47 protein-coding genes and 1 tRNA gene (1 of these 48 running past the window's edge) are annotated in these 57,671 nt (G+C 69.7%); 9 read left to right on the forward strand and 39 right to left on the reverse strand.

Annotated features, from left to right (window positions below):
- Positions 1–474: aldehyde dehydrogenase family protein (locus tag KVT45_RS43580; protein WP_217555076.1), on the reverse strand; the 474-nt coding region annotated here is incomplete at its 3' end.
- A 180-nt stretch (positions 475–654) separates the two neighbouring features.
- Positions 655–2,085, reverse strand: a complete 1,431-nt coding sequence (locus tag KVT45_RS43585) for an MFS transporter (protein WP_254648216.1) — start codon at positions 2,083–2,085, stop codon at positions 655–657.
- A gap of 155 nt (positions 2,086–2,240) precedes the next feature.
- Here KVT45_RS43585 and KVT45_RS43590 point away from each other — a divergent pair, with 155 nt between their 5' ends.
- The gene (locus tag KVT45_RS43590; protein ID WP_217555077.1) at positions 2,241–2,843 is read left to right on the forward strand and encodes a TetR/AcrR family transcriptional regulator; all 603 of its coding nucleotides are present in this window, start codon (positions 2,241–2,243) and stop codon (positions 2,841–2,843) included.
- 135 nt (positions 2,844–2,978) lie between these two features.
- Positions 2,979–3,947 carry a diacylglycerol kinase family protein gene (locus tag KVT45_RS43595; protein ID WP_217555078.1) on the forward strand — a complete coding sequence of 323 codons (969 nt, stop codon included), beginning with the start codon at positions 2,979–2,981 and terminating at the stop codon, positions 3,945–3,947.
- A 57-nt stretch (positions 3,948–4,004) separates the two neighbouring features.
- On the opposite strand, the gene KVT45_RS43600 is transcribed toward KVT45_RS43595, so the two are convergent.
- The 3 genes from KVT45_RS43600 to KVT45_RS43610 all read right to left on the reverse strand — a co-directional run bounded on the left by KVT45_RS43600 (position 4,005) and on the right by KVT45_RS43610 (position 8,216).
- Positions 4,005–6,527, reverse strand: a complete 2,523-nt coding sequence (locus tag KVT45_RS43600; protein WP_217555079.1) for an ATP-binding protein — start codon at positions 6,525–6,527, stop codon at positions 4,005–4,007.
- 333 nt (positions 6,528–6,860) lie between these two features.
- Positions 6,861–7,184, reverse strand: a complete 324-nt coding sequence (locus tag KVT45_RS43605; protein WP_030596935.1) for an STAS domain-containing protein — start codon at positions 7,182–7,184, stop codon at positions 6,861–6,863.
- Positions 7,185–7,367: 183 nt separating this feature from the next.
- The gene (locus KVT45_RS43610; RefSeq protein WP_089098749.1) at positions 7,368–8,216 is read right to left on the reverse strand and encodes a 3-hydroxyacyl-CoA dehydrogenase family protein; all 849 of its coding nucleotides are present in this window, start codon (positions 8,214–8,216) and stop codon (positions 7,368–7,370) included.
- A gap of 208 nt (positions 8,217–8,424) precedes the next feature.
- Here KVT45_RS43610 and KVT45_RS43615 point away from each other — a divergent pair, with 208 nt between their 5' ends.
- Positions 8,425–8,997: a cob(I)yrinic acid a,c-diamide adenosyltransferase gene (locus tag KVT45_RS43615; RefSeq protein WP_217555080.1), complete on the forward strand. Its 573-nt coding sequence runs from the start codon at positions 8,425–8,427 to the stop codon at positions 8,995–8,997.
- 156 nt (positions 8,998–9,153) lie between these two features.
- A complete protein-coding gene (locus KVT45_RS43620; protein WP_217555081.1) occupies positions 9,154–10,980 on the forward strand; it encodes a glycoside hydrolase family 18 chitinase in 1,827 nt (608 codons plus the stop codon).
- A gap of 196 nt (positions 10,981–11,176) precedes the next feature.
- Here KVT45_RS43620 and KVT45_RS57860 read toward each other — a convergent pair whose 3' ends face one another.
- From KVT45_RS57860 to KVT45_RS43725, 22 genes are all read right to left on the reverse strand, one after another.
- Positions 11,177–11,311 (reverse strand): hypothetical protein, encoded by a 135-nt coding sequence (locus KVT45_RS57860; protein WP_302832635.1) that lies wholly within the window; start codon positions 11,309–11,311, stop codon positions 11,177–11,179.
- A 120-nt stretch (positions 11,312–11,431) separates the two neighbouring features.
- Positions 11,432–11,878: a DUF2550 domain-containing protein gene (locus tag KVT45_RS43625; RefSeq protein WP_217555082.1), complete on the reverse strand. Its 447-nt coding sequence runs from the start codon at positions 11,876–11,878 to the stop codon at positions 11,432–11,434.
- 130 nt (positions 11,879–12,008) lie between these two features.
- Entirely contained in the window at positions 12,009–12,383 is a 375-nt protein-coding gene (locus KVT45_RS43630; protein WP_181805896.1) for a F0F1 ATP synthase subunit epsilon, read from the reverse strand.
- Positions 12,384–12,517: 134 nt separating this feature from the next.
- A complete protein-coding gene (gene atpD / locus KVT45_RS43635) occupies positions 12,518–13,954 on the reverse strand; it encodes a F0F1 ATP synthase subunit beta (RefSeq protein WP_217555083.1) in 1,437 nt (478 codons plus the stop codon).
- Positions 13,954–14,868: a F0F1 ATP synthase subunit gamma gene (locus KVT45_RS43640; RefSeq protein WP_217555084.1), complete on the reverse strand. Its 915-nt coding sequence runs from the start codon at positions 14,866–14,868 to the stop codon at positions 13,954–13,956. Before KVT45_RS43640 ends, atpD begins: the two co-directional genes overlap by 1 nt.
- 21 nt (positions 14,869–14,889) lie before the next feature.
- A complete protein-coding gene (atpA, locus tag KVT45_RS43645) occupies positions 14,890–16,479 on the reverse strand; it encodes a F0F1 ATP synthase subunit alpha (protein ID WP_217555085.1) in 1,590 nt (529 codons plus the stop codon).
- 133 nt (positions 16,480–16,612) lie between these two features.
- The gene (locus tag KVT45_RS43650; RefSeq protein WP_217555086.1) at positions 16,613–17,434 is read right to left on the reverse strand and encodes a F0F1 ATP synthase subunit delta; all 822 of its coding nucleotides are present in this window, start codon (positions 17,432–17,434) and stop codon (positions 16,613–16,615) included.
- Positions 17,431–17,976: a F0F1 ATP synthase subunit B gene (locus tag KVT45_RS43655; RefSeq protein WP_089098758.1), complete on the reverse strand. Its 546-nt coding sequence runs from the start codon at positions 17,974–17,976 to the stop codon at positions 17,431–17,433. The genes KVT45_RS43650 and KVT45_RS43655 overlap by 4 nt, the downstream gene beginning before the upstream one ends.
- Before the next feature lie 37 nt (positions 17,977–18,013).
- A complete protein-coding gene (gene atpE, locus KVT45_RS43660; protein ID WP_217555087.1) occupies positions 18,014–18,262 on the reverse strand; it encodes an ATP synthase F0 subunit C in 249 nt (82 codons plus the stop codon).
- A 72-nt stretch (positions 18,263–18,334) separates the two neighbouring features.
- Positions 18,335–19,171: a F0F1 ATP synthase subunit A gene (gene atpB, locus KVT45_RS43665; protein ID WP_217555088.1), complete on the reverse strand. Its 837-nt coding sequence runs from the start codon at positions 19,169–19,171 to the stop codon at positions 18,335–18,337.
- Between the two features lie 210 nt (positions 19,172–19,381).
- Positions 19,382–19,813, reverse strand: coding sequence for a TspO/MBR family protein (locus KVT45_RS43670; protein ID WP_217555089.1), 432 nt, complete (start codon positions 19,811–19,813; stop codon positions 19,382–19,384).
- 302 nt (positions 19,814–20,115) lie between these two features.
- The gene (locus tag KVT45_RS43675) at positions 20,116–21,480 is read right to left on the reverse strand and encodes an MraY family glycosyltransferase (protein ID WP_217555090.1); all 1,365 of its coding nucleotides are present in this window, start codon (positions 21,478–21,480) and stop codon (positions 20,116–20,118) included.
- A gap of 149 nt (positions 21,481–21,629) precedes the next feature.
- Entirely contained in the window at positions 21,630–22,874 is a 1,245-nt protein-coding gene (glyA, locus tag KVT45_RS43680) for a serine hydroxymethyltransferase (protein WP_217555091.1), read from the reverse strand.
- Positions 22,875–23,183: 309 nt separating this feature from the next.
- Positions 23,184–23,867, reverse strand: a complete 684-nt coding sequence (locus KVT45_RS43685; RefSeq protein ID WP_089098762.1) for a protein-tyrosine-phosphatase — start codon at positions 23,865–23,867, stop codon at positions 23,184–23,186.
- Positions 23,864–24,511, reverse strand: a complete 648-nt coding sequence (locus KVT45_RS43690; RefSeq protein WP_217555092.1) for an L-threonylcarbamoyladenylate synthase — start codon at positions 24,509–24,511, stop codon at positions 23,864–23,866. Before KVT45_RS43690 ends, KVT45_RS43685 begins: the two co-directional genes overlap by 4 nt.
- Positions 24,512–24,572: 61 nt before the next feature.
- Positions 24,573–25,418 carry a peptide chain release factor N(5)-glutamine methyltransferase gene (gene prmC / locus KVT45_RS43695; RefSeq protein WP_217555093.1) on the reverse strand — a complete coding sequence of 282 codons (846 nt, stop codon included), beginning with the start codon at positions 25,416–25,418 and terminating at the stop codon, positions 24,573–24,575.
- A gap of 48 nt (positions 25,419–25,466) precedes the next feature.
- A complete protein-coding gene (prfA, locus tag KVT45_RS43700) occupies positions 25,467–26,543 on the reverse strand; it encodes a peptide chain release factor 1 (protein ID WP_217555094.1) in 1,077 nt (358 codons plus the stop codon).
- A gap of 108 nt (positions 26,544–26,651) precedes the next feature.
- Positions 26,652–26,876, reverse strand: coding sequence for a 50S ribosomal protein L31 (rpmE, locus tag KVT45_RS43705; RefSeq protein ID WP_030049623.1), 225 nt, complete (start codon positions 26,874–26,876; stop codon positions 26,652–26,654).
- Positions 26,877–27,127: 251 nt separating this feature from the next.
- Entirely contained in the window at positions 27,128–28,246 is a 1,119-nt protein-coding gene (locus tag KVT45_RS43710; RefSeq protein ID WP_217555095.1) for an LCP family protein, read from the reverse strand.
- Between the two features lie 218 nt (positions 28,247–28,464).
- Positions 28,465–30,288: a trypsin-like serine protease gene (locus KVT45_RS43715; protein WP_308311041.1), complete on the reverse strand. Its 1,824-nt coding sequence runs from the start codon at positions 30,286–30,288 to the stop codon at positions 28,465–28,467.
- Positions 30,289–30,454: 166 nt separating this feature from the next.
- Entirely contained in the window at positions 30,455–30,961 is a 507-nt protein-coding gene (locus tag KVT45_RS43720) for a hypothetical protein (protein WP_217555096.1), read from the reverse strand.
- Complete coding sequence (locus tag KVT45_RS43725; protein WP_308311042.1) at positions 30,876–33,029, reverse strand: S8 family serine peptidase; 2,154 nt, start codon at positions 33,027–33,029, stop codon at positions 30,876–30,878. The genes KVT45_RS43720 and KVT45_RS43725 overlap by 86 nt, the downstream gene beginning before the upstream one ends.
- Here KVT45_RS43725 and KVT45_RS56950 point away from each other — a divergent pair.
- Entirely contained in the window at positions 33,010–33,303 is a 294-nt protein-coding gene (locus KVT45_RS56950) for a hypothetical protein (protein WP_254648217.1), read from the forward strand. The two genes, KVT45_RS43725 and KVT45_RS56950, sit on opposite strands and share 20 nt — an antisense overlap.
- A gap of 371 nt (positions 33,304–33,674) precedes the next feature.
- On the opposite strand, the gene rho is transcribed toward KVT45_RS56950, so the two are convergent.
- From rho to KVT45_RS43760, 7 genes are all read right to left on the reverse strand, one after another.
- Positions 33,675–35,717 carry a transcription termination factor Rho gene (gene rho / locus KVT45_RS43730; RefSeq protein WP_217555098.1) on the reverse strand — a complete coding sequence of 681 codons (2,043 nt, stop codon included), beginning with the start codon at positions 35,715–35,717 and terminating at the stop codon, positions 33,675–33,677.
- 403 nt (positions 35,718–36,120) lie between these two features.
- A complete protein-coding gene (gene thrB, locus KVT45_RS43735; protein WP_217555100.1) occupies positions 36,121–37,062 on the reverse strand; it encodes a homoserine kinase in 942 nt (313 codons plus the stop codon).
- A gap of 254 nt (positions 37,063–37,316) precedes the next feature.
- Positions 37,317–38,375, reverse strand: a complete 1,059-nt coding sequence (thrC, locus tag KVT45_RS43740) for a threonine synthase (RefSeq protein ID WP_217555101.1) — start codon at positions 38,373–38,375, stop codon at positions 37,317–37,319.
- 6 nt (positions 38,376–38,381) lie between these two features.
- The gene (locus KVT45_RS43745) at positions 38,382–39,674 is read right to left on the reverse strand and encodes a homoserine dehydrogenase (RefSeq protein WP_217555102.1); all 1,293 of its coding nucleotides are present in this window, start codon (positions 39,672–39,674) and stop codon (positions 38,382–38,384) included.
- A 134-nt stretch (positions 39,675–39,808) separates the two neighbouring features.
- Positions 39,809–41,200 (reverse strand): diaminopimelate decarboxylase, encoded by a 1,392-nt coding sequence (gene lysA / locus KVT45_RS43750; protein ID WP_217555103.1) that lies wholly within the window; start codon positions 41,198–41,200, stop codon positions 39,809–39,811.
- A 19-nt stretch (positions 41,201–41,219) separates the two neighbouring features.
- Positions 41,220–42,197 (reverse strand): ArgS-related anticodon-binding protein NrtL, encoded by a 978-nt coding sequence (gene nrtL, locus KVT45_RS43755; protein WP_217555104.1) that lies wholly within the window; start codon positions 42,195–42,197, stop codon positions 41,220–41,222.
- Between the two features lie 135 nt (positions 42,198–42,332).
- Positions 42,333–42,797, reverse strand: coding sequence for a response regulator (locus KVT45_RS43760; RefSeq protein WP_308311043.1), 465 nt, complete (start codon positions 42,795–42,797; stop codon positions 42,333–42,335).
- A 152-nt stretch (positions 42,798–42,949) separates the two neighbouring features.
- On the opposite strand from KVT45_RS43760, the gene KVT45_RS43765 reads away from it, so the two are divergent.
- The 3 genes from KVT45_RS43765 to KVT45_RS43775 all read left to right on the forward strand — a co-directional run bounded on the left by KVT45_RS43765 (position 42,950) and on the right by KVT45_RS43775 (position 44,318).
- A tRNA-Arg gene (locus tag KVT45_RS43765) sits at positions 42,950–43,021 on the forward strand.
- Between the two features lie 272 nt (positions 43,022–43,293).
- Positions 43,294–43,968, forward strand: coding sequence for a hypothetical protein (locus KVT45_RS43770; protein WP_217555105.1), 675 nt, complete (start codon positions 43,294–43,296; stop codon positions 43,966–43,968).
- A complete protein-coding gene (locus KVT45_RS43775; protein ID WP_217555106.1) occupies positions 43,965–44,318 on the forward strand; it encodes a pentapeptide repeat-containing protein in 354 nt (117 codons plus the stop codon). Before KVT45_RS43770 ends, KVT45_RS43775 begins: the two co-directional genes overlap by 4 nt.
- Before the next feature lie 114 nt (positions 44,319–44,432).
- Here the strand turns inward: KVT45_RS43775 and KVT45_RS43780 are convergent, their stop codons facing one another.
- From KVT45_RS43780 to KVT45_RS58230, 5 genes are all read right to left on the reverse strand, one after another.
- Positions 44,433–45,500 carry a site-specific integrase gene (locus KVT45_RS43780; RefSeq protein ID WP_308311044.1) on the reverse strand — a complete coding sequence of 356 codons (1,068 nt, stop codon included), beginning with the start codon at positions 45,498–45,500 and terminating at the stop codon, positions 44,433–44,435.
- Positions 45,501–45,801: 301 nt separating this feature from the next.
- A complete protein-coding gene (locus KVT45_RS43785; protein ID WP_217555116.1) occupies positions 45,802–45,963 on the reverse strand; it encodes a helix-turn-helix domain-containing protein in 162 nt (53 codons plus the stop codon).
- Between the two features lie 15 nt (positions 45,964–45,978).
- Positions 45,979–46,575: a hypothetical protein gene (locus KVT45_RS43790; RefSeq protein ID WP_254648218.1), complete on the reverse strand. Its 597-nt coding sequence runs from the start codon at positions 46,573–46,575 to the stop codon at positions 45,979–45,981.
- A 220-nt stretch (positions 46,576–46,795) separates the two neighbouring features.
- On the reverse strand, positions 46,796–47,470 hold the full coding sequence (locus tag KVT45_RS43795; RefSeq protein ID WP_254648219.1) for a hypothetical protein: 675 nt from the start codon (positions 47,468–47,470) through the stop codon (positions 46,796–46,798).
- Between the two features lie 103 nt (positions 47,471–47,573).
- Positions 47,574–54,050, reverse strand: a complete 6,477-nt coding sequence (locus KVT45_RS58230; protein ID WP_217555107.1) for an RHS repeat-associated core domain-containing protein — start codon at positions 54,048–54,050, stop codon at positions 47,574–47,576.
- Between the two features lie 329 nt (positions 54,051–54,379).
- Between KVT45_RS58230 and KVT45_RS57870 the strand changes: the two genes are divergently transcribed.
- Positions 54,380–57,671: the 5' portion of a LamG-like jellyroll fold domain-containing protein gene (locus KVT45_RS57870; RefSeq protein WP_217555109.1), read on the forward strand. 1,658 nt of this gene lie beyond the right edge of the window; the window shows 3,292 of its 4,950 coding nt (coding positions 1–3,292); the start codon lies at positions 54,380–54,382; its stop codon lies off the right edge, out of view.

Raw genomic sequence — 57,671 nt, forward strand, 5'->3', positions numbered from 1 at the left:
GACCCCGACCGGCTCCCGCAGGGTGAACGTCAGCGCGATGCCGTGCGGGGAGTTGGAGAAGGGGATCGACCGGCCCTCGATCTTGCTGGCCCAACCGGACATGTAGTGGAACAGATCGGCCGCCATGGGGAGGTCGGCGACGCCGGCGAACCTGATCGGCTTTCCGTTGTCGAGGGTGTCCAGCCGGGCCAGTTCGTCGGCATGTTCCAGGATCAGATCGCCGATGCGATGGATGATCCGGCCCCGCGCGGCGGGCGCCATGCGCCGCCAAGGCCCTTCGTCGAAGGCCTCCCGGGCCGCCGTCACGGCACGGTCGACATCCGCCGCGCGAGCCCGGGCCACGGTCGCCAGCGGCTCCTCGGTGGCGGGGTTCAACGTCACGAACGTCTCCCCGTTCACCGCGTCGACCCATTTGCCGCCGATGAACAGCTGCCGGGCCGACGCCGGGAACGCGTCAGTGGGGTGCGAGGTCATCGTCTGACTTCCCTTTCGCTGGACGGGCGTGCAGCCAATGTCGCAGGGGGCCGGTGACGAACCCCTGAGAAGGCGCTGACGTGCTGTGCGCGGGGCGGGTCCGGATGGTGCGCCGGCCCCCGGACGGGGGATGACCGGGGGCCGGCGCCTCCCGTCGGCCGGGAGGCAGAGAGGTGACGGTCACGCCTTCCTGTCGGCCGGCAGGCCCAGGGCGATCAGTGCCGCGATCGCGGCGCCCGCCGCCATGGCCAGCGAGGTCGTCATGGCGGCGTCGGAGGGACCGTCACTGCCGGAGGCGAGTGCGAGGTAGATGCTGCCGTAGGCGGCGACGCCGATCACCTGCCCGAGCTGGTTGACGGTGGTCAGGACGCCACTGGCGTCCGCGGCGTGGGCGGCCGGCACATGGGCCACGGCGAAGGCGAACAGGGTGCTGAACGCCAGGCCCATGCCGGCGCCGAACAGCCCGATCGAGACCTCCATGCCGACGTTGATGTCGCCCGAGCGGGTGCTCAGCGCGAGCCCGACGAACGCCACGGCGGACAGCGCCAGGCCGGCCGGGATCATCCGGCGGTGCCAGTGGGCGGGCAGCTTGCGCCAGTTGAGGCTGGAGACCGCGAACATCACCGCGCTGGGCAGGAACACCAGGCCGGCGACGAGGGCGTTGTGCCCCAGTCCGGACTGCACGTACACCGTGAGCAGGAACAGGATGCCGCCGTAGCCGCCGAGCGCGGCGAGGATCGCCAGGGAGGAGACCACCATGCCGGGGGCCCGCAGCAGCTTGCCGTGGATCAGCGGTGATCCGCCGCCGCGGTCGGTGCGGCGCTCGAACAGTGTGAAGACAGGGATGAGCAGCACGAAGAGCGCCAGGCAGGCCCAGGTCCAGGCCGGCCAGTGCAGCTGGTGGCCGAGGACCAGCGGCAGGACGAGGGCGAACACCGCGACCATGAGGGTGACAAGGCCGACCAGGTCGAGCCCGAGGCCGGGGGTGCCGGTGTCGCGCGGGATGGTGCGCCGGCCGGCCAGCAGCAGCCCGATACCGATCGGCACGTTCACCAGGAAGCACAACCGCCACTCGGTGCCGAAGAGGTCGGCGGCGACCAGGACACCGCCCAGCACCTGGCCGACGATGGCGCCGCCGGAGATGGTGGCGCCGTAGCGGCCGAGCGCGCGGGCGCGGCCGTCGCCGCTGAAGTTCAGCTGGATCATGCTGATGACCTGGGGCACCATGAGCGCGGCGCCGACGCCCTGCACGAACCGGAAGATGATCAGTGCCAGTGCGGTCCAGGCGACCCCGCAGGCGAGGGACGCGAGCGTGAAGAGTGCGACGCCGGCCAGGAACATGCGGCGGCGGCCGAACAGCGCGCCCAGCCGGGCCCCGGTGATCAGCAGGACGGCGTACGAGATGATGTAACCGTCGATGACCAGTTGCTGTTCGGCCCCGGAGGCGTCCAGGTCCGTGCCGATCTTCGGCACGGCCACGTTGACGATGGCCACGTCCAGGATGGCCATGAAGACGCCGAGGAGCAGGATGGTTAAGAGCGGACCGGATCCGTCCGCCGGTTCCGTGACCGGCGTCGCCTTGCCGGCTGAACTCGTTGTCGCCTCGGCCATTGAGCACTCTCCACTCGTGCCTACACTGGGCTCGGACCGATCAGTCCGGGACTGATCGGTCCGGGACTGATCGGTCCCGAATTTAGGGGCCGACGGGGCCGACGTCAACACGAACGAGTCCGGCCATCGGAAAGCGGCCGGAAAGGGGTGAGGAGATGGCACGTCGCGCGGCAAGCGGCACTCGGGAGCGGATTCTCGAAGTGGCGGCCCGCCTGTTCAACGAGCACGGAGTGCGCGCCGTCGGGATGCAGCAGGTAGTGGCGGAGACGGGCCTGGGAAAGAGCCTGCTCTACCGGGAGTTCCAGGGGAAGGACGACCTCGTCGCGGCCTGGCTCCAGGAGCGGGACGCACAGTGGTGGCAGGAGGTGGACGCCGAGACCGCCCGACACGGCGGCGACCCGGCCCGGCAGATGCTGACCGTCGTGGAACTGGCCGACAAACGCGTGCACTCCCCGCGGTTTCGCGGTTGCACGTTCTACAACACGGTCGCCGAGTTCCGGGACCCCGCCCACCCGGGCCGGCAGGAGGCGATGGCGCACCTCGAACGGGTGCGGGCGCGGCTGCGGGCGCTGGCCGCGGAAGCCTCCGCCGAGGATCCCGACGCCCTCGCCGACGACCTGATGCTCGTGATCGCGGGCCTCTACGCGACCGGCGCCGCATTCGGCGTCGACGGTCCCCCGAGCCGGGCACTTGCTGCGGCCCGGGCACTCATCGGCATGCACGCACCGCGGGAAGCGACGTCCGAAGCCCTCGCCTGACCCGACCCGGCGGGCCACGCCGGTCCCGTCAGCGGGCGGTCAGCGCCGTCCGGGCACAGTGAGCCCGGACGGCACCGCGACCCGCCCCGGCCCGGTGCTGCCACCCGAGACGTCGGCACGGCCCGGGAGGGGACCATGAGCGAGCGTTCCGGAAGGATCGGCACCCTCCGACGGGTGACCGTCGTGGCCAATCCGGCGGCGGGTTCGACGGACGCCGGCTACGTCTCGGCGGTCGCCTCGCTGTGCAGTTCCCACGCCGAACAGGTGCAGGTGTTCTGGACCCGGCGCCCCGGCCACGCCACCGAGCTGGCCCGCCGGCTCGCCTCCGGGTCGGGCCCGGCGGGCGGACGACCGGATCTGATCGTCGCCGTCGGCGGCGACGGCACCCTGCGCGAGATGGCGGCCGGCATGGTGGGCGGCGGTCAGGACGCCGCACCGCCCCTGGCCGTCCTGCCGGGCGGCACCGGGAACAGCAACTACCGTTCCCTGTGGGACGACGTGCCCTGGACCCAGGCCCTGACCGCGGCGCTCAGCGGCGTCGGCGCCGAACTGCGCAAGCTGGACCTCGCCCGGATCGGCGACCCGTCGCGCCTGGTGCTGCTCGGCGCCAGTACCGGCATCTCCTCGGCGGCCACCGCCGCGGCACGCGACATCCAGGTCACCGGCCGGTCCCGCTACCGGGCGGCGCTGCAGACGATCATCCCCGGCTACGTCCCCTACCCGGGAGCCGTCACCGTCGACGGCGTCACCGTGCACCGCGGTCCGACCGTCCTGGTGAACGTCGGCGGCGGACGGCACCGGGCCGGGGTGTTCGAGATCCTCCCGCACTCCGTGCGCGACGACGGGCTGCTGGACGTCTGCGTGATCGGCGCCGCCGTACAGCCCGCGCAGGCCTTGGAGCTGATGCGCTCGGGCGCGCACCTGGGCCGCGCCGGAGTGGTCTACCGGCAGGGCCGCACCATCACCGTCGCCCGGACCGACGGCGCTCCCCTGCTGTTCGAGAGCGACGGCGAGGTGATACCGGGCGAGCGGACGTCGTTCACGATCGAGGTCGTACCGAACGCCCTGCCCGTGCTGGGCTCCGACCGCCGTCCGGGCGGCTGACACCGGACGCTCGCGAGGGCCGGTCTCCGGGACGGGAGACCGGCCCTCTGCCGTGGCTCAGATGAACGCGCCGGCCGACGGGCTCTCGCCGGTGCTCGCCGCCGCGCTCGACGTCGTGACGCTCGGGGAGTCCGAGACAGGGCCGCTCGCCGAGTCGGTCGTGCTGGGACTGTCGGACGGGGCCGGCGACGAGGACGATGCCGACTCGGTCGGTGTCGGCGACCCGGTCGACTTCGACGGGGTCGGCGACGGCGACTTCGAAACCGACGCCGACGGCGACGGGGACTTCGACGGCGAGCTCGTCGTACCGCCGCTCGACGACCCCTTCGTCCCCGTGGCCGAAGCCGAAGGCGTCTTCGTGTCCGACGGGGGCGTCGGGTCGTCCGACGTGCCCAGGGTGCCGTCGGGGCCCGGGTCCGTCGGCTTGGCCGTCGCCGTGCCGGTGTCGCCCGTGCCCGGCGTCTGCCCGGGGTCGGCGCCGAGGCTGCCGTCACCCGTGCCCTCGCTCGCCGACGGGTTGACGCTCACGTCGTTGGACGGGTTGTCGGCGTTGTTGTTGGAGGTCATGCCGAGGGTGACCACGGTGCCCAGGACGGCCGTCAGAAGCACCCCCGCACCCACCGCCACCAGGTTGCGGCGGGCCATGCGGACAAGGCCGCCCCCGCCGCCCTGCGCCGGCGTCGGCCGCCCCGGGACCCTGTGGGTCACCAGGGTGTCCGAGACCGGCGAGTGGACCGCCGGGAAGGGCGTCGTGACGCCGCCCGCCGGGGATATGGACTCCTCGTGACGGGCATCGGGAATCTCGTCGCCGGCCATCGCGGCGACGGCCGGGATGACCTCGCCCGAGCGGTCCGCCACCAGGGCGAGGGCCCGCCGGCCGGCCGTCGTGCCCCGCTTGTCGGCGAGCGCCCCGCGCAGGCCGATCGAGGCCTCCAGCTCGGCCCGCGCGCGGTCCAGCTGGTCGCCGCAGAGCGCGAGGATGCCGAGTTCATGGTGGAAGTAGGCCTGTTCGCCGACCTCGCCGGCGAGCCGGGAGGCCTCCGCACCGGCCCGCAGCACCCGTTCCCAGGCGCTCCAGTGCAGCCCCGCCGCGAACGCCGGCGCGGCCGTACGGGCCAGTCGTACCGGCGTGCTGTCCTCGTCCTCCGCCGGCGGGACCGTCTCGGGCACCAGCAGCGTCAGCGCGGCGAGGACCGCGTCGGCCTCCGCGCAGACCCGCTCCGGGGAGACCGAGGGGTGCCCGGCCCACCAGCCGTAGTGCTGGGCGGCCGTGAGGGCCTGGGCCGTCGCGTCGTCGGCGTATCCGGCGGCCTCCAGCTGCTGCAGGACGCCCGCGGCGAGCCGGTAGCGGGAGCCCACCGGGGAGACCAGTCCGCAGCCCGCCAGTTCGCCGAGGGCGGCGTCCGCGTGGGTGTCGCCGACGAGGGCGGGCAGATGCGCCTGGTTCGGCACCTCGCCGCCGAGGGCGACCGCGAAGCGCAGGGTGGCCCGGGCGGAGCCGCTGAGCCGGGAGGCGAGCAGCGGGGCGGGCGCGGCGGCCTCGCCGAGGGACGGGAGCGGGACCTCTTCGGTCGCCTCGGCGTCGAAGGGCGCGTCGACCGGCAGATCGGCGAGATCGGAGAGATCGGACAGGTTCGATGCGAAGACGCCGAACTCGTCGACGGCGCCCGCGCTGGCGCGCACCTGGTCGCGCTGGCGCAGCAGCGCGCCCGCCTGGACGAACCGCAGCGGCAGGCCCTCGGACTCGAACCAGAGGTCGCCGGCCCAGTTGGCCTCCTCCTCGGTGAGCACCCGGCCGACCGCGCGCTCCAGGATGTCGACGCCGCCGGCCCGCTCCAGGCCGCTGAGGAAGACCTCCTCGACCGCGGAGTCGGCGGTGGGTGCCGGCACGTCCGGGGTGGCGCCGATCAGGAAGGCGCACTCGGGGGTGGCGTCGATCAGCTCGTCGAGCCCGGCGCCGCCGAACTCGATGTCGTCGAGGACGACGACCGCGCCGATGTCGCGGACCAGTTCGAGGAGCTCGTCGGGTCCGGGGCGGTGCGCGGGCGCCTTGTAGACGGCGCGGAAGAGTTCGTGGAGCAGGTCCTCGGGCGTGCGGTGGAAGCCGTTGAGGCGGACCACGCCGTCGGGGGCGAGGTCGGAGCAGTCGTCGGCGACCAGGTCGAGGAGCGCGGTGCGGCCGGAGCCCGAGGGGCCGGTGAGGCGCACGGAGCGGCCGCGGGCGAGGAGCCGGACGAGCCGCTCGCGGTCGTCCTGGCGTTCCAGGAGCGGCAGCTCGGGCTGGGCGGGACCGGGCGGGACCGGCGGCCGGACGGCGCGCTCGTACTCGGCGCGCTCGGCGGCGGTGCGCTTCTCGGGTCTGGCGGGGCGTTCGGTCGGCGGGCAGGGTTCTATCTCACTGCCGTCGACGGGGTTGACGGTCAGCAGGAAGTCGCCGCTGACCAGCCGCGTGGTGCGGGCCGTCGTCGGCGCGCTCTGGCCGAAGTCGGTGGTGAGGGATTCCCTGGGCGGGCGCTGGCGCGGCGAGCTGCCGTCGCCGTCCTGGCCGTACCCCTCGGGTCCCGGGTTGATCGGGTCCATAGGTTCCTAGCCCCCCAAAAGCGTCGTGTGCCGTGCATACCGGCCCTCCCCGGCCTGTTGCACACCGCGCTGTCGCTTCTGGTCCGGGCCCGCGCTCGAAGGGTGACTAGGCGGCGGGCGACCGAACCCTAAACCTTCGCACAGTATCTACGACAGTCCGGGGTACCGCGCCGTCCGAGACATCACAGTCTCGTGAGGATTGCGTCTGACGTGCGCTTGCGCGCCGTCCGACCGGGTCACCCCCGTCGCCCGGTTCACACCGGATCGCCGTGTCTCAATGGTTTGCCGTGTCCCGGCGGTTCGCCGCCGCACAGCCCGTCGCCGGTCCCGGTGTCAGACCCGGGGCAGCGACTCCACCCCGATGCCCCCCTCGATCGCCAGGATCCGGTGCAGCCGGGTGGCCACCAGCAGGCGCTGCATCTGCGGCGGTACGCGGCGCAGCACCAGGCGGCGGCCGCAGCGGCCGGCCCGCCGGTGGGCCCCCATGATCACCCCGAGTCCGGTGGCGTCCCAGGAATCCAGCTCGGACAGGTCCAGCACCAGATCGCCGACTCCGTCGTCGACGGCCGAGTGCAGGACCGTACGGGCGTCCGCCGCGCTGCGTACGTCGAGGCGGCCCCCGACGACCAGCTCGGCGTGGTCGCCCCTGATGTACATATGCGCTCCCCGAGAGTGCGTGTCCTACTCCGTGAAAGTGATGTCCGGTAATGCAACCTCTGACTGCGTTCGCCGGTCAGAGGTTGCCATCTGTAAGCAAACCGATACCGAATTCACCCCCGAGGGTGAAAACCCCGGGGTTTGTGCGTTTTGAGTGGCGGTCAGAGGCCTACGTACTGATGTTCAGTACGTGTAGAAGCCCTGCCCGCTCTTGCGCCCGATGTCACCGGCGTCAACCATCCGGCGCATCAGCTCCGGCGGGGCGAACTTCTCGTCCTGCGACTCGGTGTAGATGTTGCTGGTGGCGTGCAGCAGGATGTCGACGCCGGTGAGGTCGGCCGTGGCCAGCGGGCCCATGGCGTGACCGAAGCCCAGCTTGCAGGCGAGGTCGATGTCCTCGGCGGTGGCGACGCCCGACTCGTACAGCTTGGTGGCCTCGACGACGAGCGCCGAGATCAGCCGGGTCGTCACGAAGCCGGCGACGTCCCGGTTGACGACGATGCAGGTCTTGCCGGTGGACTCGGCGAACTCCCGCGCGGTGGCGAGGGTTTCGTCGCTGGTCTTGTAGCCGCGGACCAGCTCGACGAGCTGCATCATCGGCACCGGTGAGAAGAAGTGGACGCCGACGACCCGCTCGGGGTGCTCGGTGGCCGCCGCGATCTTGGTGATCGGGATGGCGGAGGTGTTGGAGGCGAGTACGGCGTCGGGGCGGACGATCTTGTCGAGGGCGCGGAAGATCTCGTGCTTGACTTCCAGCTTCTCGAAGACGGCCTCGACCACGATGTCCGCGTCGGCGACCGCGTCCAGGTCGGTGGTCGTGGTGATGCGGGCCAGGGCGGCGTCGGCGTCGTGCGCCTCCAGCCGGCCCTTGCTCACGAACTTGTCGTACGAGGCCTGGATGCCGCCGACCGCACGGTCCAGCGCCTCGTCGGTGACGTCCCGCAGGACCACGTCCCAGCCGGCCTGCGCGGCGACCTGGGCGATGCCGGAACCCATCAAGCCGGCCCCGATGACGGCAAGCTTCCGTGCCACTCCGCTCCCCTTACACGCTGTTGAGGTATGCCTCTTGGGCGGGACCCTAGCGCTCGTCGGGGGCCCGGAAACCCGGTAAGTAACGCGTGTCACGGTCTCAGGACGTGAGACAACCGTCACGTCCCGTCAGGCATCTCCGACGGCACGGTCCGTTTCGCGCCACGTACGGCGCGGCCCGGCGGCTTCGGGACACCTTTACGCTGGCCGCATGGTCAATCTGACGCGCATCTACACCAGGACCGGCGACCAGGGCACCACCGCCCTCGGGGACATGAGCCGGGTCGCCAAGACGGATCTGCGGATCTCGGCGTACGCGGACGCCAACGAGGCGAACGCGGTGATCGGGACGGCGATCGCGCTGGGCGGGCTGGCGGAGGAGGTCGTCAAGGTGCTCACCCGGGTGCAGAACGACCTCTTCGACGTCGGCGCGGACCTGTCGACGCCGGTGGTGGAGAACCCGCAGTATCCGCCCCTGCGGGTCGAGCAGTTCTACGTCGACAAGCTGGAGGCGGACTGCGACCGCTTCAACGAGCGGCTGGAGAAGCTCCGCTCCTTCATCCTCCCGGGCGGCACCCCGGGCGCGGCCCTGCTCCACCAGGCCTGCACGGTCGTACGGCGGGCCGAGCGGTCGACGTGGGCCGCGCTGGAGGCACACGGCGAGGCGATGAACCCACTGACCGCGACCTACCTCAACCGGCTGTCGGACCTGCTGTTCATTCTCGCCCGCACGGCCAACAAGGGCGTCGGGGACGTGCTGTGGGTGCCGGGCGGGGAACGGTAACTCCGCCGCCGACGCGGGAGTTGGGGATCCGACGGCCGTATACAAGAGTGGTCCAGACCTATTGACCGGTGGTCCAGACCTTTCTATTCTCGCGGCACCATGGGCATGAAGGCTCAGTCATGCCCACGTCATCCCCGATCGAGAGGGAGGCGCAGCATGCGCTTCAGACACAGAGTCGCGGCAGGGCTCGCGACGCTGGTGCTCCCCCTGGCCGGCCTGGTCGGCATCGCGAGCCCCGCCCAGGCCGCGACGTCCGCCACCGCGACCTATGCCAAGACCTCGGACTGGGGTACCGGCTTCGGCGGCCAGTGGACCGTCAAGAACACCGGTACCACCACCATCAGTTCGTGGACCGTCGAGTGGGACTACCCCTCCGGAACGTCGGTCACCTCCGCCTGGGACGCGGACGTCACCTCCTCCGGCACCCACTGGACCGCCAAGAACAAGTCCTACAACGGCTCCATCGCCCCCGGCGCCTCCGTCTCCTTCGGCTTCAACGGCGCCGGTTCGGGATCGCCGAGCAACTGTCTGCTCAACGGCGCCAGTTGTGACGGCGGTACCACCGTCCCCGGTGACGCGGCGCCCTCCGCGCCCGGCACCCCGACCGCGTCCGGCATCACCAACACCTCGGTGCAGTTGAACTGGTCTGCCGCCACCGACGACAAGGGCGTCAAGAACTACGACGTCCTGCGCGACGGCAAGGTGGTCTCCACGGTGACCACGACCTCGTACACCGACACGGGTCTGACGGCCGGCACCGACTACTCGTACACCGTGCAGGCCCGCGACACCGCGAACCAGACCGGCCCGGTCAGCGGCGCGGTCGCGGTGCACACCACCGGCGGTACGACCACTCCCCCGACCACCGGCTCCAAGGTCAAGCTCGGCTACTTCACCGAGTGGGGCATCTACGGCCGCAACTACCAGGTGAAGAACCTGGTGACGTCCGGGTCCGCGGCGAAGATCACGCACATCAACTACGCCTTCGGCAACGTGACGAACGGTCAGTGCGCGATCGGCGACGCCTACGCCGACTACCAGAAGACGTTCACCGCCGACACGTCGGTCAGCGGCGTCGCCGACACCTGGGACCAGCCGCTGGCCGGCAACTTCAACCAGCTGCGCGAGCTGAAGGCCAAGTACCCGAACATCAAGATCCTCTGGTCCTTCGGCGGCTGGACCTGGTCCGGCGGCTTCGCGCAGGCGGCGGCCAACCCGACCGCGTTCGCGGACTCCTGCTACAACCTGGTCGAGGACCCGCGCTGGGCCGATGTCTTCGACGGCATCGACATCGACTGGGAGTACCCGAACGCCTGCGGTCTGAGCTGCGACACCAGCGGTTCGGCGGCCTTCAAGAACCTGATGTCCGCGCTGCGCGCCAAGTTCGGCTCCAGCAACCTGGTCACCGCGGCCACCACGGCCGACGGCTCCTCCGGCGGCAAGATCGACGCCACCGACTACGCGGGCGCCTCCCAGTACGTCGACTGGTACAACGTGATGTCGTACGACTTCTTCGGCGCCTGGGCGACCACCGGCCCGACGGCCCCGCACTCCCCGCTCACCTCGTACACGGGCATCCCGACCGCCGGCTTCGACACGGCCGACGCGATGGCCAAGTTCAAGGCGCAGGGCGTGCCGGCGAGCAAGCTGCTGATCGGCATCGGGTTCTACGGCAGAGGCTGGACCGGCGTCACCCAGGACGCGCCGGGCGGCACGGCCACGGGTGCGGCGACCGGAACGTATGAACAGGGCATCGAGGACTACAAGGTCCTCAAGACGTCCTGCCCGGTCACCGGCACCATCGCGGGCACGGCATACGCCCACTGCGGCACCAACTGGTGGTCGTACGACACCCCGTCGACGATCGCCGGGAAGATGAGCTGGGCCAAGTCCCAGGGCCTCGGCGGCGCGTTCTTCTGGGAGTTCAGCGGTGACACCAGCGACGGTGAGCTGGTGAGTGCCATCAACTCCGGGATGAGCTGACCCCTTCGCACCACCCCCCAACCCCCCACCCCGTCGCGGGCGGCCTTCGGGCCGCCCGCGACGGCGCGTCTCACCCCCCGCACGCCCCCCGCGTGCGCGGAGGGGGACGTTCGGCCCTGCGGGCAGGCCGGTCGGCGGCTGAAAGCGAGCCGTCGGCCGGGAAGAATCGATGTCTCCAGCAAGCAAGCGGAACGATTCATTCGGGGGAAAGAATGAAGCGCAGGCAGAACAGGCCGCACCCATCCGGACCGGCGGCACGGCCGGCCGGCTCCGAAGAACGGCCGGTCACATCCAGGGCGACCTCGTTGGGGGTGTTCACCGGGGCGACCATCGCGGCCCTCCTGGCCGCCTCGCCCCTCAGCTTCACGGTGTCACTCAGCCCTGAACCGCACACGGTCGCCGTCGGTCAGGGCGCCGACGCCCCGAATCCCCTGTGCCGGGCGGCAAGGAACTAGGCGACATTCACCCGTTGCCCGGGCGGGGCCGCCTCCAGCCAGGCGAGGAAGCCCGTCAGCGCGTCCTCGCTCATGGCGAGTTCGAGACGGGTGCCGCGGTGGGTGCAGGCGAGGATGACGGCGTCGGAGAGCAGGGCCAGCTCCTCCTCCCCCTCGGGGAGACGGCGGCCGGCCACCTCGATCCGGTCGCGCTCCAGGACCCGGCGGGGGCGGTAGGCGTACGAGAAGACGCGGTACCACTCCACGCTGTCGCCGTTGTAGCGGGCGACGCCGTAGCTCCAGCCCTTGCCGCTGGTGTCCGTCTTCTCGGGGACCTCCCAGCGCAGGGAACAGTCGAAGGTGCCGCCGGAGCGCTGGATCAGTCTGCGGCGCAGGCCGAACAGGAAGAGTCCCACCACCACCAGCGCGACCACGATTCCGGCCACAGTCAGAGCGAGGAACATCGGCACCGACCTCCTCGTCTCCTAGGTAATGGAACGTAAAAAGACCCAGATCTACCTCAGCCGCGGCTGGGTCCGGAATGGCTCCGGCCCCAGCCGCGGCTGAGTTACGTCAACGCATACGCGCAGTGTGTCAGCGCGCTGTCGCCGCCCGCAGACGGACGTCGGCGCGCCGCTCGGCAGTGGCGTCGCCCTCCGCCTTCGCGCGCTCCAGCTCACGCTCCTCGCGCTGGACGTCGATCTCGTCCGACAGCTCGGCGGTCTCGGCCAGCAGCGAGAGCTTGTTGTCCGCGAAGGAGATGAAACCGCCGTGCACCGCGGCGACGACCGTTCCACCATCACTCGTACGGATGGTCACCGGGCCCGACTCCAGCACACCGAGCAGCGGCTGGTGACCGGGCATGACGCCGATGTCGCCGGACGTGGTGCGCGCGACGACCAGGGTGGCCTCGCCGGACCAGACCTGGCGGTCCGCGGCGACGAGCTCGACGTGCAGCTCAGCAGCCAAGGGTGGCTCCTCGGGTCACCACCCGGCAGGGGTGCCGGGTGTTGGGGTCAATTCTAGTAGGCGTGAGTGAGGGGGCGGGACGCGCCCGCCCCCTCACCCGAAGAACGCAATGAGTTCGGAAGAACTCAGGGTGTTCAGGAGACGCCCAGCTCCTTGGCGTTGGCCTTGAGGTCCTCGATGCCACCGCACAGGAAGAACGCCTGCTCCGGGAAGTGGTCGTACTCGCCGTCGATGATCGCGTTGAACGCGGCGATCGACTCCTCCAGCGGGACGTCCGACCCGTCGACGCCGGTGAACTGCTTGGCGACGTGGGTGTTCTGGGACAGGAAGCGCTCCACGCGACGGGCACGGTGGACGGTGAGCTTGTCCTCCTCGCCCAGCTCGTCGATACCGAGGATCGCGATGATGTCCTGGAGGTCCTTGTACTTCTGGAGGACCGTCTTCACGCGCATGGCGGTGTTGTAGTGGTCCGCCGCGATGTAGCGCGGGTCCAGGATCCGGGACGTGGAGTCCAGCGGGTCCACGGCCGGGTAGATGCCCTTCTCCGAGATCGGACGGGAGAGCACCGTCGTCGCGTCGAGGTGGGCGAAGGTGGTGGCCGGGGCCGGGTCGGTCAGGTCGTCCGCGGGGACGTAGATCGCCTGCATCGAGGTGATCGAGTGACCGCGGGTCGAGGTGATGCGCTCCTGGAGGAGACCCATCTCGTCGGCCAGGTTCGGCTGGTAGCCCACCGCGGAGGGCATCCGGCCGAGCAGGGTCGAGACCTCGGAACCGGCCTGCGTGAAGCGGAAGATGTTGTCGATGAAGAACAGCACGTCCTGCTTCTGCACATCGCGGAAGTACTCCGCCATGGTCAGACCGGCCAGGGCCACGCGCAGACGGGTGCCCGGGGGCTCGTCCATCTGGCCGAAGACAAGGGCGGTCTTGTCGATGACGCCCGAGTCGGCCATCTCCTCGATGAGGTCGTTGCCCTCACGGGTGCGCTCGCCGACACCGGCGAACACGGAGACACCGTCGTGGTTGTTGGCGACGCGGTAGATCATCTCCTGGATGAGCACCGTCTTGCCGACGCCGGCACCGCCGAACAGACCGATCTTGCCGCCCTTGACGTACGGGGTCAGCAGGTCGATGACCTTGACGCCGGTCTCGAACATCTCGGTCTTCGACTCGAGCTCGTCGAAGTTCGGGGCCTTGCGGTGGATGGACCAGCGCTCGCCCTCGTACTGCTCGTCGACGTTCAGCACCTCACCGAGGGTGTTGAACACCTTGCCCTTGGTGAAGTCGCCGACCGGGACGGTGATGCCGTCGCCGGTGTCGGTGACCGGGGCCTGGCGGACCAGACCGTCGGTGGGCTGCATGGAGATGGTCCGGACCAGGCCGTCACCCAGGTGCTGGGCGACCTCCAGGGTCAGGATCTTCTTCTCGCCGGCGTTGGCCGGGTCGGCCACCTCGACGTGCAGCGCGTTGTAGATCTCCGGCATCGCGTCGACGGGGAACTCCACGTCGACGACCGGGCCGATGACCCGGGCGACGCGGCCCGTGGCCGTCGCGGTCTCAACAGTGGTGGTCATTAGCGGTCACTCCCCGCGGTCGCGTCGGCCAGGGCGCTGGCGCCACCGACGATCTCGCTGATTTCCTGGGTGATTTCGGCCTGGCGGGCCGCGTTGGCAAGCCGGGAGAGCGTGTTGATCAGCTCGCCCGCGTTGTCGGTGGCCGACTTCATCGCGCGCCGCGTGGCAGCGTGCTTCGAAGCCGCCGACTGGAGCAGCGCGTTGTAGATACGGCTCTCCACGTAGCGCGGCAGCAGGGCGTCGAGGACGTCCTCCGCCGAGGGCTCGAAGTCGTACAGCGGAAGGATCTCGCCCTGGGGCTTCTCCTCCGCGACCTCTTCGAGGCGCAGCGGCAGCAGCCGGGCGTCGAGCGCCGTCTGCGTCATCATCGACACGAACTCGGTGTAGACGATGTGGAGTTCGTCCACCCCGCCGTCCGCCGTCTCCGTCTCGATGGCCTCGATCAGCGGCGCCGCGACCTTCTTGGCGTCCGCGTACGAGGGCTCGTCGGTGAAGCCCGACCACGACTCCACGACCTTGCGCTCGCGGAAGTTGTAGTGGGCCAGACCGCGGCGGCCGACGATGTACGTGTCGACCTCCTTGCCCTCCGCCTCAAGGCGCGCCGTCAGCTGCTCGGCGGCCTTGATGGCGTTGGAGTTGAAGGCACCGGCCAGACCGCGGTCGCTCGTGAGGAGCAGCACCGCGGAACGGGTCGGCGTCTCCGCCTCGGTGGTCAGGGGGTGCTTGGTGTTCGACCCCGTACCGACCGCCGTGACCGCGCGGGTGAGCTCGGTCGCGTACGGCGCGGAGGCCCGCACCTTGCGCTGCGCCTTGACGACACGCGAGGCGGCGATCATCTCCATCGCCTTGGTGATCTTCTTGGTCGCGGTGACGGATCGGATGCGACGCTTGTAGACCCGGAGCTGGGCTCCCATGAGTCAGGTCCCTTCCTTACGTCACTTGGCCGCGGCCGGGGCGTCCTCGCCGAGAAGCTTGCCGTCCGAGGTCTCGAACTGCTTCTTGAACTCGGCGATGGCGTCGGCAACAGCGGTGAGGGTGTCGTCCGACATCTTGCCGCCCTCCTTGATGGAGGTCATGAGGCCCTGCTCCTTGCGGTGCAGGTACTCCAGGAGCTCCTTCTCGAAGCGGCGGATGTCGGTGACCGGGACGTCGTCCATCCGGCCGGTGGTACCGGCCCACACGGAGACGACCTGGTCCTCGGTCGACATCGGCTGGTACTGAGCCTGCTTGAGCAGCTCGACCAGTCGCTGACCACGCTCCAGCTGCGACTTCGACGCGGCGTCCAGGTCGGAACCGAAGGCGGCGAACGCCTCCAGCTCGCGGTACTGGGCGAGGTCCAGACGGAGGCGGCCGGAGACCTGCTTCATCGCCTTGTGCTGCGCGGAACCGCCGACTCGGGAGACGGAGATACCGACGTTCAGCGCGGGGCGCTGACCGGCGTTGAACAGGTCCGACTCCAGGAAGCACTGGCCGTCGGTGATGGAGATGACGTTGGTCGGGATGAACGCCGAGACGTCGTTGGCCTTGGTCTCGACGATCGGCAGACCGGTCATCGAGCCGGCGCCCATGTCGTCGGAGAGCTTCGCGCAGCGCTCCAGCAGACGGGAGTGCAGGTAGAAGACGTCACCCGGGTAGGCCTCACGGCCCGGCGGGCGGCGCAGCAGCAGGGAGACGGCGCGGTAGGCGTCGGCCTGCTTCGAGAGGTCGTCGAAGATGATGAGGACGTGCTTGCCGTCGTACATCCAGTGCTGGCCGATGGCCGAGCCGGTGTACGGCGCCAGGTACTTGAAGCCGGCCGGGTCGGAAGCCGGGGCGGCGACGATGGTCGTGTACTCCAGCGCGCCGGCCTCTTCGAGGGCGCCACGCACGGAGGCGATGGTCGAGCCCTTCTGGCCGATGGCGACGTAGACGCAGCGGACCTGCTTCTTCGGGTCGCCCGAGCGCCAGTTGTCGCGCTGGTTGATGATCGTGTCGACGGCCAGGGCGGTCTTGCCGGTCTGGCGGTCACCGATGATCAGCTGGCGCTGGCCGCGGCCGACCGGGGTCATCGCGTCGACGGCCTTGTAGCCGGTCTCCATCGGCTCGTGGACCGACTTACGGGCCATGACGCCCGGAGCCTGCAGCTCCAGGGCGCGGCGGCCGGACGTCTCGATCTCGCCGAGGCCGTCGATCGGGTTGCCGAGCGGGTCGACGACGCGGCCGAGGTAGCCCTCGCCCACCGCGACGGAGAGGACCTCACCGGTGCGCTGCACCGGCTGACCCTCCTCGATGCCGCTGAACTCACCGAGGACGATGGCGCCGATCTCGCGCTCTTCCAGGTTGAGCGCGAGGCCGAGGGTGCCGTCCTCGAACTTCAGCAGTTCGTTGGCCATGGCCGAGGGGAGGCCCTCGACCTTCGCGATGCCGTCGCCGGCAAGGGTGACCGTACCGACCTCCTCGCGCGAGGCCGCGTCCGGCTTGTACGACTGGACGAAGTTCTCCAGCGCGTCCCGGATCTCCTCCGGCCGGATCGTGAGCTCCGCCATCTGGGTTCCCTGCTCTCCTTGTTGGGCCCGAAGTTTCACTTGGGGGGTCTGGGGGCGACCCCCAGGATTCTTCATGTACGGCCCAACCCGGGCCGTCGTAAGTACGTACTGCTTGTTCTCGACTACCGAGGTGCTAGCTCGCCATGCGGCGGGCCGCGTCCTCCAGCCGGTCCGCGATGGAACCGTTGATGACCTCGTCACCGACCTGCACCCGGATCCCGCCGACGACCGCGGGGTCGACGTCGAGGTTGAGGTGCATCGTGCGGCCGTAGAGCTTCGCGAGGGCGGCGCCCAGGCGCTGCTTCTGCGGCTCGCTCAGCGGCACCGCCGAGGTGACGACGGCGACGACACGGCTACGACGCTCCGCGGCCAGCTTGGACAGGGCCTCCAGGCCCGCTTCCAGGCTACGTCCCCGCGGCACGGTCACAAGGCGCGTGACCAGACGCTCGGTGACCGGCTTGGCGCGGCCGCCGAGCAGCCGGTGCAGCAGCTCGGTCTTCGCGGCGACGGTGGCCTTGCGGTCGGTCAGCGCGGCGCGCAGCTCGGTGCTGGAGGCGACGATCCGGCCGAACCGGAACAGCTCGTCCTCGGCGTCGTCCAGCGTGCCGGACTTCTCCGCGGCCGTGAGGTCGGCGGTGTTCGCCAGCTCCTCCAGCGCGTCCACCAGGTCGCGGGTCTGCGACCAGCGGGAGCGGACCAGGCCGGACACCAGGTCGGCGGTGGTCTCGGAGACCTGGCCGCCGATCAGGCGCCGGACCAGCTCGGCCTTCGCCTCGCCGGCCTGTGCCGGGTCGGTGAGGACGCGGCGCAGGCCTCCCTCGCGGTTGAGCAGCGCGGTGACGGCCGCCAGCTCGTCGGCGAGCCGCGTCGCGTCCACGGACGTGGAGTCCGTCAGCGCGTCGAGACGCTCACGTGCGGCTGCCGCGGCTTCGCGGCTCGCTCCGTGCGCTGTCATCGAGCCGCCTCGGCCTTCTCCTCAAGCTCGTCGAGGAAGCGGTCGATCACGCGGCTCTGCCGGGCGTGGTCCTCAAGGGACTCGCCGACGAGCTTGCCGGCCAGGTCGGTGGCCAGGTGGCCGACGTCCTGACGGAGCGCCTGCGCGGCGGACTTGCGGTCGGCCTCGATCTGCGCGTGACCGGCGGCGACGATCTCCTCACGCTGCCGCTGGCCCTCGGCGCGCATCTCGGCGATGAGCGTGGCGCCCTGCTCCTGAGCCTCCTGGCGCAGGCGCGCGGCCTCGTGACGGGCCTCGGCCAGCTGCGCCTTGTACTGCTCAAGGACGCTCTGGGCCTCGGTCTGCGCGGCCTCGGCCTTCTCGATACCGCCCTCGATCGCCTCGCGGCGCTGCTCCAGAACCTTGTTGATGTTCGGAAGGAGCTTCTTGGCGAGGAAGCCGAAGACGATGACGAAGGCGATCAGGCCGATGACGAGCTCTGGGATCGGCGGGATGAGGGGGTTTTCGGCCTCCTCAGCCGCAAGCTGAACCAGGGGGCTCATATCAGTGCCTTTCGTCTATTGGTGCGCGACGGGCGGGTCAGGAGGTCGGGTAGACGAACGGCATGACCAGACCGATCAGGGCGAGCGCCTCACAGAAGGCGAAGCCGAGGATCTGGTTGGCGCGGATGAGGCCGGCAGCCTCGGGCTGGCGGGCGAGCGCCTGCGTACCGTTGCCGAAGATGATGCCGATACCGACGCCCGGGCCGATCGCCGCGAGGCCGTAACCGATGGAACCGAGGTTGCCCTTGATCTGGACGCCGGCGGCAAGGGTTTCGAGAGCGGACATGCCGGTTCTTCCTTCTCTTTCAATGACCGGTGGGGGTTGGCCACCGGATGTCTGGGTGGGTGGTGGGACGGCTCAGTGGTGCTCGGCGAGCGCGCCCTGGATGTAGCTGCAGGTCAGCAGTACGAAGACGTACGCCTGGACAGCCTGGATGAAGAGCTCGAAGGCGGTCATCACGAGGACCATGACGAACGAGACACCGGAGTAGGCGATGCCGATGTCGTTCAGCATGTACCAGCTGGCGATGGTGAAGAGCAGCAGCAGGGTGTGACCTGCGAACATGTTCGCGAAGAGTCGCACGGCGTGGGTGAACGGCCGGACGATGAGGTTCGAGAAGAACTCGATCGTCATCGACAGCGGCAGCACTCCGCCGAGCGTCTTGTCATAGCCGGTGACGTTCTTGAAGAAGCCGACGAAACCCTGGCGCTTGAAGGTGAGCGCGACCCACGTGATGTAGACGAGGCCGGCCAGGACCGCGGGGTACGAGATGATCGCGGTGACCGGGAACTGGGCGATCGGGATGATCGACCAGAGGTTCATCATCCAGATGAAGAAGAAGAGCGAGACGACGAACGGGACGTACTTCTCGCCTTCCTTCTTGCCGATGGTCTCGTAGACGACGCCGCGCCGGACGAAGTCGTAGCCGGTCTCGGCGATCATCTGGAGCTTGCCCGGGACGACCTTCGGCTTCGCGAAGGCGGCCCAGAAGAAGCCCACGATGACGATCGACCCGAGCAGCGCCAGCAGCATCGTCTTGTTGAAGTACAGGTTGCTGTCCGCGTCGCCGAAGAGCGGCTTGAACAGGAACGAGTGCAGGCCCGGAGCCGGGAAGCCACACCCGTCGAACAGGTGACAGCTCGTGTCGAAAGCGAGCGTCTGCGTCGGGTCAGCACTCACCGCGGGCTCCTTCATCGTGGCGCATGGGTACGGCAACCTCGTTGTGTCGGCGCGGCGCAGGGCCGCGGTTCGGCACGGGACTGGTGTTACGGATGTGGGGGCGGCTGGGGGGCATCTCGCCTCGCGATTGAGCAGGCGTCAGCTCAGATGCCCGCGCCCGCGATGCCGCAGTTGGCACCGGACGATAGCAGCATCTCTCGTGCGCCTTTATCCCGGCCCTACCTCTCACGACGATTGTCCGGAGTTCTCGGACTTCTCGGACTTCTCGGGTTCGACGTAGAGGATCTTGGCCTTCATGTGGGCGCGGGTCTGTGCCGCGATCCACGTGAGCGTGGCGACCACGAGCGTGATGGCGAAGGCCCGGGGGTTGAACAACGTCGTGTTCTTGAACACGGCCATGAAGATGACCAGCAGCAGAAGCTGGGCCGCGTAGAGCATCAGGCCCATCATCTGGAAGAGCTGCGGCATGGATTTGGCCGTGCGCTGCAGGACATAGAGACCGATCCCCATGAAGAGGATCACGATCACCGTCCCGACGATCGCCCCGATCGCCCCCTTGCCGCCCGCGACCACGCCGCTGACGACGGCGGCGAGCACGCCGACGGCAGCCGTGGGTACGGCGGCCTGGGCCAGGATCCGGGCGTCATTGGACGGCATGGCGGCAACTCCGCTTTCACAGGGGGGCAGGTGTCGTCATGGACGAGCGTAGTCCCGGTCGGAGGGTCGAAGACCTCACGCTGACGGACCGTCGCAGTCGGGTCCTTCGACTCTGTCCGGGGTTCTCGTGAACCGTATCACAAACTATTTGATGAGGTCTTTACCTGGTAGGTGTGCTCGCTGTCACACATGAGAGTGAACCTGCGCGTCTGAGCGAAAACCGAGCCGTTGTGTCTGGTATTGGGGGGCTTTGGTCCCCCACGACTTGGCAATGCTCTAGTCAGATTCTTACCTTGGCGGCGTCAGCGAGACGTCTCGGAAGTGCGCCGGTCCAGGAAGCGCGAACGGGCTCCGATGGCGGTCGCGCCGTTGACCGAGGCCACTCCGGCGGACACCGGGGAGCGGTGCTCGTCGCTCGGCTTCTCCGGCTCCTCCAGCTCAACGGACTCCGCCGCCTGGACAGTTGCCGCCGCCGGCTCCTCGGCCGGCTGGACGGTCCCGCGACGCCGGTAGCGGGGCGGCACGATGGCCTGCGCCCACATCGGGGCACGCGGCGTGAACCGCGGCAGCAGGAGCAGCCCCAGGCCGACCGCGCTGAGGAACACCACACCGAGCACGATCCACATGGACGCGGAGTTCACGGAGTAGGCCAGCGCCCCGAAGCCGATCAGGGCCGCCCAGAAGTACATGATCAGCACGGCCCTGCTGTGCGAGTGGCCGACTTCCAGCAGCCGGTGGTGCAGGTGCCCGCGGTCCGCCGCGAACGGCGACTGGCCGCGCCAGGTGCGCCGCACGATCGCCAGCACCAGGTCGGCGGCCGGTACCGCGATGATGGTCAGCGGCAGCAGCAGCGGGATGTAGACCGGGACCATCTGGTGCACGGCGCTGCGCTCGGAACCGGCGTACAGGTTCATCGCGTCCGGGTCGACCTGGCCCGTGACGGAGATCGCACCGGCGGCCAGCACCAGTCCGATCAGCATCGAGCCGGAGTCGCCCATGAAGATCCGGGCGGGGTGCATGTTGTGCGGCAGGAAGCCCAGGCACATGCCCATGAGGATCGCCGAGAACAGCGTGGCCGGGGCGGCGGCCTCGATGCCGTACGAGTACCAGATCCGGTAGGTGTACATGAAGAACGCCGCTGCCGCGATGCACACCATGCCGGAGGCCAGGCCGTCCAGGCCGTCGACGAAGTTGACCGCGTTGATGGTGATGACGACCAGCGCCACCGTCAGCAGGGTGCCCTGCCACGGGGTCAGCGCCACCGTGCCGACACTCGGGATGGGCAGCCACAGGATCGTCAGACCCTGCATGACCATGACGCCCGCGGCGATCATCTGGCCGCCCAGCTTGATCAGGGCGTCGATCTCGAACTTGTCGTCCAGGACGCCGATCAGCCAGATCAGTGCCGCGCCGGAGAGCAGCGCCCGCGGTTCGTTCGACTTCCCGAAGACCTCATGGAGGTTGGTGAGGTGGTCCGCGACCAGCAGCCCCGCACACAGGCCGAAGAACATCGCGATCCCGCCGAGCCGCGGAGTGGGCTCCCGGTGCACGTCACGTGCCCGGATCTCCGGCATGGCCCCTGCCACGATCGCGAACTTCCGTACCGGCCCTGTCAGCAGGTACGTCACCGCGGCCGTGATGCAGAGCGTCAGCAGGTATTCACGCACAGGCTTCCCCACATGTCTCGCTGGCCATCACAGCCCCACACCCTAGCGAGGGACGCATATGTGTGGGGACTTCCGGGTAGCGACGATGGTTGCACGGGTGGCTGTGAACCGGGCGTACAACGGGTGTACGACGCTGCGCCTACCCCGTCTCACCCGGGGTACGGCGGAAATCTACCGGTGAGCTCACGCACCTCGTCACGCACCCTCCCCGCGTCCGTGACACCGCTCACCACGCCCGCCAGCAGCACCGCGATCCGGGCCATCTCCGTCTCCCCCATGCCCTGCGTTGTCACGGCGGCGGTGCCCAGCCGCAGCCCTCGCGCGTCACCGTGCGGCAGGGCACAGCAGTCGAGGACGATCCCGGCGGCCGCGAGCCGTCCCCGGGCGGCCTTCCCCTCGGCCCCGAGCGGCGCCGGGTCGACGGTGATCAGATGGGTGTCCGTGCCGCCCGTGGTGACGACCAGCCCCGCCTCCTCAAGGCCGGCCGCGAGAACCCTCGCATTGGCGACCACCTGATGGGCGTACGCGGTGAACGCCGGTGTTGCCGCCTCCCCGAACGCGACCGCCTTCGCGGCGATGGTGTGCATCTGCGCGCCGCCCTGCGTGAACGGGAACACCGCCCGGTCGAGCCGCTCGGCAAGCTCCGGCGAACCGCACAGCAGCATCCCGCCGCGCGGTCCGCGCAGCACCTTGTGTGTCGTCGCGCACACCACGTCGGCGTACGGCACCGGGTTCGGTGCCGCTCCGCCGGCGACGAGCCCGATGGGATGGGCGGCGTCGGCGATGAGGTAGGCGCCCACCTCGTCGGCGACCTCGCGGAAGAAGGCGTAGTCGATGTGCCGGGGATAGGCGATGGACCCGCACACGATCGCCTTGGGCCGGTGCGAGCGGGCCAGCGCCCGCACCTGGTCGTAGTCGATGTAGCCGCTCTCGGCGTCCACCCCGTACCCGACGAAGTCGAACCACCGGCCGGAGAAGTTGGCCGGCGAGCCGTGCGTGAGATGACCGCCGTAGGGCAGCCCCAGGGCGAGCACGGTGTCCCCGGGGCGCAGCAGGGCGGCGTACGCGGCCAGGACGGCCGACGACCCCGAGTGGGACTGCACATTGGCGTGCGCGGCGCCGAAGAGGGCCTTGGCCCGGTCCACGGCGAGCCGCTCGGCGACGTCCACGATCTCGCAGCCGCCGTGGTGCCGGGCGCCCGGATATCCCTCGGCGTACTTGTTGGCCAGCGGCGACCCCAGCGCGGCCAGCACGGCCGGGGAGGTGAAGTTCTCGGCGGCGATCAGCTGCAGCGACGTCGACTGCCGCGCCAGCTCCCCCAGCAGGATCTCGGCCAGCTCCGGGTCCTGCCGCCGTAGCAGATCGCCCTCTACGAGGGCAGAGGTGACCGACATGACGGGCTCCGGGCGGTCGACGGTGACGTATGACCAATGTAGGCCCGGTATGGGGTGGACGCGCGGTTTGTGCGTACGACCGTGGTGCCGGTGGTTTCGCTGCCGGAGGGGTGGTTGCGGCCGGTCGCGCGAGTGCGGGTGCGTGGGGGTTGCTCGCGCAGTTCCCCGCGCCCCTTACGGGGCGCCATCGCAACCGCCGTGGGCAGGCGTTCCGCAGGGCGATGGGGGGTCCCCCGCGCGAGCGAAGCCGAGCGTGGGGGAGGGTGGGCACGGCCTGCAGCGCCGGGTGCCGATGTGAGAGACGCGGACTTACATCCGCGCCGGGACACCGGTCAGTGCCGTGACCACCGGGTCCAGGGCCTCGTGTATCTCGTCGCCGATCGAGCGGAAGAACGGGAGCGGGGCGCCGTACGGGTCGTAGACCTCGTCCGCCTCCGCCGTGGGCGCCAGCAGCCACCCGCGTAGCGCCGCCGCCGCACGGACCAGCGCACGCGCCCGGACGACCACGCCTTCCGACGTCGGCGGCAGGGTCGCCGGGTCTATCGCGCGGACCAGCCGGGTGAACTCCTTCAGCGTGAAGGTGCGCAGGCCCGCCGAGTGGCCCATGGAGATGACCTGGGCCCGGTGGTCACGGGTGGCGGTCAGGACCAGGTCGGCCCGGATCACGTGCTCGTCGAGCAGTTCGCGGCCCACGAAGCCGGAGGCGTCCGCACCGAAGTCGGCGAGGACGGCCTCCGCGTTGGCTTCCATGGGCGCGCCCTCATGGCCCCAGGTGCCCGCGCTCTCCACGACCAGCCCGCCGCCGAGGAAGGCGCCGAGCCGGTCCGTCACGAGATGGCGGGTCAGCCGCTCGGTGATCGGCGAGCGGCACACGTTGCCGGTGCTGACGTGGAGGATGCGGAAGCTGTCGCGCGGCAGCCCCACGAACGTCGTCGTGATCTCCGCCGCGCTTTCCCCGTTGCCTATGCCACGCCCCGCGTCAGGGGCTGTCAATTCGCCACCTCAAGGTCGGGTACGACCTTCCGCAGCTCCTCCGCCGAGATCGCGCCCGCGCGCAGCAGCAACGGAACTTCGCGGGTGACGTCGACGATCGACGAGGGGACGTTGCCGGGGGTCGGGCCGCCGTCGAGGTACACGGAGACGGAGTCGCCGAGCATCTCCTGCGCGGCGTCACAGGTCTCCGGGGACGGGTGGCCGGTGAGGTTGGCGGAGGAGACGGCCATCGGGCCGACCTCGGTGAGCAGCTCGATGGCGACGGGGTGCAGGGGCATCCGGACGGCCACCGTGCCCCTGGTGTCGCCGAGGTCCCACTGCAGGGACGGCTGGTGCTTGGCGACCAGCGTGAGGGCGCCCGGCCAGAACGCGTCGACCAGCTCCCAGGCCATCTCGGAGAAGTCGGTGACGAGACCGTGGAGCGTGTTCGGGGAACCGATCAGCACCGGGGTGGGCATGTTGCGGCCCCGCCCCTTGGCGTCGAGGAGGTCGGCGACCGCCTCCGAGGTGAACGCGTCGGCGCCGATTCCGTACACCGTGTCGGTCGGCAGCACCACCAGTTCGCCCCGGCGGACGGCGGACGCGGCCTCGCGCAGACCCGTCACGCGGTCGGTCGCGTCGTTGGTGTCGTATCGCCGTGCCATGTCTAGCGGGCCTCCTCGTACACGAAATTCTGGACTTCGGAAAACACTGCCTGCGGGGTGCTCACGGCAGCGCCTTGCGGGCGGTCGCGAAGCGGGGGCGGTTGTTGAGGTCCGGATGGTCGGCCGCGTCGGCCCAGCCCCGCTCCTCGGTGAAGATCCACGGCACCTGGCCGCCCTGGGTGTCGGCGTGCTCGATGACGACGACACCGCCGGGGCGCAGCAGCCGGTGCGCGGTGCGTTCGATGCCCCGGATCAGGTCCAGGCCGTCCTCGCCGGAGAACAGGGCCAGCTCCGGGTCGTAGTCGCGGGCCTCGGGGGCGACGTACTCCCACTCGGTGAGCGGGATGTACGGAGGATTGGAGATGACCAGGTCGACATGGCCGTCGAGGTCGTGGAAGGCGTCCAGGGCGTTTCCCTGGCGCAGGTCGACCCTGGAGTCCGCCATGTTCTTGCGGGTCCACTGGAGCGCCTCCTCGGACAGCTCCACGGCGTGCACACGCGAGCGCGGGACCTCCTGGGCGAGGGCGAGCGCGATGGCGCCGGAACCGGTGCACAGGTCGACGATGCGGGGCTCGACCACGTCCATGGCGCGCACGGCGTCTATGGCCCAGCCGACCACGGACTCGGTCTCGGGGCGCGGCACGAACACGCCCGGCCCCACCTGGAGTTCGAGGTACCGGAAATAGGCCCGCCCGGTGATGTGCTGGAGCGGCTCACGCTGCTCCCGGCGGGCGATGACCTCCCAGTAGCGGGCGTCGAAGTCGGAGTCCTTGACGGAGTGCAGCGCGCCCCGCTTCACGCCGTGCACGAACGCGGCGAGCTCCTCCGCGTCGTTGCGCGGCGAGGGCACGCCGGCGTCGGCCAGCCGCTGGGTGGCCTGGGCCACCTCGGCGAGCAGCAGGTTCACGCTGGTCCTCCGTGTCGTAACTCGTCCGTGCGTACGTGCGTACGTGCCTTACGCGGCTGCGAGCTTGGCGGCCGAGTCCGCGTCGACGCAGGCCTGGATCACCGCGTCGAGGTCGCCGTCCAGGACCTGGTCCAGGTTGTACGCCTTGAAGCCCACGCGGTGGTCCGAGAGGCGATTCTCCGGGAAGTTGTACGTGCGGATCTTCTCGGAGCGGTCGACGGTGCGGACCTGGCTGCGGCGGGCGTCGGCGGCCTCCTTCTCCGCCTCCTCCTGCGCCGCGGCGAGCAGCCTGGAGCGCAGGATACGCAAGGCCTGCTCCTTGTTCTGCAGCTGGCTCTTCTCGTTCTGGCAGGAGGCGACGACTCCGGTGGGGATGTGCGTGATGCGCACGGCGGAGTCGGTGGTGTTGACGGACTGCCCGCCGGGCCCGGAGGACCGGTAGACGTCGATCCGGAGGTCGTTCGGGTTGATCTCGACGTCGACCTCCTCCGCCTCCGGCGTGACGAGCACACCGGCCGCCGAGGTGTGGATACGGCCCTGCGACTCGGTCGCCGGCACGCGCTGCACGCGGTGCACACCGCCCTCGTACTTCAGCCGCGCCCAGACACCCTGGCCGGGCTCGGTGGCGCCCTGGCCGCCCTTGGTCTTCACGGCGACCTGGACGTCCTTGTAGCCGCCGAGCTCGGACTCGGTGGAGTCGATGATCTCGGTCTTCCAGCCGACGCGCTCCGCGTACCGCAGATACATGCGCAGCAGGTCACCGGCGAACAGCGCGGACTCGTCGCCGCCGGCGCCGGCCTTGATCTCCAGGATGACGTCCTTGTCGTCGGACGGGTCCCTGGGTACGAGCAGCAGGCGCAGCTTCTCGGTGAGCTCGTCGCGCTGCTTGTCCAGCACCTTGACCTCGGCGGCGAAGTCGGGGTCGTCGGCGGCCAGTTCACGCGCGGTCTCGATGTCCTCGCCGGTCTGCTTCCAGGAGCGGAACGTGGCGACGATCGGGGTGAGTTCGGCGTAGCGCTTGTTCAGCTTGCGCGCGTTGGCCTGGTCGGCGTGGACCGACGGGTCGGCGAGCTTCTTCTCCAGGTCTGCGTGCTCGACGACGAGTTCCTCGACGGCCTCGAACATTTTTGGGCTCCTGATACTGCGTACGGAAGGGAAGGCGGGCGACCAAAAACGCCGGTCCCGGGCACGCCCTCGTCGGAGCGTGGCCGTGGACCGGCGAAATGGGGCTCGCTACTTCTTGGAGCCGGCAGCAGCCTTGCCGAAGCGGGCCTCGAAGCGGGCCACACGGCCACCGGTGTCGAGGATCTTCTGCTTGCCCGTGTAGAACGGGTGGCACTCGGAGCAGACCTCGGCACGGATGGTGCCGCTGGTGATCGTGCTACGGGTGGTGAACGACGCGCCACAGGTGCAGCTGACCTGCGTCTCGACGTACTCGGGGTGGATCTCGCGCTTCAAGGTGTCTCCTAGATATCGGGAGGGCGCCGGGTCGCCCACGCGGGCTTGCGGGGCGTGAACCGGGGCCGACGTACCAGTCTGCCAGGGCTGGACGCATACCCCAAAACCGGGGGCTTCGGTGATCTATTCCCTGCGGGTGCGCGGGGGCTTGTCGCGCAGTTCCCCGCGCCCCTGAAAAGCAGGTCAGCTGGTCCCACCTGTCTTTCAGGGGCGCGGGGAACTGCGCGATCAGCCCCCACTCACCGGCACCCTCACGACGACGTCACGACGCCCTTGGCCTGCCCCGTCGCCGTGCCCTTCGTGGCGGACGCCGGGATCGGCCGGTCGTTCTTCAGGGCCTTCCACACCAGCTTCGCCTTCGCCTCGGCCACGATCACCCGGTTCGGGTTCGCCGGGTCGTACTCGACCGGCATCGTCACCATGTGCATGTTCTTGGAGCTGATGGACTTCAGCCCGTTCGCGAAGCCGATCAGGGAGTCCACCGAGCCGATGTCGGAGTCGGTGGTGACCGTCTTCGTCGCGGTGTCGGCCAGGTCGTACAGCTTCTTGGGGCTGGTGAACACGCCCACCTGCTTGACCTGGTCGATCAGGGCCTTGACGAACGCCTGCTGGAGCTGGATGCGGCCCAGGTCGGAGCCGTCGCCGACGCCGTGCCTGGTGCGCACCAGGCCGAGGGCCTGCTTGCCGTTCAGCGTGTGCGTGCCGGCCTTGAGGTCGAGGTGGCTCTCCCGGTCGTCGATGTTCTTCGTCGTGGTGACCGTGACCCCGCCGAGCTCGTCGACGAGCTTCTGGAAGCCCGAGAAGTCGACCTCCAGGTAGTGGTCCATGCGGATGCCGGTGATCGATTCGACGGTCTTGACCGCACAGGCCGCGCCACCCGTGGAGTACGCGGAGTTGAACATCACGCCGGTCGCGGCGGAGTGGGTGGTGCCCTGCGCGTCGGTGCAGGAGGGGCGGTCGACCAGGGTGTCCCGGGGGACTGAGACCACGGCGGCCTTCTTGTGGCCCTTGTAGACGTGGATGATCATCGCCGTGTCGGAGCGTGCGCTGCCGTCGTCGGTGCCCCCGCCGAGCTTCTTGTTGGAGCCGGAGCGCGAGTCGGAGCCGAGTACCAGGATGTTCTCGGAGCCGTTGTCGACCTTGGTGGGCCGGTCGGTGCCGAGCGCCTGGTTGATGTCGACGGTCTTGAGGTTGCCGTTGAGCTTGAAGTAGAGGTAGCCGACGCCGGTGCCGCCGAGGACGAGGATGCCGGCCGCCGTCCAGGCCGTGACGAGCAGCGCCCTGCGGCCCGCCCCTCGGGGCTTGCGGTGGCTCGTGGCCTTCGCACCGGGCCCGGGTATGCCCGGACCGGGCGTGCTCTCGGCGGACATGGGCTCCTCTGTTCTCGTACGACTGCTCGGTTATCCCCTGCTTTCAGGGTCAGGCCCGGCGTACCCGGATCATCGGCACGTACCGGACCATCGTCGCTCCGCCTGGTCAGACGGCGAAACTCGGGAAAGGGTTGCACAACGCAGTGTGCCCACCGCGTAGCGCGATGGGCACACCGTGTCATCGGACAAGTGGGGTCGAACCCCGCTCACCAGGTATTTCAGCCGAAGATGTCGTACTGCTGGAAACCGGTACCGAGCGACTTCCTTGTGCCGAAGATCTCACTGGTCGCCTTGCCGGTGCCCGGGTAGAGGTACAGCGTGCCGCCGGTCGTCCGGGCCAGGAAGTCGGCCTTGCCGTCGCCGGTCAGGTCGCCGACCGCGGCGAGGGTGTTGAAGCCGGTCCAGGCGGAGCGGACCTTCACGCGGGCCGAGAAGAGGCCGGTGCCGGACTTGCCGGTGCCCTTGTAGAGGTACAGGTCGCCGCCGCTGCTCTTGCGGGCCAGCAGGTCGGCCTTGCCGTCGCCGTTGAAGTCGCCGACGCCGCGCAGCTGGTTGTACTGGCTCCAGCCGCCGCCGATGCGGACGCGGGCGGCGAAGGTACCGTCGCCCTTGCCCGGGTACAGCCACAGCACGCCGCCGGAGTCCTCGGAGAGCACGTCGGGCAGGTAGTCGCCGGTGAGGTCACCGGGGATGACGATGGCCTTGCGGGTCTTCCAGTTGGTGAAGATCTTCGTCGTGGTCCAGGAGCCGTCGGTCTGGTCGCTGTTCAGCACGAAGTGCAACCAGTAGACGTCACCGCTGGAGGCCACCCGGAAGACGAAGTCCTGGTAGCCGTCGCGATCGAGGTCGGCCTGGAGGATGACGTTGACACCGCTGAAGTCGCCCCAGGAGACGCGGGAGGCGAGCGAGGTGCCCTTGGAGTCCAGCTCGTAACCGACCTTGGTCGATGACTTGCGGGCGAACAGGTCGGCCTTGCCGTCGGTGTAGCTCAGGTTGGTGTCGGCGATCTGCGCGTAGGCGGCACCGACGTAGGTGCTGACCTTCGTGAAGACGCTGTAGGCGCCCTTGGCGACACAGTTCTCGACGCCCCAGGAGACCACGCCGACGATCCGGCCGCCGACGACCAGCGGGCCGCCGGAGTCGCCGTTGCAGGCCGAGGTGGTGCCGGTGTCGGAACCGGTGGCGGCCTTGCCGGCGCAGACCATGTGGCCCTTGACGTAGTCGCTGCCGTAGCCGCCCGTGCAGGTGGTGTCGGACTGGATGGGCAGCGTGGCCGTCTTCAGGGTCTCGGAGATGTCGTCGGAGGTGGAGCTGGTGCGGCCCCAGCCGTAGACCTTGGCGCTGGTGTTCGCCTTGTAGGAGGCCGTGTCGGTGTTGGTCGTCAGCCGGATCGGCGTGGCCTTGACCGGGGCGCCCAGGGTGAGCACGGCGACGTCGTTGTTGGGGACGCCCCTGCTCGACACGGTGTACGACGGGTGGTTCCACTGGCGCAGGACGGCGGAGACGGTGCCGCCGTGCAGGTTGTCACTGCCGTCGCTGTTGGTGGTGGGCAGCGAGGCGGTGCCCGTGATGACCACGGACCTGGTGGTGCTCCACTTGAAGCCCTTGACGCAGTGTGCGGCAGTGAGGATCTTCGTGGGCGAGATCACCGAGCCACCGCAGAAGAAGGCGACGTCGTCGCTGGTGCTGGTGGTGCCCTTGGTGTCGTCGTACCAGAGTTGGGCCATCCAGGGCGCCGAGGAGATGGTGGTCGTTCCGCCACCGATGATCTTCGGCGAGACGGCGGAACCGCTGCTCGACGTCTTCGTCGTGGTGGTCTTGCCGTTGACGGCGGCGACGGCGTCGGCGGCGCGCTGCTTCAGCGTGGCCTGCGACGTCGTGCTGACGGCCGGCTTGACCGTGGGCACCGGCTGGGTGGTCGCGCTGGCGGAGGTCGAGATCAGTGCGGCCGTGACGGCGGCGGCGATGCCGGCCGCGGCCACGGGCAGGGCGAAACGTATCCGGCGTCTGTGGCGACCGCTCCCGGACGTGGCTGTACCCACCTAAGTCCCCCCTCGGGCTCAGAAGTTCGTGATTCGGTCAACTGACCGAAGGGCGTGATCGTACATCGGAGAAAGAAACGCAAAGGGCCGCCCCCCGCGGGACGCAGGGGGCGGCGCTTTGCTCTGTTCCGGGAAGATCGGGGCTACACGTCCGTGAAGACGTCGCTCACCGAGCGGACATGCCGAACCGCAGCCCGGCAGCCGGGAGGCCACCCGTGCCCGGTGCGTAGGTGATGACCGGCTGTGCGGTGCCTCCGGTCACGTTCGCCCACGGCATCGCGTAGAGGGAGCCGTAGGCGCCCGGTCCGAAGGGCATGCCGATGTAGAGGTTGGCCCGCGTGCCGTACAGACTGGTGCCCGCCGCCTGCGCGGCGGTCGGGGTTCCGGGCATGCCGGAGCTGTTGCCGGCCTCGCCCCATCGGTCGGCGGCACCCGGCGCGCTGTACAGACCGAAGACCTGCACCGCACCGGCGTCGGCGACCGTGCCGATGTCCTCGCCCGGCACACCGACGGCCATCACCAGACTCGCGTCGGTCGCGACCGTCCCGGGATCCCGGTTGACGAGGGCAACCTGGGCGCCCATGCGGTCACCGGCCTCGGGTGCTCCGGTGACGTCGTCCGGCGACTGGTCGTAGCCCGTGTTGACCTCCGAGATCCCGAAACTCTTCGTCACCCTGACGACGACGGCACGTCCGGGCGTCGGCCTTGGCCGCCCCTCCGTAGGTGAGGTCCTCCCCCGGGACACCGATGGCGATGTACGTGGTCCGCAGGGGCCACGGCAGGCCCCGGTAGACCAGAGCCTGGGTGGCCGCGACCGACGCACCGAACTGGTCCCCCGCCTCGGCCTGATCACTCACGTACGGGCTGGCCTCGTCGACGGACCCCACGTGGGCCGGGACGCCGCTGTCGTTGAGTTCATGGGTCATCACGTCGACCTGACCCGCCACCACCTCGGTTGCGTTCGGGCCCGGGCCCGGCACGACGCCCTCGCCCCGTATACCGACCACCACGTACTCAGGGCTCGCGGCCACGGATGAACCGAACTTGCCACCCGCCTCCAGCGTTCCCGCCACCCCCGAACTGCCCTGGACCAGCGTCCGGTTGACGCTGCCGCGCAGATAGAAGACGGCGCCTGTGTCCGCCTTGCCGTCGATGTCCTCACCGGGGACTCCGATGACCAGGTACGGCTCCTGATCGATCGTCAGGCCGGCGGCCACGGCGGCGCCCATGCGGTCCCCGGATTCCGAGGACGCGGCGAGGATGCCCTCGGAGCCCGTGCCCTGTTCGAGGTGGAGTGCCGCCTTGCCGGTACCGAGGCCGCCGGAGGCTCCGTACAGCACGTCCACGGTGCCGGCGTCCGTCGCGCTGCCGACGTCCTCGCGGGACGTGCCGACGACCAGGTCGGTGCAGCCGTCCTTGTCGTAGTCGGCGGTGGCGAGGGAGTCGCCGAAGTAGTCGTTCGGCTCGGCGTCGCCGGGCACCGAGGCGAGGTCCTGGTTCAGCTCGGCCGTGCCCTTGCCGCCGCCGTAGACGACCCGTACGAGGCCGGCCTTGGCGTCACCGCCGACGGTCGCCTCGGGGTCGGCGACGGCCATGTCCTCCTTCTTGTCGCAGTTGAAGTCGCTGCCGGTCGTCGCAGGCTGAACGGTGGCGCCGAGCGCCTGGGCGACGTCGATGCGGGGCGTGTCGGCGCCCGTGTAGGAGACGGTCTTTCCGCTGCTCTCGAGCCGCGACTCCAGGTTCGCGACGCTGTCGTTCGGGAACGCCTGCCGCAGAATGGCGAGGGCGCCGGCCACATGCGGCGCGGCCATGGAGGTGCCGCTCTTCGAGGCGTACCCGTCACCCGGAACCGAGGAGACGATGCTGGTACCGGGGGCGAGGAGGTCCAGCAGCGGGCCGCGGTTGGTGAACGCGGACAGCTGGTCGTCGTCGGTGGTGGCGCCGACCGTGACCGCGGAGGCGACACAGCCGGGGGCGCTCACCGCGTCGGTGTACCCGTCGTTGCCGGCCGCGACCACGGTGGCGACGCCGGCGGCGAGCAGGTTGTCGATGGCCGGCTTGCGCGCGTCGTTCTCGCAGGCGGTTGCGTACCGGCCGGCGCCCAGGCTCAGGTTCGCGGCCACCACCGGCGTCCCGGACTGCCGCAGTTGGAGCACCTTCTCCAGAGCGGCCAGCTGGGCACTGGTGAAGCTGAGCACGCAGGGTGCGGCGCCGGGGCCGCAGACGTCCTCGGAGTCGAACTTGCTGAACACCTGGAGGGCGATGATGTTCGCACCGGGGGCGACACCCCGCTTCGGGGCTCCGGTGATGCCCTCGCCGTTGCCGGCGACGATGCCGGCCACGTGGGTCCCGTGGTCGCACTCGGCGATGGTCGCGCAGGGGCCGGTCCCGGAGTCGGCCGTGCCCGTCCCCTCCTGGTGATCGGTCCCGTCGGGGCACAGGCTGGTGGCGGTGAGGTCGGGGTCGATCGGCGAGAAGCACGCCTCGGAGATGACCCGGTCCTTGAGGAACGGGTGGTGGGTCGCGACCCCCGTGTCCAGGACGGCCACCACACTGCCCGCGCCGGTCATGCCCTGAGCGGAGGCCTGGTCGGCACCGATGACGGGAACGCTCTCGTCCAGCGACGGCGGCACCGGGACGTCCTCGGTGACGCTGACCACGCCCGGCTGGGCGGACAGCCGGTCCAGCCCGCTCCGGTCGACCTTGAGGGTGACGACCGGCATGGTCTCGAACGACTGCACCGTCTCACCGGCCGACGCCGCGGCGGAGAGGTCCGTGCGGTTCTCGGTGACGACGTTGACGCGAACGGTGCCGCCGACCGCCCCCGTGGAGCCGCTGCCGATCGACGAGTCCGCGCCCGACGGCACCGCACTGACGCCGGACGCCTCCGGGACACCGCAAGAGGCGACACTGAGCGCGATCGAGAAGTGTGAGGGCCGTCTCCACTCCAAGCGCATCACCAAGGCGCTCAGCGGCCTGACGGATCCGCCCCCGGCCAGGTCAGGACGGTTCTGAACGATCTCGGCTACATCGACGAACGCATCCACGGCCTCCAGCGGTCCGGCAGGACCACGCGGTTCTACGTCGACCTGCGGGTCATGGGAGGCTCGCTGTGCCTGGACGGCTCGGCGACCGGCACAACCACCGTCGTCACAGCGTTCGCGGCTCCCGCGACCGGCCCCTTCACGTCGGCAAAGCGGAGGTAAAAACCCCGGATTCGTGTGACCGGCATCACTAGAAAAAAGGGGGCTGTGGTGCCCCAACCGCATCGCCGGGTTCGACGCAGACCGCCCGGCCCCACCGGAACACCGGACACACAAGGCGCAGGGCCGCCCCCGAAGGGACGGCCCTGCGCCTTGTTCTTACGACAGCTCTCGGGCGAACCCTCAGTCGCCGTTACCGGGCGTCGGCGTCGTCTTCTGGATCTGCATCAGGAATTCGGCGTTCGACTTCGTCTGCTTCATCTTGTCGAGGAGCAGTTCGACCGCCTGCTGCTGGTCGAGGGCGTGCAGCACCCGGCGCAGCTTCCAGACGATGGCAAGCTCGTCGCTGGCGAGCAGGATCTCTTCCTTACGGGTGCCGGACGCGTCGACGTCCACCGCCGGGAAGATGCGCTTGTCGGCGAGCTTCCGGTCGAGCTTGAGCTCGGCGTTGCCCGTGCCCTTGAACTCCTCGAAGATCACCTCGTCCATGCGGGACCCGGTGTCCACCAGGGCGGTGGCGAGGATGGTCAGCGAGCCGCCGTCCTCGATGTTGCGGGCCGCACCGAAGAAGCGCTTCGGCGGGTACAGGGCGGTCGAGTCGACACCACCGGACAGGATGCGGCCGGAGGCCGGCGCCGCGAGGTTGTACGCACGGCCCAGACGCGTGATCGAGTCGAGCAGCACGACGACGTCGTGGCCCAGCTCCACCAGGCGCTTGGCGCGCTCGATCGCCAGCTCGGCGACCGTGGTGTGGTCCTCGGCCGGACGGTCGAAGGTCGAGGAGATGACCTCGCCCTTGACCGACCGCTGCATGTCCGTGACCTCTTCCGGACGCTCGTCGACAAGGACGACCATCAGGTGGCACTCGGGGTTGTTGTGCGTGATCGCGTTGGCGATCGCCTGCATGATCATGGTCTTGCCGGTCTTCGGCGGGGCCACGATCAGACCGCGCTGGCCCTTACCGATCGGCGCGACGAGGTCGATGATGCGGGTGGTCAGCACGCCCGGGTCGGTCTCCAGACGGAGCCGGTCCTGCGGGTACAGCGGCGTCAGCTTGTTGAACTCCGGGCGGCCACGGCCCTGTTCGGGCGCCATGCCGTTGACGGAGTCGAGGCGGACCAGCGCGTTGAACTTCTCGCGGCGCTCGCCCTCCTTCGGCTGGCGGACCGCACCGGTGACGTGGTCACCCTTGCGCAGACCGCTCTTGCGGACCTGCGCGAGGGAGACGTACACGTCGTTCGGACCGGGCAGGTAGCCGGAGGTCCGGATGAACGCGTAGTTGTCGAGGATGTCGAGGATGCCCGCGACGGGGATCAGGACGTCGTCCTCGGCGAGCTGCGGCTCGGAACCGCCGATCTCGTCACGGCCACGACGGCCACGACGGTCCCGGTAACGGCCGCGACGGCCACGGCGGTCACCGAAGTCGTCGTCGTCCTGCGGGCCGGCGTTGCGGTCCTGGCGGCCGCCGCCCTGCTGCTGAGGCTGCTGCGGCTGACGGTCCTGGCGGTCCTGCTGCCGGTCCTGGCGGCCGCCCTGGCCGCCGCCCTGCTGCTCGTCGCCCTTGTTGCGCCGGTCGCGGTCACGGCCGCGACGGTCACGGCGGCCACGGCCCTCGTCACCGGCGTCGGCCCTGGCCTCGCCCTGCTGCTGGGGCTGCGCGGGCGTCTCGGCCTTCGGCTCGGTCTTCGCCTCGGCGGCGATGGTCTCGGCGCCGGTGGCGGTGGGGCTGCCGGCCTCGGCGGTGGCCCGGCGACGGCGGCGCTCGGCCGGGGCGTCGTCCCCGCCGCGCTCGGCCTCGCCGGTGCGGGAGGTACCGCCGGCCGGCTGGCCGGGGATCTCGATCTGCTGCTGGGCCACGGCCTTCTCGGCGGGGACCTCGGCGGCCTGCTCCGCCTTCTTCTCGGCGGCCTCCTCGCCCGTACGGGCCTTGGAGGTGGCCCGGCGCTTCGGCTTGGTCTCGGTGGCGGTCTCGGCCTTGGCGGGGGCTCCCCCACCGGCCTGCGCCTCCTTGATGACCTCGATCAGCTGGCTCTTGCGCATGCGCGCGGTGCCCCTGATGCCGAGGCCGGATGCGACCTGCTGAAGCTCGGCCAGCACCATGCCCTCGAGGCCGGTACCGCGGCGCCGCCGGGAGCCGGCACCGGAGGCAGGCGCGGAGGCGTCCGTGGCGGGCGCGGCAGCGGTCTCCTCGACACGTGCGCCCATCAGATCGGTGGTGTCGCTCACGAAGGGTCCTTCCCTGGAGCGGACGTCGGCCTGTCTGGCTCGGCGACCGGTTGTGCTGTCCGGCTTCGGTCCTTGCTGTGTGGACCGTGCCGGGGCGGTGGTCCGCCTAAGCGGCGGAGAGAATTTCTGATGACGGCGCTTCCTCAGCCGTGGCACCCGGTGTCACGAGGCGTGGTAGCACCCATTCCGGAGCGTGCCCAGCGGCCCGCTCAGTGCCCGGGTACGGCGTACTGCCCAGGTACGTCATACAGAACGCTGAGTGGCTTGGGAGACTCCCGGAAGAATGTCCGTCCCCGACGGGGACACGATGCACCTCGCCATGGTGGGGTCGGGTGCAGACTTGAGGTTAACACTACCGGATCCAACAAACATTCCCCCTCTCCAAATCCGGCAATCGTGCGCGTCACATGTCGCTGGAAGTGTCATTGGCGGGCGCGAGCGGCAGCACACTCGCTCCCTGGACGTCGAGGTTCAACCGGTTGGCGGCCCAGCCCGCACCGGCCAGGGCCTGCACCTTGTCGGCGCTGCCGGCGTCGGCGAGCGCCATCACGGTGGGTCCGGCACCGGAGATCACGGCCGGGATGCCGTCGGCGCGCAGCCGCTCCACCAGGGCGGCGCTCTCCGGCATCGCGGGGGCGCGGTACTCCTGGTGCAGACGGTCCTCGGTGGCGGGCAGCAGCAGCTCGGGGCGCCGGGTGAGGGCCTCGACGAGCAGGGCGGCACGGCCCGCGTTGGCGGCGGCGTCGACGTGCGGCACGGTGCGCGGAAGCAGTCCGCGCGCGGTCTCGGTGAGGACCGGCTTCCCGGGCACGAAAACCACCGGAACGATGGAATCCTTGGGCTCCATCCTGATCGCCCGGGCGGCGCCGGACTCCATCCAGGAAAGGGTGAAACCGCCGAGCAGACAGGCCGCCACGTTGTCGGGGTGGCCCTCGATCTCGGTCGCGAGCTCCAGCAGGGCCGCGTCGTCGAGTCTGCCCTCGCCGCCTATGGTCACCGCACGGGCGGCGACGATGCCGGCGCAGATGGCGGCGGAGGAGGAGCCGAGACCACGGCCGTGCGGGATGCGGTTGGCGCACACGATCTCCAGGCCGCGGGGCTGTCCGCCCAGCAGGTCGAAGGCGGTGCGCAGGGAGCGGACGAGGAGATGGCTCTCGTCACGCGGCAGCGTCTCGCTGCCCTCCCCCGCGATGTCGATGTGCAGCCCTGAGTCGGCCACCCGGACGACGACGTCGTCGTAGAGCCCCAGCGCGAGGCCCAGGGCGTCGAAGCCCGGGCCGAGGTTGGCGCTGGTGGCGGGGACGCGCACCCGGACGGCGGCGGCGCGGAACGCTGGACCGGCCATCGCTCGATGACTCTCCTTGAGCTGCGTGATGGTCGAATGACATTCGATAGGTACCTGAGGGACCCTCGGGCCGTGGAGACGGCGCGGCACCGCGCCATATGCGGAGGCATATGCAGCGGGCGGGTTCGGTACAGCCTATCGAAGGAAGGTTCTGTGGCGACATAGGGCGCACAGGAGGCGCACGATGCGTGTCGTAAGCCCCCTGTGCCCCCTCCTTAGGGAGTTCCCTGTCCGGGACGCCCTCCGGTGATTCTCTAGGCGAGGCCGAGACGGTCCGCCGCGGCGGCCGCGTCGACCGGCACGGTGACCGGCTGCGGGGCGCCGGCGACGGCCCAGTCGGGGTCCTTCAGGCCGTTGCCGGTGACCGTGCAGACGATGCGCTGGCCGGGGTCGACCTTGCCCTGCTCGGCGGCCTTCAGCAGACCGGCGACGGAGGCGGCGGAGGCGGGCTCCACGAAGACACCCTCCTGAGCGGCCAACAGCCGGTAGGCGCGCAGGATCTCACGGTCCGTCACCTCGTCGATGAAGCCGCCGGACTCGTCCCGGGCCGCGAGCGCGAACTGCCAGGAGGCGGGGTTGCCGATGCGGATCGCGGTGGCGATGGTCGAGGGGTCCTTGACGATCTCGCCGCGCACGATCGGGGCGCTGCCGGAGGCCTGGAAACCCCACATCCGGGGCGTCCCGGTGGAGATGCCGTCGGCGGCGTACTCCTTGTACCCCTTCCAGTACGCGGTGATGTTGCCCGCGTTGCCGACCGGCAGGACGTGGATGTCGGGTGCGTCGCCGAGCATGTCCACGATCTCGAAGGAGGCCGTCTTCTGGCCCTCGATGCGCACCGGGTTGACCGAATTGACCAGCGCCACCGGGTAGTTCTCGCTCAGCTTGCGGGCGAGGGTGAGGCAGTCGTCGAAGTTGCCGTCGACCTGGAGGATCTTCGCGCCGTGCACGAGGGCCTGGCCCATCTTGCCGAGCGCGATCTTGCCCCGCGGCACGAGCACGGCGGAGACCATCCCGGCGCGCACGGCGTACGCGGCGGCGGAGGCCGAGGTGTTGCCGGTGGAGGCGCAGATGACCGCCTGCGCGCCCTCCTCCTTGGCCTTGCTGATGGCCATGGTCATCCCGCGGTCCTTGAAGGACCCGGTCGGGTTGGCGCCCTCCACCTTGAGGTGGACCTCGCAGCCCGTGCGCTCGGAGAGCACCTGCGCGGGCACGAGGGGCGTGCCGCCCTCGCGGAGCGTCACGACCGGCGTGGTGTCGGACACCGGGAGTCGGTCCCGGTACTCCTCGATGATTCCGCGCCACTGGTGGGTCATTGCTGGTTACTCTCCTTCAACCCGCATGATGCTGGCGACACCCCGCACGGTGTCGAGCTTGCGCAGCGCCTCGACGGTCCCCGAGAGGGAGGCGTCGGAGGCCCTGTGGGTGACGACGACGAGGGAGGCCTCGCCGTCCTTGCCCTGCTGGCGAACCGTATCGATGGAAACCCCGTGCTCGGCGAACACGGTGGCGACCTGGGCGAGAACACCCGGTTTGTCGGCGACGTCGAGACTGATGTGGTAGCGCGTGACGACATCGCCCATCGGCGACACGGGCAGGGCGGCGTACGCCGACTCGCCGGGCCCCGTTGCCCCGCTGAGCCGGTTGCGGCAGACGGCGACCAGGTCACCGAGGACCGCGGAGGCCGTGGGCGCACCGCCGGCGCCGGGCCCGTAGAACATCAGCTGACCGGACGCGTCCGACTCCACGAAGACGGCGTTGTACGCGCCGCGCACGGAGGCGAGCGGGTGGGTCAGCGGAATCATGGCGGGGTGCACGCGGGCCGTCACCGAGCCGCCGTCCTCGGCGCGCTCGCAGATGGCGAGCAGCTTGATGGTGCAGCCCATGTTCTTGGCGGAGGCGAAGTCGGAGGCGGTGACCTCGGTCATGCCCTCGCGGTAGACGTCGTCGAGCCGCACCCGCGAGTGGAACGCGATGCCGGCGAGGATGGCGGCCTTGGCGGCGGCGTCGAAGCCCTCCACGTCGGCGGTCGGGTCGGCTTCCGCGTACCCGAGCGCGGTGGCCTCGTCGAGGGCCTCCTGATACCCGGCCCCCGTGGAGTCCATCTTGTCGAGGATGAAGTTGGTCGTCCCGTTGACGATCCCGAGCACCCGGTTGACCTTGTCGCCGGCGAGGGACTCGCGCAGCGGGCGGATCAGCGGGATGGCACCGGCGACGGCGGCCTCGTAGTAGAGGTCCTTGCCGTGCTGCTCGGCGGCGGCGTGCAGGGCGGCGCCGTCCTGGGCGAGCAGCGCCTTGTTCGCCGACACGACCGACGCGCCGTGCTCGAAGGCGGTGGTGATGAGGGTGCGGGCGGGCTCGATCCCGCCGATGACCTCCACCACCACGTCGATGTCGCCGCGTTTCACGAGGGCGGTGGCGTCGGTGGTGACCAGGCTCGGGTCGATGCCCTCACGGACCTTGGAGGGCCGTCGTACGGCGACACCGGCCAGCTCGATCGGAGCGCCGATCCGCTGGGCGAGGTCGTCGGCGTGCGTCGTCATGATGCGCGCCACCTCTGAGCCGACAACCCCACAGCCCAGCAGCGCCACCTTCAGCGGACGCGTACGCATCATCCGACCTCGTTTCCTCATACCGTCTACGGTTGCACCAGTCTCACTCACCGGACGGGAGTTTCTACCCTTCGTCCGGATCGTGAGACATCTATTTCATTCTGTGAGGATGGCAGACAGGAGATCTTCCATCCGTGTCACCCGACGTCGAGACGCAGCAGGTCCTCCTCCGTCTCCCGGCGGACGATCACCCGGGCTTCGCCCTCGCGCACGGCGACGACGGGCGGCCGCAGCACGTGGTTGTAGTTGCTGGCCATGGAACGGCAGTAGGCGCCGGTGGCCGGTACGGCGATGAGGTCACCGGGTGCCAGGTCTCCCGGCAGGAACGCGTCCTTCACCACGATGTCCCCGCTCTCGCAGTGCTTGCCGACGACGCGGGCGAGCACCGGCTCGGCGTCGCTGGTCCGGGACACCAGGGCGACGCTGTACTCGGCGTCGTAGAGCGCGGTCCGGATGTTGTCCGACATGCCTCCGTCGACCGACACATAGGTCCGCAGCCCGTCGAGGGGCTTGATGGTGCCGACCTCGTAGAGCGTGAAGGCGGTCGGCCCGACGATGGCCCGCCCGGGCTCGACCGAGATCCTCGGAGTCCGCAGCCTGGCGGCCTCGCACTCCCGCGTCACGATCTCGGTGAGCGCCTTGGCGATCTCGTGCGGCTCGCGCGGGTCGTCGTCGCTCGTGTACGCGATCCCGAGGCCGCCCCCCAGGTCGATCTCGGGCAGCTCGACCCCGTGCTCGTCCCGGATGTCCTTGAGCAGCCCCACGACCCGGTGCGCGGCGACCTCGAACCCCGACATGTCGAAGATCTGCGACCCGATGTGCGAGTGGATGCCGATCAGTTCGAGGCCGTCGAGCTGAAGGGCCCGGCGCACGGCCTCCGCGGCCTGCCCGCCCGCCAGCGGAATCCCGAACTTCTGGTCCTCGTGCGCGGTGGCGATGAACTCGTGCGTGTGCGCCTCGACACCCACGGTGATACGAATCTGCACGCGCTGCCGCGTGCCGAGCTCCTGCGCGATGTGAGCGACCCGCACGATCTCCTGGAACGAGTCGAGCACGATCCGCCCCACGCCGGCCTCGACGGCCCGGCGGATCTCCGCCCCGGACTTGTTGTTGCCGTGGAAGGCGATGCGGTCGGCGGGCATGCCGGCGGACAGGGCGGTCGCCAGCTCCCCACCGGAACACACGTCCAGATTGAGCCCTTCCTCGTGCAGCCAGCGCACGACGGCCCGCGACAGGAACGCCTTGCCGGCGTAGAACACGTCGGCGTCCGGCCCGAAGGCGGTGCGCCAGGCACGCGCCCGGGCCCGGAAGTCGACCTCGTCGAGGACGTAGGCGGGAGTGCCGAACTCCTCGGCGAGGGTCTTCACGTCGACACCGCCGACGGTGACGACCCCGTCGGCGTCCCGGGTGACGGTCTGGGCCCACACCTTCGCGTCGAGGGCGTTGAGGTCGGTGGGCGGGGCGGCGTAGTGGCCCTCGGGGAGGACATCGGCGTGCCGGGGCCCGGCGGGATGTGCGGAACGGCTCATTGCTCTTCTGGCGCTCTCTTCAGAGGTGATCGGGTGCGTCGATGCCGAGCAGGGACAGGCCGCCGGCCAGCACCGTCCCGGCGGCTGCGGCGAGGGCGAGCCGGGCACGGTGGGCGGCCGAGGGTTTCTCCTCGCCACGGGGCAGCACGGTCGGCAGGAACGGCAGGGCGGCATCCGCGACGGTGACGAGGTGCCGGGCGAGCCGGTCGGGGGCGCGGTGGGTGGCCGCGCCGGTGAGGATGCGGGGGTAGTCGGCGAGGGCGGTGACCAGGGCGCTCGGTGCGTCGGGAACGTCGCCGGGCACGGCATCGAACCCGAGCCGCCCCGCCCCCCGCCCGACGGCCCGCACCCGGGCGTGCGCATACCGCACCCGGAACAGCGGATTGCTCTCCCGCTGTACGAGATGGTCGGCCGTGATCCTCGGCCGGTCGTGCGCCGCCGGATACAGCAGCGCCCACTGGGCGGCGTCGGGCCCGAGCGGGGCGGGGTCCTCCGGTGCCGGCACGGGTCGGAGACTGACGGGCTCGCCGTGCTCGACCTCACCGCGCCCGCCCTGGGTCGCGACGATCCTCACCACCGCGTCGGCGACGACCTCGGCCCGGACGTCGTACGGCACCCGCAGCGCGACGACCTGCCCGGCGAGGGCGTCGCCGTGGCCGTAGGCGGCCCCGAGGCGGCGGACCTCCCCGACCAGGGTGGCGGTCGGCGACGAGCCGGAGCTGAGGGAGATGTTGAGAAACCCCGGCCCGGTGACAACGACATCCTCGACGCCGGCGCACTCCGCGAGACGCGGCACCAGGATCTCGGCGACCCGCAGCGGCGGCTGTCCGGCGGGCCGGGCGAGCTGCAGCGCGATGTTGGTGGCGTAGTCCCCACACCCACCCGGCCCGGGCGGCGTCACCACGACCCGCTCCGGCACGCTCACGCTGAGCTCTCCCTCGTCCACGGCACGACGCACCGCGCGCAGCACGGTGCGGGAGAGCTCGACGGGGGTCACGGGACAAGCGTAGGGGAGGAGGGGGGTGGGTAGGCGAGCCGGTTAGGGCCGGTTTCCGGGATGTGGACGGTTGGGTCTACGGCCCTACGGCCCTACGGGGGTCACGGCCCTACGGGGGTCACGGGCCTACGGGGGTCACGGATAGGCGGGGTTGCCCCCGGCCCGCTCCCCCGAGAAGTGGACCTCGTCGCCCACACCCTCTTCCTCCCCCGCCGCGCCACCCCGCCGCCGCTCGATCAACTCCCGCACCAGCTGGACCAGTTCGGCAGGCTCGAAGGGCTTGGCGAGAAACGCATCGACGCCGACGTCAAGACCGGTCTCGACCTCGTACTGCGTACAGGCACTGACGATGGCAAGCGGCAGATCGTGGGTCCGGGGGTCGGCACGCAGCTGAGCGGCGGTCCGCAGCCCGTCGAGCCGGGGCATCACGACGTCGAGGGTGATCACGTCGGGGCGCACCCGATGAACGACATCCAGACACTCGGCACCATCGGCCGCGGTCACGACCTCGATACCCTCCAGTTCGAGATTGACCCTGATCAGCTGCCGGATGACCTTGTTGTCGTCCACAACAAGCACCCGACCCGACGCCCCTGGCACAACTCGAGAGTAGGTCCGGACCGGCCACCGCGTCCGGGTTTTCCCGACTTCCGCCCCCTGCGGGGGAGCACCCCCGGAAACCCGTTCCTGATCACCCCGACCGAGCTGGTAGTGTTCTATCCGTCGCCGCGAGCAACAGCTCAACGCCAGACGCCCCCGTAGCTCAGGGGATAGAGCAACGGCCTCCGGAGCCGTGTGCGCAGGTTCGAATCCTGCCGGGGGCACTTCGCCTCAACCAGCACGATGATGCGGTTGACCAGCGCAGATGCCAAGCATGAAGAGCGGGAACCAGTCTCACTGGGTCCCGCTCTTTGTCGTTGGTTCGCGCTGATCGCGATAGACCTGCGATAGACGGCCGCACTCCGCCCGCCTTGTGGCCATGCGCATCCCCACGAAAAGATCACGCCGAATCTTTGCTGCGAGGGGGCCGAAGATGCGGACGAGGTTGGCGATGGTTCGGGCCGTTGGAGCCCGCTGGAACAGAAGCCGAAGGTGGGTGGCCGCAGTCGTCGCCACGGCTCTCGCGACACTGGGCGTCCTCCTACTGATATTGGGGCCAGTCTCGTGGTTCGTGGCTGGCAAAACGGTGCAGTACCTGTCCGGAAGCGATCGGGCTGATGGGATAAATGCGGTCCGTCAGACAGTCCTGGGCGCAATGGCCGGCGCAACGGTCTTCGCTGGCCTCGCTTACACGGCACGCACCTATCTCTTGTCGCGTCGAGGGCAAGTTACCGATAGGTATCGGGCGGCTGTCGAAAGTCTCGCCTCAGACAAGCTGCAGGTGCGTCTGGGGGCCGTCTACAGCCTGGAACATGTGCTATCTGAGTCTGCGGTGGACCATGAAGCGATCGTCAGGGTGCTGGCAGGATTCGTGAGGCACACCACCCACAGGGATACGACGGGCATCCGTTCAGCTCTCCCTGATCAACGGAACGTCCTTGACACGGAATACGACCGGGGCAGCCCTGAACTGTCCGCAGATATACAAGCTGCGGTTGAGGTTCTGGCTCGCCGCCCAAAGCGGCGCGAAAACCGACGCCTCGATCTTCGCCATGCCAACCTGGCCAGGCTCAGTCTGCGCCACTTCGAATTCGAATCTCCCCGCGCCTGGAGTGGATGTTCCTTACCTCAGCAGACCTTCGATATTCTGATCTACGAGGCGTGGTCATGAAGGGCAGCATTCTCAGCAGCGCGGATATGTGCTATGCGTGGCTCACCGATGCCCGATGCGACCGGGCAGTCATGTACAGAGTTGACCTCCGTGGCGCCATGCTGATCAATGCAACATTTACCGAAACGAGCCTCGACGGCGCCGATTCGCGGGAAACAAGTGGCTTGACAGCTCAACAGCTTTCCTCAGCATTCATCGATGCAGAGACCCGCCTACCTGACCATTTGATGCATGATCCCTGGGTGGCCGCCAGGCTAGCTGACTGCGTGGCGTGGGCGGAAGGAAACCATACGAAGATCTGCCCTCCGCCAACACCGCAGCCGCAACTACCAACTTCGGCATCTATCTGACGCGTTCTGTGCCCGACAGACGCTGCGCGTTTTGAACTCGATGCTCATTCCTCCCAAGCAAGCTCCGCCTCGATCTTCCTGTTCATCACCTCTTCTTGACCGTAGATACACCCTTCATAGACGCGGTGAATGACCTCGGGCGAGTTGCCGACCCGGCGCGCGACCTCGGCCACAGGCACGCCGACGTTCAGCCATGTCGTGATGCAGGTGTGCCGCAGGTCGTACGGTCGCCCCCCCGATGATGGACGCCTGAAGGTCCGGCGAGAGCGCGTACTCCCGAGCGTCTCGCCACACGCGCCAATAGGTGCTGCTGCCCACGAGACCGCCCCGCTCATTCGTGAAGAGCCGCCCATCCTTGGCCGCGCCGAACTCCTCCAGATGGGCGCGGAGCATGGCCACGAGCGGCTGGGGAATCGGGACCGGCCGGTCTTCCTTGGCCTCCCTCGACTTCAGACCGCGCTTGTCGTGGCGTTCTCCGCTGTCTGTCCATTGCTTGCCCGACACGGGGTGCGTGTCGTGGAGCGTCAGAACGCCCCACCCCTTCTCTGGGAGAAAGCAATCAGCCGTCCTGAGACCCACAGCCTCACTCGGGCGGAGCCCCGCGAAGTACATGACCGCGTAGAAGCCCACCAGGCGCCGGCCCTTCTTACGGTCCCATGTCCCGACGTACGAGACCGAGGCGAGGAGTTGAGCAGCCTGCGTCTTGTTCACGAGAACGCGTGGGTCCACACGATCCGATGAACCACTCTTCACCCTCTTGATAGCGGTGAGCGGGTTCTCAGCCAGAAGCTTGCGCTCGATGGCGTATTCAACCCCAGTGTTGAGAGCGCGTCGACGGCGGCGCGAGGTCTCCCCCGCCGCGGGGGTGCCGTCCAGCTTGAAGGAGATCCGATACTGGACGTCGCGGAGAATCTTCGGGTCTTCCAGCGAGGAGACGAGAAGCGACCGCCTGGAGATCCACCCGTAGGCGTCTTCAAGTTCCTCTGGTGGGTCAAATCGGGCGTTCTTGGGTATCACGGCCCACCGGGGGGCGAGGCGCAGCTCTTCCGGTGACGGCATTTTCTGTTCCTGCTCCACCAGTGCCAGCGTCACCGCGGCGAGCCCGTCGGCGATGCCCTCACGGGTCTTGGCCGCGGCGGTCGGCCAGCGCTTGCCATGTACTCGCGACAGAACGCGAACCATGGCAGTTCCTCACGAGCTTGCCCCGCACTGGCTTCGGCCCGTACCTCGGATTCAGGCAGCCCGTCCGTGATGCGGAATGCCTCGCCACGGCGCATTGCCTGCCACAGTTCGGATCTGCGGCTCTCTGCGAGCGCTACCGTGGCGAAGGTGGCGCTACTGACCTTCCCTCCGACTTTCCAGCGGAGTCGGTAGGGACGGGTCTTGCTCTGCGCCTTGGACACCTTCCACAGGCGGATGTCGAGCGAAAACCCGTCCGGGGCCGAGCCGTTGCTCTGCTCGGACCCGTTGTCGGTGTCCTGCGTCACGCGCTCTCCTCCAGCGTCTGGAGCCACCGACTCAGTTCGGACCGCCGGATTCGCACTGCGCCGTTCGGGAGCTTGATGGACTTGGGGCCCTTCTTGTACTGCCGCCAGCGGTAGAACGTCGCTCGCGGTACACCTATCTCTTCGATCACTTGGGGGATCTCGGGGCGTCCGGGTCACCCCTGCTGGGGTTCGCCCAGCGCGAGTCCCGAGTCCCGACGCCAGGCTTCGCCTTCGGGTGTCCAGGCGACGCGGGTGCCGAGCCGGATCCAGACGCGGAGCTCGCCGAGGGCCAGTTCGGAGGTCTCTTCCGCCCGGACAGTGTTCAGACAGAGTTGCATGCCGCAGTCCTTGGACTCCGACAGACCGCGCCAGCCGCAGTCCCAGCTGACGTCCAGACTCAACGGGCCGAGAACGGAGACCATCCGGTCCAGTTCCTCCTCGGTGGCGTCGTCCTCGGCTTCGCTCTCGGGGGTGCCGAAGGGCAGGGTGGTGTCCAGGGAGAGCATCACGCCCTCGGGCAACGGCCAGAGGTCGGCCAGGCCAGGGCTGAGCCGCAGATTCGCCGTCAGCGAGGACCTCGGCTGCTCCGCGTCGAACGTGATGGCCTCGCGGCGCACCAGTTCATCCAGGAAAGGGAAGATGCGAGGTTCCCGGTCCACGACCATGCGGGCAGTGCCGAAGGAACGGATGGCGTACGCGTACTGCTCAGCCGTGCTGATCGGTTCCAGTCGGGGCCAAGGGGCGGTGGACCAGTCAGCCAGATCGCGCATGATCGCCCGCGCCCGCGCCCGCGCACTCGCGGCGTCGGGAAAGGATTCGCGTACTGGATAAAGCATCGAGGACAAGAAACGTGCCTTTCGAGGACAGGGGCGGACGCGCCGTCACCGGACGCGTCCGCCCCTGTCTCGGATTGCCGCCTGATGTCGAGCGGAGGCGGGCGGTTCCACAGGAGTAGCGCTACTTGATCGCCGGAGGATCCGGACGTCCGGGTCACCAGCCCGTTTGGGGTTCGCCCAGTGGGAGTCCGGAGTCGCGCACCCAGGTTTGGCCCTCAGGCGTCCAGGCGACGCGGGGGCCGAGGGAGATCCAGACACCGAACTCGCCCGGGGACGGCTCGACGTGCTGCGACACCCAGACGCTGTTCAGGCAGAGCAGCACACCGCAGTCCTTGAACTCGGGCAGACCGCGCCAGGCACAGTCCCATCTGACGTCCAGGGACAGCGGCCCGAGCACGGAGACCATCCGGTCCAGTTCGTCTTCGGTAGCGTCGTCCTCGGGCTCACTGCCGGGGGCGCCGAAGGGCGGGGTCGTGGCCAGAACGAGGCTCACTCCTTCGGGAAGGGGCCAGAGATCGACCAGGTCGGGGCGGAGCCGCACGTCGCCTGAGATGTAGGACTTCAACTGCTCCGCATCGAGGGTGACGACACCGCGGCGCCGCAGTTCGTTCAGAAACGGCACGCCGTGGGGTTCGCGGTCCGCACCGAACCGGGCGGTGGCGAAGGTGCCGAGTGCGTAGGCAAATTGCTCCGCGGTCGTGATGTCGTTCACTCGGGGCCACGGAGGGGCGGTCCACTCGGCCAGGTCGCGCATGATCGCGCGCGCCCGCGACAGCGCGCTCACCGCGTCGGGGAAGGGTTCGCGTACTCGGTAGAGCGTCGAGGACAAGGAACGTGCCTTTCGGACAGGGGCAGGGCGGACGCGCCCTCACGGTACGCGTCCGTCCCTGCCCCGGGTTACGGCCTGGTGTCAGTCAGCGGCAGCAGGCGGCTCAGTAGGAGTACCCGTTCGACGAATAGTAGGTATGGGTACTTTCGTCGTAATGGCCTTCGTCGGCGTTGCTGCCGAGGTCGAAGTCGCCCAGGTTGGAGCCGCTTTCGCTGTAGACCCGCAGGTGGTAGCCCCGGAGCTTCTCGAGGCTGCTGCCCCGCTGCACGCGGATCTTCTGGTAACTGCGGACCCACTGCTTGATCTGCGGAGCCTCGGCCAGGTCGGGCACCTGGATGAAGATCTCGTTGACGTCCGTGCCCCCCTTCCAGTCCTGGCGCCACCGCAGCTGGCCGATGGCGTCACGAAGCGCGTCCGAGAAGTCCCCTCCGTCGGCCTTGGCGAGCGACTTGACCTCGCCGTAGCCGACGATGTTGCCCTGCTGGTCGAGGTACTCGAGGTCGGGGTTTTTCACCTTCTCGGCCTTCGTGGCCTTCGGCGGACTCTGGAGCTCGTTCTCCTTGGGCATCACCCGGGCCCGGGTGCCCTCCGGGGCGCCGTCCAGCGAGCGGTAGGCGTTGTCCAGGGTGAGCTGCGCGGTCCGCCCTTCATTCTTGTGCTCCTTGACCAGGGACTGCGCATCCGCGTCCCGGCTCGAATCCTCGGAGGACGAGCCGTCCGACCCACCCCCGTCGTCACCGCCCCCGCCGCCGTCACCGTTCTGCACGGCATACGCGATGTTCGGTGCGGCGACCGACGACGCCACCGTCGCGGTGCCGGTGACGGCGAGTGCGGAGCCCGCGAGGATCAGTGCCTCGCCCGGTCCGAGCGCCCCGATACCGGTCGCCATGAGCGCGCCGCCCAGGCCGTCCGCGGCCGCGCCGAGCAGCAGCTGCCCGAAGCCGAGTGCGGCCATGGGGGCGTTGGTCCGGTCGATGACCTGCTGGGCGGTGTCCGCCAGGCTGGAGACCGCGTTGGACAGGGAGCTGAACCAGCTCTGTCCGGTCGGGTCGCTGCCGGTCACCGGATTGTTGGCGGCGTAGTCGTAGCCGGTCAGCTGCGAGGGGTCGGTGGCCTCCAGTTGCGGGTCGCGGCTGACGAAGCGGCCGGTCTGCGTGTCGTACTCGCGCATCCCGAGGTTGACCAGGCTGGTCGCGGTGTCGGTGGTGCCGCCGACGTAGCCCTTGTCGCCGAGCCAGTTGGCCGGGGCCGCGCCGCGGGTGCCGCCGAAGGGCAGGTACTGGCGCCGTGTCACCGCCTGGGTCTGGTAGTCGACGGACAGGTAGGCGGTGCCCTGCCGGTTGGGGATCAGGTACTGGATGTTCCCGCTGCTGGAACGGGCGGCGACGGTGGTGCCGTTGACCGAGTAGTAGCGAGTGCCGGTCACCGCCTTGGTGGCGGTGTTCTCCACCAGTTCCTCGTCGCCCAGGTAGAGGGTGGCCTGGGTCGGGTCGGTGCGCAGCACCAGGCCGCCGTCGAGACCGTAGAGGTAGCTGGTGGCGCCGGCCGACGTGGTGTCGGTGTCCAGCCGGTTCTGGTGGTTCCAGGTCAGGGTCTGGTCGCCCAGCGCTCCGCCCTGGATCGAGGTGGTGTTGCCGGAGGCGTCGTAGTGGTAGGACGCCGTGTTCGCGGCCGCGGCCGGGCCGGTGGCGGTGGTGCTGCCGAGGGTGTGCGGCTGGTCGGTCGCGGAGCCCGCGGTCGGGTAGTGGTATGTCGTGGTGGTGTCGTTGGCGCTGTTGCCGGTGGTGTCGTGGTCGGTCTGCGTCTGGCGCTGGCCGTCAGCTGCGTAGGTCCAGGTCTGCCAGTAGGGATTGGTGCCGCCGACGGTGGCGCTGCTGCCGGTGGCGGGCGTGGCGGCGCAGTTGTCGGTGGCGGTCCAGGCCGCGGTCAGGCGGGCCGCCCAGTCGTAGCCGTAGCACTGGGTGTCGGTGACCGAGCCGCCGTTCTGGCTGTCGGTGGTCGAGGTGAGCAGTCCGGCGCCCTTGGAGACGGCCGAGTTGCCCCAGGTGTAGCTGGTGTCGTCGACGACCGTGCCGCTGGTGGAGTCGGTGGTCTTGGCGTCGGTGGGCTGGCCGGTCTGCGGGTCGTACTTCAGGGTCAGATCGACCCAGTTGGTGGTCGGGCCCATGGAGTACTGGAGCGGGTCGCCGTAGTCGTCGTAGCCGATGGCGGAGACGTACGTCCAGGCGCTGGTGCCGGTGCCGGCGACGCTGGTGGCCTGACCGTACTGGTCGTAGCCGTAGTTGACGGTCTCCACCGGCAGTCCGCCGCTTGCCGGGTCCTGCTGGCTCGCCAACGTTCCGGTGGTCTTATAGGTGTAGGACTCGGTGTAGCCGCCGGACGGCGCCAGCGGCGCCAGGTTGCTCGGCAGGTTGGCCAGTGTGGTCTTCGAGGCGGCGACTTCGCCCAGGTTGGTGTAGGCGAGCACCGCGTTGGTGACCGAGGGGCTGCTGGTGCCCAGCTGGTACGAGGTCGAAGAGGTGAGGTACCCCTTCTTCAGCGTGTCGTACGTCCAGGAGGCGACCTGGTTGTCGGTGGACGGGGTGGCGTTGCCGGTGATGTCGTAGGCCGCCGTCCTGCGGCCGTCCTTGTCGTAGCTGTAGCTGGCCTGGTCGCCCCGGGCGTCGGTCGTGGTCATCAGCTGGCCGGCGTTGTCGTAGGTCGCCGAGGAGCCGCCGGAGTCGGGGTCGGTCGCCGCGACCTGGTCGCCCAGGAGGTTGTAGGTCCAGCTCCAGGTGTTGCCGGCCGGATCGGTCTGGCTGGCCTGGTGCCCGTCGGGGTAGTACGTGTAGTGCGTGTCGGAGTAGTCCGAGGCGGAGTCGTGGACCGGGTCGGCCGGGGCGCCCGGGTGGTACTGGTACAGGTCGGTCTGGCGTCCCCGGGCGTCGGTGATCGTGGTCTCGGCCACGCCGCCCTTCGGGGGGACGGTGGTGGTGAAGTTGCCGCCGAAGACGGTAGTGGTGTTCCAGGTGGCGGTGCCCAGCGCGTAGGCGGTGGCCACGGTCTTGCGTCCGGCGCCGTCGTAGGTGAAGCCGGACTCCGACGGGATGTCACCGTCCTGGGCCTGCACCAGGGTTGCGTCGGGGGCGCCGTCCGCGACGTAGGGGGCGGTGCTCTTGACGACCCAGCCGTTGGTGTCGTAGACGGTGTCGGTGACGTCCCGGTGCCCGTCGACGGTGGCGATCTGCGTCTCGCGGGGCCGGAGCAACGAGTCCATCAGCAGTTCGCTGCTGCGGTAGCTGCCGTCGTCGTTCAGGGTCTGGGTGATGACGGAGCTCGGCTTGTCGGGGGCGAGTGTGTAGCTGTACTTGTTCGTGGCCGCGGTGATCCCGGGCCGGAACACGGCGGTGATCCGCCCCAGCGCGTCGTACTGCGCCTTGGTGACGTAGCCGGCCGCGGTGGTCTGCGTCAGCATCAACCCGCGCAGCGGGTCGTAGGTCTGGCTGAGCGTCTGTTGCATCGGGTCGGTGGAGACGATGCCGGTGGGTGCGGCGCCGGTGGTGGGGGTGTAGGTGGTCTTGGTGGTCTGCTGGTCGGCGTCGGTGCTGGTCAGCAGTCGGCCGTAGGCGTCCGTCGTGAGTGACGACATGGTCGAGTAGACCGGGGTGGACCCGGTGTACGAGGTGGCCTGCTGGGTCGAGGTGGGGTCGCCGGCAGTGGGTGCGGCGCCCAGGGTGCCGGAGCCGTCGTAGAACACCCGCTTGTCGCTGACCGCGTCGGCCGGGAGCGATGGGGTGGCCGAGCAGTTGACGGACACCGTCTTCGTCTCGTCCACCAGGTCGAAGATCCAGGCGGAGGTGCTGTCCGCGTAGCTCGCCGTGGTGCAGAGGTCGTCGCTCGCGGTGGAGACGTCGCCCTTGTCGTCGACCTTGGTGACCCGGCCGTGGGAGTCGTGGGTGTAGTCGGTCTCCGTGTCCCGGGTGGCCCCGGACGCCAGCGGTGTGAAGACCTCGACCCCGCTCTGGCCGGTCAGGAACGCCTTCTGCGCGGGCAGCCCGCCGGACAGCGCGTGGACGGCGGTGGCGCTGCTGCTCCAGGGGGCGGTGATTGTGTCGCTGACGACCTTTCCGCTGTTCAGCCCGTTGTAGAGGATCGCCTCGTAGGTCAGGCCGGCGTACTGTGTCGAGTCGGTCACCGGCTGGTCGCCGCGGGAGTCGGTGACGGTGACCGGGCGGGTCTTGCCGCCGGGCAGGGTGTCCCCGTCCATGCCGCGGAAGTAGGTGTAGTCGGTCTCGGTGGCCGGGTCGGGCGCGGTGCCCGTGGTGACCTTCATGCCGCCGTAGCCGCGCCACTGGTCCCAGGTGCGCTGGGCGGTGGGGGTCAGCGGATTGTCGTCGTAGTGCCAGGCGGGGGTACCCACCGGTAGGTAGCGGGTGACGATGGTGTCGTTGACGCCGCCGCCGGTCTGGTCCTGCTGGGTGACCGTGGTGACGATGTACTTGTTGAACCAGTCCAGCATCGGGCTGGTCTGCCCGGTGGGAGTCCAGTAACCGGGGTAGCACAGGGAGGTGTTCTGGCTGGCGTCGCTCGGGGTGCCGCTACCGCAGGCGGGGGCCGAGTAGCCGACGCTGATGATGCCGCCGGACTCGGTGGTGATGGTGTTGAGCCGGTAGCGGGTGATCGGCGGGTAGCCGTCGGTCAGGTCCACCCGGTTCGACAGCGGCGTGCCGGCGAAGGTCACCTGGGGCATGGGGAGAGCCGACGTGGAGCCGCCGGCGGAGGTGTCCTGGCCGGTGCGGGTCACCGAGTTCAGCCACAGCGAGGGCGTGGTCGCGTCCCCGGTGGCGGGGAAGGAATAGGTGAACGCCCAGGAGTCGACGTTGGTCTCGGTGGAGCCGACCAGCGCCTGGGTCTGAACGCCCGTCAGCTCGTCCTCGGTCCAGAACGTCGGGGAGTTGGACGAGCAGGAGGCGCCGCTGGCGCAGTTCAGGTCGAACGGCACGTCCGGCCACTTGGACGCGGTGGAACTCGTCAGAGTGGAGGTGGCGCAGCCAGTGGCGGAGGTGTTGCAGCGGCCGTTGTAGGTGAAGTTCACCTGGCCGGCGGGGCTGGAGGAGTACACCGAGCCGTCGCGCTGGCCGTACTGGATCCTCGCGAGCACCGCGTCGCGCACGTAGGGGGTGTCGGCGGTCTTGCCGAGGTTACGCGCGTAGTACGCGGTGGTCGGCGTGTAGAAGTAGGACATCACGTCGCCGTGGGTGTCCTTGACGTAGTCGAGCATCCAGCGATAGCCCTGCTGGCACCAGGAGTTGGCCCAGGTGGCGTTGTAGCAGGGCTGGCCCGAGGCGGTGGCGTAGACCGGCTCGGTCAGCACCGAGTTGGTGGTCGTGTTCCCCGACGCCCACCCGGGCAGCTGGTTCAGGCCGAACGTGTACTGGGTGCCGTTCGACGTGGTCACCCGGAAGTACTCGCCGCTCTGGGCGCCGTTGGTGGCTCCGGTCAGCCGCTCGACGCGCTCGTCGGAGTCGCCCTGGGCCCGGTAGTCCCCTGTGGTGTCGTCCTTGATCAGGGTGGTGGTGCTGCCGTTGAGCGAGAGGGTGAGCTGGTTGTCGGCCGACCAGCAGTTGTCCCAGGTCTTGGTGGTGCCGGTGGGGTTGTCGTGGCAGGAGCCGTAGGAGCGCTCGATGTAGTTGCTCGGCAACGAGAAGCCGTCGCCGACGACCGAGGCCTGGTTGTTGGTGGACGAGGTGAGGCCGTCCACGCTCTGCGAGTCGTAGCCCAGCGAGAGATTGGGCGTCAGGCCGCCGGGGACACTGGGGCCGGTGATCGGGTAGGACCAGGTGAACGCGTCGGTGCTGCCGCCGGCCTGCCAGGAGCCGGAGGGCTTGAGCGAGGTCGCGCTGAAGTCGCCGCCGCCTCCGCTCGGCGCGGCGGTGGCCGCCAGGACCACGCTGTCCTTGGTGACAGTCAGCGGGGCCGAAAGGGTGTGTGCCGTGGCGCTGTTGGCGGAGGCCACGGGGGTCTGGGTGCGACAGGAGGCAAGTCGCGGCGTGGTCAGGGCGCAGTCGGGCAGCTGCACCAGCCGCAGCCGCGAGCCCCAGTCGGCGCCGAACGCGGCGGTGAAGTCCCGGTAGTCCAAGCCGATTCGGAGCCTTCGGTGGCTGCCGCCCGGCAGCCCTGACAGCTGGAGCAGCACTCCGTCGACACCGGCCGACTGCCCGGTCCGCCGCGGCAGGACACGTACCGCGGCGTGGTCGAGGACGAGGCCGGAGGAGGGTGCCAGCCAGACCGGGAGGCTGCCCGCCCGGAGCCGGGCGCCGGCTGCCGCGGGCGTGTGCGCTGCCGCGGGCGTGTGCGCGGCCGCGCGGCCGGTCGCCGACGGGCCCGCACCGGACGTCGCGGCGGCGGCGAAGGCGGCGGTGCCGCCGGGCCACACCACCTTGGGCGAGGGCGAGTTGGCCAGGTGCCGGACAGAGCCGTAGTGGGAGCGTACAGCGGTCACCGGGACCGGCTTGACCTGGGTGAAGCCGGGTTGCCGGTGGTGCGGGGCCGCTTCGGCTGTACCGGCGATGCCCACGATCACGGAGAACGCCGCTGTCACAGCGGTCAGCCCCCGTATCAGGGGGGCCTGGGGTCTCCAGCGTCCGCTTGTGCGGTCACGTGGACCTGTCGTCCTTGGCAAGGACTTGCTCCTTCGCATGACAATGAAGTCGATCTTGAAGACGCAACGGAAGATACCCAGGGCGACCACCCAGGAGTCGCTTCACAAGAATCTCTTGCCGGATTCACAACACGGGCACAGCGGAAGTCTCCTGACGATCGATCACATAAGGCCGCCGTGCGCCGAATTGATCTTTGCGGGGTCCCTGACGACCACTTACATTCGCCTCCGGGTCGGGCCTCCGACCGAGATCTAGAGACAGGAATCCGATGTCCATACCTCGCGCACGCGCGCGAAAATGCAGACCCCGCGCGGTGCTGGCGGCCGCCGCGGTGCTTGCTGTCAGCGCCACCGGACTGGCCTCTGTGCCGGCGGCCGCGGCGCAGCCGACCGCAGGCCTCCAGATCACCGGCAAAAGTGCCCCCGCCGCCAAGTCCCCCGCAAGGTCTGCCGGTTCGCCGGTCCTGCCGGACGGCTTCGGCCCCGGCGCCGCCGACTCCGCCGCCATGCAGGCCGCCGCCAAGAAGGCGCACGCCACCGGCAAGCCGGTGGCGGTCTCCTCGCTGACCAGCCCGACCGTGCAGGTCCAGGCGGAGCCCGGCGGCGGATTCCGCTCGGTCTCCAACCCGCTGCCGGTGCGCACCCGGCAGAACGGCCGCTGGGTGCCGGTGGACCTGACGCTGGCGCACCGGGCCGACGGCAGCTGGGCTCCGAAGGCCACCGCCTACGGCACCGTGTCCTTCTCCGGCGGCGGCACCGCCCCCCTCGCGGTCACCCGCTCCGGGAGCACCTCGCTCACCCTTACCTGGCCCACCGCTCTGCCGGCCCCTCATGTCTCGGGCGCCACGGCGACCTACCCCTCCGTGCTTCCGGGCGTGGACCTCCAGGTCTCCGCCACCGCGGCCGGCGGCCCGAGCGAGACCCTGGTCGTCCACAATGCCGCGGCGGCGCGGAATCCCGCGCTGGCCTCGCTGCGCCTGGGTGCCAAGGTGCACGGCGGGCACCTGGCCACCGCCGAGGACGACGGGCTCACCGTCACGGACGCGCACGGAGCGGTCGTGGCGGACGCGCCCACACCGCTGCAGTGGGACTCCAACCGGACCCTGCCCGCCGGCCGGCAGCCCGCCGGGGCCAAGGTGGCGGCCGACGCCTCCGACGCCGCGCATCCGGGTCTGGCCGCACACGTCGGCCAGGTCCGAGCGCGAGTCGGCTCCGGTGCGCTGACGCTCGTCCCGGACCGGGCGATGCTCACCCGCGCCTCGACCGTCTACCCGGTCTTCGTCGACCCCTCGGTCAACTGGCACCCGGTCGCCTACAGCAACCCGGCCTTCGACGAGGTCAAGCAGGGCTGCCCGGGCACCTCCTTCTACAACAAGACCGGCTCACTGGCCGACAACGGCTACTTGGGCGTCGGCTACAACGGCTGGCCCGAGGGCTCCTGCAACACCGGCGACGAGCACGCCGTCTACCAGTGGACCCTGTCCAAGACCATCTTCGGCGCCGTCATCAACAGCGCCGAGGTCGACGCGACCGACATCTACTCGGCCTCCTGCTCCACCACCGCGACGGTCAACCTGCACTGGTCCAAGGGCATCGGCTCCGGCACGGACTGGAGCAACCGCCCCGGCTACAACAGCTACTCGACCTCGGCGAGCTTCGGGCCGGCGTACAACCCCACCTTCTGCCCGGGCAACGGCAGCACGACCAACGGTTTCAACGTGCTGACCCCGATCAAGACCGCGGCGAGCGGACACGCCACCAGCTTCACCGCGACGCTGAGCGAGGACTCCATGGAGTCCAGCCGCAACGACCTCGGGTTCAAGCGGTTCTCGCACAACCCGACGTTGCAGATATTTTACGACAACCCGCCGAGCGCTCCCACCGCCGCCACCATGGCCGCCGTGTCCGGCGCCGCCGACGCGGCCTGCGACACCACCTCGCCGTACCCGTACATGGGCAAGACCATCGCCTCCACCCCGCCGGTGCTGCGCGCCAAGGTCAAGGACCCGAACGGCGACAAGCTTCAGGCCACCTTCCAGTACTGGGTCGACGGCACCACCACCAAGTCCACGCTCAAGAGCGGCGACAACCTCTCCAGCAACACCTACGCCACGGTCTCGCTCCCGGCGTCCTTCGTCTCCTCGCTGACCGACGGCAAGACCGTCGACTGGGACGTCACGGTCACCGACGGCATGGCGTCGACCTCCTACAGCCAGTCGCCCACCTGCCACTTCACCGCCGAGCCCAGCGCTCCTGACGAGCCGACGCTCGCTTCCGAGAGCAACCTCTTCCCGAACACGGACGTCACCGACGCCGCCGTCGGCGCGGCCGCCGGCACCTCCGGCAAGTTCGACATCACCGGCTCCGGCACCACCGCGACCAAGTTCGTCTACCACCTCGACGTGCCGCCGCCGACCAGCAATCCGCCGGCGGCCGAGATCGTGTCCGCGAGCAGCAACAAGGCGACAGTCACCGTCGCCCCGCCGTCGCCCGGCCCGCACACCCTCTACGTCTACGCCGTGGACGGGGCCGGCGATGTCTCCGGCACCTCCGCCTACCCGTTCCTGGCCGCGGGCCACCCGGGCACCACCTGCACCAGCCTGGCCGCCTGCTTCAACAACGTGGGCGTCAGCGCCGACAGCAACATGAGCGCCGCCGACTTCGACGGCAACGGGCACAGCTTCTCCGCCACCGACTGGGCCAACGCCGGCTGGACCAGCGGCGGCAAGGTGACCGTCGACGGCGCCACCATGGCCCTGCCGGCCTTCGGCTCCGGCCAGAAGGACAACCTGGTGGCGGCCAATCAGACCGTCGGTTACTCCGGCCAGGGCAGCGCGCTGGTCTTCCTGACCGCCTCCACCTACACCAACCTGGCCTCCCCCGGTGCCATCGCCGGTGACACCACCGCCCCGTATGTGCCGGCCGACACCCACGTCAGCGCCGCCTACTGCTTCTCCGGCGAGGACGCCGACGCCTTCTGCCCGGCCAGCGGCCAGATCACCTACACCGACGGGACCAGCACCAGTTACATGCTGACCGTGCCCGACTGGTCCAACAGTGACAGCTCCATCGCCGCCGCGGTCTTCCCGCACGCCAACGGCACCACCCAGAGCACGGCCAACCGCCAGCTCTACGCCTTCTCGGTACCGGTCGACCCGACCCGCACCATCGCCTCGGTCACCCTGCCCGACCTGACCGGCGCGGCCGGAGCGAACGAGTCGACCCTGCACGTCTTCGCCCTGGGCACCCGCAACACCACCGCGGGCACCACCGAGGCCAACGGCAGCTACGCCGCCGCTCCGGCCGGGCAGTCCTGGACCGGCGCCTGGTCCAGTGCCACCGAGGGCAGCTACGGGCTGCCGGGCGGCGGCACCTTCTCCAACCAGACCATCCGCCTTGCCCTGAAGCCCTCGGTCTCCGGCGGCACCGTCCGCGTCAAGCTCGACAACGCCCTAGGGACCAGCAAGCTCTCCATCGGCCACGCCACCATCGCCCTCAGCTCCACCCCGAGCGCGATCGGCTCGGTCCCGGCCGGCACCCCGACGACGCTCAAGTTCGGCG

Origin of the sequence: Streptomyces sp. GbtcB6 (genome assembly GCF_019091475.1) — a bacterium.
Lineage (GTDB): Bacteria > Actinomycetota > Actinomycetes > Streptomycetales > Streptomycetaceae > Streptomyces > Streptomyces hyaluromycini.

Bases quoted from the DNA above. Each gene is read 5' to 3' on its own strand.
- KVT45_RS43625 (WP_217555082.1), bottom strand. From the start codon at position 11,878: ATGTTCCTCGCTCTGACTGTGGCCGGAATCGTGGTCGCGCTGGTGGTG.
- KVT45_RS43620 (WP_217555081.1), top strand. From the start codon at position 9,154: ATGCGCTTCAGACACAGAGTCGCGGCAGGGCTCGCGACGCTGGTGCTC.
- KVT45_RS43745 (WP_217555102.1), bottom strand. From the start codon at position 39,674: ATGATGCGTACGCGTCCGCTGAAGGTGGCGCTGCTGGGCTGTGGGGTT.
- KVT45_RS43605 (WP_030596935.1), bottom strand. From the start codon at position 7,184: ATGTACATCAGGGGCGACCACGCCGAGCTGGTCGTCGGGGGCCGCCTC.
- KVT45_RS43600 (WP_217555079.1), bottom strand. From the start codon at position 6,527: ATGGACCCGATCAACCCGGGACCCGAGGGGTACGGCCAGGACGGCGAC.
- atpB (WP_217555088.1), bottom strand. From the start codon at position 19,171: ATGAAGGAGCCCGCGGTGAGTGCTGACCCGACGCAGACGCTCGCTTTC.
- KVT45_RS43775 (WP_217555106.1), top strand. From the start codon at position 43,965: ATGAAGGGCAGCATTCTCAGCAGCGCGGATATGTGCTATGCGTGGCTC.
- atpA (WP_217555085.1), bottom strand. From the start codon at position 16,479: ATGGCGGAGCTCACGATCCGGCCGGAGGAGATCCGGGACGCGCTGGAG.
- KVT45_RS43650 (WP_217555086.1), bottom strand. From the start codon at position 17,434: ATGACAGCGCACGGAGCGAGCCGCGAAGCCGCGGCAGCCGCACGTGAG.
- KVT45_RS43655 (WP_089098758.1), bottom strand. From the start codon at position 17,976: ATGAGCCCCCTGGTTCAGCTTGCGGCTGAGGAGGCCGAAAACCCCCTC.
- atpD (WP_217555083.1), bottom strand. From the start codon at position 13,954: ATGACCACCACTGTTGAGACCGCGACGGCCACGGGCCGCGTCGCCCGG.
- KVT45_RS43670 (WP_217555089.1), bottom strand. From the start codon at position 19,813: ATGCCGTCCAATGACGCCCGGATCCTGGCCCAGGCCGCCGTACCCACG.
- KVT45_RS43690 (WP_217555092.1), bottom strand. From the start codon at position 24,511: ATGGCACGGCGATACGACACCAACGACGCGACCGACCGCGTGACGGGT.
- KVT45_RS56950 (WP_254648217.1), top strand. From the start codon at position 33,010: ATGGTCTCGAACGACTGCACCGTCTCACCGGCCGACGCCGCGGCGGAG.
- KVT45_RS43585 (WP_254648216.1), bottom strand. From the start codon at position 2,085: ATGGCCGAGGCGACAACGAGTTCAGCCGGCAAGGCGACGCCGGTCACG.
- atpE (WP_217555087.1), bottom strand. From the start codon at position 18,262: ATGTCCGCTCTCGAAACCCTTGCCGCCGGCGTCCAGATCAAGGGCAAC.
- KVT45_RS43710 (WP_217555095.1), bottom strand. From the start codon at position 28,246: ATGTCCGCCGAGAGCACGCCCGGTCCGGGCATACCCGGGCCCGGTGCG.
- KVT45_RS43590 (WP_217555077.1), top strand. From the start codon at position 2,241: ATGGCACGTCGCGCGGCAAGCGGCACTCGGGAGCGGATTCTCGAAGTG.
- KVT45_RS43780 (WP_308311044.1), bottom strand. From the start codon at position 45,500: ATGGTTCGCGTTCTGTCGCGAGTACATGGCAAGCGCTGGCCGACCGCC.
- thrC (WP_217555101.1), bottom strand. From the start codon at position 38,375: ATGACCCACCAGTGGCGCGGAATCATCGAGGAGTACCGGGACCGACTC.
- KVT45_RS43615 (WP_217555080.1), top strand. From the start codon at position 8,425: ATGGTCAATCTGACGCGCATCTACACCAGGACCGGCGACCAGGGCACC.
- KVT45_RS43595 (WP_217555078.1), top strand. From the start codon at position 2,979: ATGAGCGAGCGTTCCGGAAGGATCGGCACCCTCCGACGGGTGACCGTC.
- prfA (WP_217555094.1), bottom strand. From the start codon at position 26,543: ATGTTCGAGGCCGTCGAGGAACTCGTCGTCGAGCACGCAGACCTGGAG.
- thrB (WP_217555100.1), bottom strand. From the start codon at position 37,062: ATGGCCGGTCCAGCGTTCCGCGCCGCCGCCGTCCGGGTGCGCGTCCCC.
- lysA (WP_217555103.1), bottom strand. From the start codon at position 41,200: ATGAGCCGTTCCGCACATCCCGCCGGGCCCCGGCACGCCGATGTCCTC.
- KVT45_RS57860 (WP_302832635.1), bottom strand. From the start codon at position 11,311: ATGGTCGCCCCGGTGAACACCCCCAACGAGGTCGCCCTGGATGTGACC.
- glyA (WP_217555091.1), bottom strand. From the start codon at position 22,874: ATGTCGGTCACCTCTGCCCTCGTAGAGGGCGATCTGCTACGGCGGCAG.
- KVT45_RS43790 (WP_254648218.1), bottom strand. From the start codon at position 46,575: ATGCGCGATCTGGCTGACTGGTCCACCGCCCCTTGGCCCCGACTGGAA.
- KVT45_RS43640 (WP_217555084.1), bottom strand. From the start codon at position 14,868: ATGGGAGCCCAGCTCCGGGTCTACAAGCGTCGCATCCGATCCGTCACC.